Raw genomic sequence first — 57,037 nt, 5'->3', positions numbered from 1 at the left:
AGGCACCGGCCCGGACGCCCCCGCCGACGACGCCGACAACGACGCCGACGCCGACGCCGGGGACACCATGACGCCGGGCGCCCCGGGCGCCCCCGCGACCGCCGAAGGCCAGGTGACCGAGCTGATCCGCTCCGTCAACGGCCCCGTGCGCGACCTCGCCTTCTCCCCCGACGGGACCTGGCTCACCTGGTCGCACCCCGGCATCGGACGCACCCTGCGGCAGATCAAGATGGCCCGGATCGACGGCCCCGAGGGCACCCTCGTCGTCGACGTCACCAACGGCCGCTTCGAGGACGAGAACCCGGTGTTCACCCGGGACGGCCGCTATCTGGCCTTCCTGTCCTGGCGCGGCTTCGACCCGGTGTACGACGTGCACACCGGCGACCTGTCCTTCCCGCTGGGCTGCCGCCCCTACCTGGTGCCGCTGTCCTCCGCGACCCCCTCCCCCTTCGCCCTCAACCCCGAGGGCCGCCCCGCCGCAGGGGGCCTGGACCCGTTGGAGGACGAGACCGGCGAGGGCGGCGCGGTCACCGTCGAGGTCGAGGGGCTGGAGAACCGGGTGACGCCGTTCCCGGTCGCCGCCTCCAAGTACTCGACGCTGGAGCCGGTGGCGGGCGGCGGCCTGGTCTGGCTGCGCTGGCCGATCTCGGGCGCGCTCGGGGAGACCTTCGCCAACCCGGCCGACCCGAGCGAGCGGCCCACGCTGGAGCACTTCAACCTGGCCAAGGCCAGGAAGTCCGAACTGGTCGACCACCTGGACTGGTTCCGGGTCAGCGGCGACGGCAGCCGCCTGGTCGTGCTCGACGAGGACGACCTGCGGGCCGTACCGGCGACCGAGGCCGGCGACGGCGACTCGACCACCTGGATCGACCTGCGCCGCATCCTGCACGAGGTCGACCCGGCCGCCGAGTGGCGCCAGGCGTACGACGAGGCGGGCCGCCTGATCCGCGCCTACTTCTGGGACCCGGGGATGTGCGGCATCGACTGGGACGGGGTCCTGGACCAGTACCGCCCGCTGCTCGAACGGGTCGCCTCCCCCGACGAGTTCGCCGACCTGCTGCGCGAGGTGCTCGGTGAGCTGGGCACCTCGCACGCCTACGTCGTCGCCGGCCGGCGCAACGAGGGCCCCGCCCACTACCAGCGGCGGCAGGGGCTGCTCGGCGCGAACCTCGTCTGCCGGGACGGGCGGTGGGTGGTCGGGCGGATCCTGCCGGGCGACTCCTCGGACTCCAAGGCCCGCTCGCCGCTGGCCGGCACGGGCATCCGCGACGGTGCCGTACTGACCCACGTCGACGGCCGCCCGGTCGACCCGGTCCTCGGCCCGTCCCCGCTGCTGGCGGGCGCCGGCGGCACCACGGTGGAGCTGACCTTCGCACCCGGCGAGGGCGTCCCCGGCCCCTCCCGCCGGGTCGCGGTCGTGCCGCTCGTCGACGAACGCCCGCTGCGCTACCAGGACTGGGTGGCCAAACGCCGTGCGGTGGTGCGGGAGTTGAGCGGCGGACAGTGCGGGTACCTGCACATCCCGGACATGGGCGGTTCCGGCTGGGCGCAGTTCAACCGCGACCTGCGCATGGAGGTGTCCCGGCCCGCGCTCATCGTGGACGTGCGCGGCAACGCGGGCGGGCACATCAGCGAGCTGGTCATCGAGAAGCTGACCAGGACCATCCTGGGCTGGGACCTCACCCGCGACGCCCAGCCGGTGTCGTACACCTCCAACGCCCCGCGCGGGCCGGTCGTCGCGGTCGCCGACGAGGCGACCTCCTCCGACGGCGACATGATCACCGCCGCGTTCAAGCTGCTGCGGCTCGGCCCGGTGGTCGGGCAGCGCACCTGGGGCGGTGTGGTCGGCATGACCGGCCGGCACCGCCTCGGCGACGGCTCGGTGATCACGGTGCCGATGAACGCCGCCTGGTTCGACGCCTACGGCTGGACCGTGGAGAACTACGGCGTCGCCCCCGACGTCGAGGCGCTGCGCACCCCCCTGGACTGGGCCGAGGGCCGCTACCCGGTCCTCGACGAGGCGGTCCGGCTGGCACTGGAGCTGCTGGAGACCAACCCGCCCGCCACACCGCCCGGTTACGACGCGGTACCCGACCGCTCGCGTCCGCCGCTGCCGCCGCGGGGGCGGGAAGGGGAGTAGGAACCTCCGCAGGGCCCGGCGGCATGGGAAAGGGCGCCCACCCGTACGACGGGGGGCGCCCTCTCACCTCACAGCGGCGGTGCGTCAGGCGTCGAAGCTGTCCGCGAGCCGCTCGTCCTCGTCGCGACGGCGCGCGGACGGGTCCTGGCGCTCCGACTCCCGGCGGCGCGAGGAGGACGGGTCCATCTCGTCCTCGTCACGACGGCGGTCGCGGTTCTGGAACTGGTCCTTCGCCTGCTCGGCGCGCTGCTTGCCCTGCTGCTGCATGCGCTCGGCCTTGTCCTGGAACTGGTCCTTCATACCCATGTGGGTTCACTCCTGTGGTGATCGGGCCCGACCGGATCGGCCGGGCGCTCGATCAGATTCACATGAGCCGTGACCGTGCGCATGTCGATCACTTACGGACCGTAGTCGCGCTGGTCGGACGCTGTTCGTCGGCCGCTCCGCCGGCCCCGACGAGGCCGGTCCGCAGGCCGTCGAGCCGGTCCCCGAAGCGCCGCATCTCGCGCTGTCCGACGGTGCCGATGACGGCGGGCAGGTAACCGCGCACGCCCTGCATGCCCCGCAGCCACCACTGCCCGTAGACGTGCGCGGAGCGGCGCTCGACGCCCTCCACGAGCCGGTCGACGGCCGGGCCCAGCGGGTAGGTCTTGTTGGACGGCCAGGGCAGCCGCTGCCGCAGCTCGCGCATCACGTCGTCCTGGTCGGCGCCGCGCACCATGTCGGTGTCGGTCCAGGACAGGTAGCCGACGCCGACCTTCACGCCCCGGTGCCCGACCTCGCCGCGCAGGCTGTGCGCGTACGCCTCGACGCCGGACTTGGAGGCGCAGTAGGCGCTCATCATCGGGGCGGGGGTGAGGGCGGCCAACGAGGCGATCTGGAGCAGGTAGCCGCGGCTCTCCAGCAGCGCGGGCAGGAAGGCGCGGGCGGTCACCGCCGAGCCGATCAGGTTGACCTCGATGACCCGCCGCCAGGACTCGGGGTCGGAGTCGACGAAGGGGCCGCCGGTGGCGACGCCCGCGTTGGCGACGACGATGTCGACCTTCCCGAAGCGTTCCCGGACCTCCGCCGCCACCCGGGCCATCGCCTCGTGGTCGGTGACGTCGGCGTGCCAGTGGTCGCTGTCGCTGTGCAACCGGGCGGAGACCTGCTTGAGTTCGTCCGGTTCCAGGCCGACCAGCGCGACCTTCACCCCGCGCGCGGACAGCTTGCGGGCCATCAACTCCCCGACGCCCCGCGCCGCTCCGGTGACGACGGCGACCCGTCCTTCCAGGCTCACCCTGCTCATGCGCCCTCCACGGCGTGTACGGCACGCTCGTCGCGTGCGCTGGGTATGTAGGTGGCCGCGAGGGCCCGTATCTTGCCGGTGACCAGTTCCGGCGCCTCCACCGGCGTCATGTGGCCGAGGCCCGGCAGTTCGGTCACGCCCACGCAGTCGGGCAGCGCGGCGGCCAGCGCGCGGGCGTGCACGGGCGGCGTCAGCCGGTCCGCCGTACCCACCACGATCTCCACCGGCATCCGCAACTCCCGTACGCCGAGGTCGAGGTCGAGCAGGTCGAGCACCTGCGACCAGCCGTGCCGCACCCGGCTCGGGCAGGCGTGCACGATCCGGGCGCAGGCGTCGACCGCCTGCGGCCGCGAACCGGGCCCCATCGTCCCGTACTTGAGGATCCGGCGGGCGAGCGGTGTGACCGGCCCGAGCGGTGCCCGGGAGCCCAGGATGCGCCGGGTCAGCCAGGTGCGCGCTCGACCCGCCCGCATCGGCAGCACCGTGGCGGACGCCACCAGACGTGCGCTGCCCGTGCTGCACAGCAGGACGGCCGCCGCGTGCTCGCGCACCGCGGGGCGGGCCGCCGCGGCCATCAGCGTCATCCCGCCCATGGAGTGCCCGGCGATCACGGCCCGCTCACCCGGCGCGAGGGTGGCCGTGAGGACGGCTTCGAGGTCGTCGGCGAGCGGCTCGGTGCCGTACGCCGGGTTGGCCGGGCTGCGCCCGTGGCCGCGCTGGTCGTAGGCGATGACGCGGTGGTCGGCGGCCAGTTCGCGGATCTGCGCCGCCCAGAAGGCGATGGAGCAGCACCAGCCGTGCGCGAGGACGACCGCGGGGGCGTCCTCGGGGCCGTGCACCTCCACGTGTATCCGGGCGCCGTCGGCGGCGGTGACGGTCAGCTCGCGGTCGGGTACGGGCGGGGCGTACGGCCCGTCGGCGACGTGCGGCAGGCGGTTCACGCGCTCACCTCGGCGTCCGCGTCGGCGGCCTTCGCCGCGGGCTCCGCGGCGGCCGTCGCGGGGGCCGGGCGCAGCACCTGGTACTCCGCGAGGTCCACGCGCCGTGTCTCCCGCCGGAACTCGGCGGTCGTGCCGGGCCAGACGGTGGTGTTGCGGCCGCTCGCGTCCAGGTACCAGCTGGTGCAGCCGCCGGTGTTCCACACCGTGCGCTTCATCCGCTCCTGCACCCGGTGGTTCCAGTTGCGCACGGCGGCGGGGCGCGGGTCGAGGGCGGTGCGGCCGCCGAGGACGTTCAGCTGACGCAGGTAGTCCGCCAGGTAGTTCAGCTGGGACTCGATCATCAGGATCATGGACGAGTTCCCGAGGCCGGTGTTGGGCCCGATGACCGTCATGAAGTTGGGGAAGCCGGCCGCCGTGCCGCCGCGCAGCGCCTCCATGCCGCCCTTCCAGGTCTCGGCCAGCGTCCGCCCGTCCGCGCCCACGACCCGCTCGGCGATGGGCATGTCGGTGACGTGGAACCCGGTGCCGAAGATGATCGCGTCCGCCTCGGCCTCGGTGCCGTCGGCGGCGACCAGCGTCGACCCCCGCACCTCGCTGAGCCCGCTCGCGACCACGTCGACGTTGGGCTCGGCGAGCGCCGGGTAGTACGTGCTCGACAGCAGGATCCGCTTGCAGCCGATGCGGTAGTCGGGGGTGAGCTTGGCGCGCAGGGCCGGGTCCTTGATGGCGGCGGCCATGTTGCGCTTGGCGATCCGCTCGACGAAGCCCAGCTCGTCGGGGTGCTTGGTGAACGCCTGCACCTGGAGTTCCCGGATGCCCCACAGCAGCCCGCGGCGCAGCCTGGTGGTGGCGGGCACCGCCCGGTGCAGGGCCCGCTCGGCGCCGCTGATGGCCCGGTCCATGCGGGGCATCACCCAGGCCGGGGTGCGCTGGAAGAGGGTGAGCCGGCCCACCGCCGGCTGGATGGACGGCACGATCTGGATGGCGGAGGCGCCGGTGCCGATCATGGCGACGCGCTTGCCGGTGAGGTCGTAGCCGTGGTCCCAGCGGGCGGAGTGGAAGACCTTGCCGGGGAAGGAGTCGAGTCCCGGGACGTCCGGCATCTTGGGGTCGGACAGCGGGCCGGTCGCGGACACGACGACGTCGGCGGTGAGGGTGCCGCGCACGGTCTCGATCTCCCACCGCAGCTGCTCGCCGTCCCACGCCATCCGCTTCACCTCCGAGTCGAAGCGGAGGTGGGGGCGCAGCCCGAAGGTGTCGGTGACGTGCTCCAGGTAGGCGCGGATGTGCTCCTGCCCGGAGAAAGTGCGCGGCCACTCGGGGTTGGGCGCGAAGGAGAAGGAGTACAGGTGGGACGGGACGTCGCAGGCACAGCCGGGGTAGCTGTTGTCCCGCCAGGTGCCGCCGACGCTGCCGGACCGCTCCAGTACGACGAAGTCGGTGATCCCTTCGCGCCGCAGCCGCACGGCGGCCCCGAGGCCGCCGAAGCCGGAACCGATCACCGCCACCCGTACGTGTTCGTGAACCTGCCCTTGCTCGGCCATCTGGGAGCCTCCACGCTTGCCTGGACCGTCTGGAACCTGGAACCGCCTCGAACCATGCCAGTGAACACTGGCGCAATGGGAGCGTAGAACAGGTCCGTACTCATGGGTAGGGGTCGGGCGGAGGAAAGTTACCGGCGGTACGCCCTAAGGTCGTGGACGTGACCGAGAAGCGCGAATACCGCATAGAGGAACTGGCCCGGCTGGCCGGCATCACGGTGCGCACCCTGCGCTTCTACCGCGAACGCAAACTGATCCCGCCGCCCCGCCGCGAGGGCCGCATCGCCTGGTACGACGACCACCACCTGGCCCGGCTGCGCACCATCGCCGCGCTGCTGGACCGCGGCCACACCCTGAACGGCATCGCGGAACTGGCCGACGCCTTCGACCACGGCCGCGACGTCGGCGACCTGCTCGGCCTCGGCCAGCCCACCGAGGAGACCCCGGTCCGCCTCACCCCCGAGGAACTCGCCGCCCGCTTCGAGGGCGAGGTCACCCCGGAGAACCTGGCCGCCGCGATGGAGCTGGGCTACCTCGGCACCGACGGCGACGAACTGGTCCACATCAGCCACCGCCTGCTGGAGGTCTCCTCCGCCCTGGTCCGCGAGGGCATACCGCTCGGCGAGGTCCTCCAGGCCGGCGCCCGCGTCCGCGAACACGCCGACGCCCTCGCCGAACTCTTCGCCGACCTGATACTGCGCCACGCCCCCGAACGGGACCTCCACCGCCTGCGCCCGCTGGCCCGCAGCGTGGTGGAGGCGGAACTGTCCCTGGCGCTGGACCGGCGGATGCGCCGGCAGACGGACCGGACGGGGGGCGAGTGACCCCTCAGCGGTCGTAGACCACCGTGACCGGCGCGTGGTCGGACCAGCGCTCGGCGTGCGTGGCGGCCCGCTCGACGTACCCCTTGAGCGCCTTGGCGGCCAGGCCCGGGGTGGCGGCGTGGAGGTCGATCCGCCACCCGCTGTCGTTGTCGAAGGCCCGGCCCCGGTACGACCACCACGAGTACGGCCCCTCGACGTCCGGGTGCAGGGCGCGCACGACGTCCACGTAACCGCCGTCGGCCGGGTCCAGGACGCGGGTCAGCCACTCCCGCTCCTCCGGCAGGAACCCGGAGTTCTTCTTGTTGGCGCGCCAGTTCCTCAGGTCGGCCTCACGGTGGGCGATGTTCCAGTCGCCGCAGACCACGACCTCCCGCCCCTCGGCGGCGGCGCGCTCGCGCAGCTCCTTCAGGTAGGCCAGGAACTCGCCCATGAAGCGGATCTTCTCGTCCTGGCGCTCGGTGCCGACCTCGCCGGAGGGGAGGTAGAGGGAGGCGACCGTCACACCGGGCAGGTCGGCCTCGACGTAGCGGCCGCCGGTGTCGAACTCGGACGAACCGAAGCCGACCCGGACGGCGTCGGGCTCGCGGCGGGTGTAGAGGGAGACGCCGGCGCGGCCCTTGGCGGCCGCGGGGGCGTGCGTCACGTGCCAGCCCTCGGGGGTGCGGACGTGTTCGGGCAGCTGGCCGGCTTCGGCCCGCACCTCCTGGAGGCACAGCACGTCGGCGGAGGTGCCGGCGAGCCACTCCACGAAGCCCTTCTTCGCGGCGGCGCGCAGGCCATTGACGTTGACGGAGGTCACGGTGAGCACCCCGGCACGATACCGGCACACTGGACGGTGCCCCGATCCCGGACTTAGCATCGATATACGGTAGGTAGCATGAACATACGCCGGGTCCCCTTCGACCACCCCGACGCCGTGAAGCTCAACGACGAGGTCCAGGCCGAGTACGACGTCCGCTACGGCGACGGCGGCGACGCCACGCACCTGGACCCCTCGGACTTCGCGCCGCCGAACGGCCACTACCTGATCGCGTACGACGAGAACGGGGTCCCCGTCGCCTCGGGCGGCTGGCGCAGCCAGGACGCCAACGACGAGGGGAACCTCGACGGGGACGCGGAGCTCAAGCGGATGTTCGTGATCGAGCAGATGCGCGGACGCGGTCTGGCCCGCCGCATCCTGGCCGCCCTGGAGGAGGACGCCCGTGCGGCGGGCCGGACCCGGATGGTGCTGGAGACGGGCACCAAGCAGCCGGAGGCGGTGGCCCTGTACACGTCCAGCGGTTACGAGCCGTGCGGGAAGTTCGGCTACTACCGCTTCCACGAGGAGAGCCTCTGCTACGCGAAGGCCCTCCAGGTCCCGTAGCGCGCCGCACCGGCACGGGCGCCCTGGAGGTCGTTCCCCGTGTGTGCGGTGAGCGTTCCCCGGCTCCTCAGGGGTGGCGGTGATACGCCTTGTTGGCGATGCGCCAGCCGTGGTCGGCGTGGACCAGCAGGAAGATGTCGGTGAAGGTGTCCGGGCCGTGCGAGAGCGTCATGGTCGCGGTCGCGACGGTGCCGTGGACGTCGAGGGTGTCGATGCGGCGTGAGCGGGTCGCCTCGTCCGGGGCCGGCCGGCCCTGGAAGAGGGCGCAGTACTCGTCCAGGGGCCAGGAGACGAAGGCGCCGCCGCGGAGTCCCTCGATGTGGGCGGTGGGCAGGAACGCGTCGCGGAAGTGGGCGGGGTCGCCGGTGGCGTGTCCGCGGATGTAGGCGCGGAGTGGTTCGAGTACGGCGTCTGCCGCGGCGGGCGCCGTGGCGGCGACGGCGATGTCGGCTTCGGAGTCGGCTGGGGTGTGGGCCGGGCCGGCCGCGCCGCGCAGGGGGGTGTGGGACGCGGCGGCCAGCAGAGCCATGTCCTTGGCCAGTGCGCCGATGGTGAACTCGGCCGTGCCGGCGCCGGGCCGGTCGGTGAGGAAGGGGCGTTTGCGGGCCACGAGCCCGCCCAGTTGGCCGAGTTCGAGGACGTCCAGTACCTGGGTCCGGGGCAGGCCGAGGGCGTCGGCCTGCCGTAGCGCGTCGCGCAGCGCGAGGACGGCGCCGGCGAGGCTGTGGTTGGCGATCAGCTTCAGGGCGGCGGCGGTGGAGGCGTCGTCGACGGGCCGCACGGTGCCGAGCGCTGCCAGGACCGGCCTGACTCGGTCAAGCGTCTCCTGGTTGGCGGCGGCAAGGATCTGCAGGGCTCCGGCGGCGGCGGCCGGTACGGAGCCGAGCACGGGCGCGTGGATGTAGGCCGGGCCGATGTGCCGGGCCAGGGCCGAGGCTTCGGCGGGGGCGACGGTGCTGGTGTTCAGGACCGTCGCCCCCGCACGCAGGGAGTCACGGACGTCGTCGAGGACTTGCCGGCAGGCGGGGCCGTCGAACAGTGCCAGGAGCACGAGGTCGGCCTTCGCCACGGCGTCGTTCGGATCACCGGTCGTCTCGACGGTGCCCGACGTGTGCCCGGAGCGTGTCCAGCCGACGACGTCCCAGCCCTGGCCGGCCAGTCGCGTCGCGATCGCCTCGCCCATGCGTCCCAGGCCGAGGACGGCGATCGTGTGTGGTGGGGTCATGCGCGCCAGGCTGGTGCAGCACACGGGCTGCGACAAGCGCAGGTCGTGCAGGGCGGCTCTGCGGAGCCCGCATAGCGGCTGGTCATACTGGCGCCATGGAACTGACGGTGTGGCGGACCTTCGTGACCGTGTGCCGACTCGGGTCGCTGTCGGCGGCGGCCGCCGAACTCCATCACACGCAGTCGGCCGTCTCCCGGCAGATCGCCGGTCTGGAGCGGCAGCTCGGCGTGCCCCTGATGGAGCGGCACGCGCGCGGTGTGCGCCCGACCCCGGCCGGCGAGGTGTTCCGCCACCACGCTCTGGCCACGCTCAACGAGGCGGACCGTGCCGTAAGCGCGGCACGGGAGGCGGGCGACGGGGCGTTCGACCGGCCACTGACCATAGGTGCGACACCCTCTCTCGCCGCGGGGATCGTTCCCGAGGCCGTCCGGGCGCTGCTGCGGCAGGCCGGTCCGGTCCGGTGGAGCCTGCTTCCCGGTCTGAGCGCACAGCTGCACCACCGTGTGACCACCGGCGATCTCGACATCGCCGTGGTCACCGACGCACCGCCGGGCCTGCCCCATGACCCGCGGGTCGAACGCCGGTTCCTCGGGCTGGACGACATGGTCGTCGCACTGCCCGTCGACCACCCGTCGGCCGGGCGCGGCCCGGTGCACATGCGCACACTGGCCGACCAGATCTGGGCCGAGGACAACGACGGTTCGGCGGCACTCCTGCACCAGCACGCCGCCCGCGCCGGTGTCGGCGCCCGCATCGACCTCGCCGCGGCGGATCTGCCCGGCAAACTGGCCCTGGTCGCGACCGGCCACGCCATCGCGCTGATCCCCGGGGTGCTGGCGCGCGCACTGCGGACCGACGTCACCACCGTGGAGCTCGTCGATCCCCCGACCCGCGGCATCTACACGATCACGCCACGGCGCGACCCCCACCCCCGCGCGGCGTCCCTGCTCGACCAGCTCACCGTGGCCTTCGCCTCGGCCCGCCCTCCCCATGCCGCTCTCCGGCCGAGTGGTACGGATGCCCACGTCGCCGGACCGGCACTTCACGACGGCATCACACCGTCGTGAGCCGGCTCTCCGGCGTCGGGACACCGCCGGCTTTCACAACTGCCGGACGCGGCTCGGCGTTTGTGTTCAGGGGTGCGTGCGGCCGTCGATCTCCACGCCCGCAAGGCAGTGCGTCTCCAGGAAACGCCGCCGTGAGCCCACCCGCAGGCGGACGAACTGCCCGCCGTACGCGGCACGTCCGGCAAACACCCCGGAAACGACGGAGATCCCGCGCGATCATCATGATCGCCGGGATCTCGTCAACCGAACTTGAGCTGACTCAAGGACGGCCGTGCGTGGACCTGAGGGGATTCGAACCCCTGGCCCCCTCGATGCGAACGAGGTGCGCTACCGGACTGCGCCACAGGCCCTTGCAACGAGTGAAACTTTAGCACCCCTACCGGCCTGCTCAAAAATCGCTTCTACTCGTTGGCCGCGCGGGGCCGGTCGCCGTCTTCGTACTGGTCGAAGAGCGGGGTGCGGCCCCGTTCCCTGGCCCGGCGGGCCGACGCGGCACGGCGGGCGTCGCTGCGGCCGGGGGTCTCCGGGCGCTCCTCGGCCTCGGTCGCCGGACGCTCCCCGGCAGGGGCCGCCGGGCGGTCCCGGTCCGGCGTCGAGGCCCGGGCGGCGTCCTCCTGGTCGGGCGCGACGGCGCTGGAGCGGGCCGAGCTCCACGCGTCCGGCGCCGCCAGGTCCACGTCGGGCGTGGCACGGGGGGCGACCGGCGCGGTCACGTAGGTCGGCAGGGGCACCGGCACGGGGTCCCAGCTGTCGCCCTGCGGACGCCCCCGGCGCTCCCGCTGCTGGTCGACCCACTCGGCGTGGTCGGTCTGCTCGACCAGCGCACGCCGGTCCGCGGCGAGCGCCGACATGCCGGCACCGGGCTCCGCGTCGGGGCCGTCGTCCGGTTCCTCCGTGTCGAGGTCGCCGGCGGGTCCGGCGGGCCCGCCGGGCCCGCCGGGGGCGGCAGGTGTGCGCCGGCGCGGGCGGGGGTCGCGGTCGCGCAGCCGCTGAGCGGCGACCTCGGCCTGGCGGCGGTCCATCTGGAAGGCGAAGCGGCGGCGTTCCTGCGCGCGCAGGTGGGCGATGTAGGCGCTGAGCAGCACCGCGGGCACCCCCGGCGCCCACAGGAACGCGAGCCCGCCGACCGCCGCGACGACCGCGCCGAGCGTGAAGGCCAGGAAGAGCATCACGGTGGTACGCCGGCGGCGGGCGAGAACCTTGGTGCGCCGGGCCCGTGCCGCGGCCGCCGCAGGTGACTCGGGCGCGCGCCGGGCGTGCGGCACCTGTCCCCGCGCCGGTGCCGTACCGCTCTCCACCGGATGGCCGGGTGCCGGGGACTGCCCGGATCTGGGGTGGTGCCCGGGGCCGCCCGGCTGCGGGCGTGCCGTCTCGGGCCGCTCCGCCGTCTGCTGCGGCGGGGCCGGCCGGGTGTGCCGTCGGGTCCTGGACACGGCGAAGGCCCGGACGTCCACCGAGTCGGTGACGGCGTCCGGGGCGTCGGTGCCGGGCTCCGCCTCGTCGGCGGGGCGCGACCGCAGGTCCTTGGCGTACCGGCGCTCCATGCCCGCCCGTCCGGACAGCAGCCGGATGGCGGTACTGAAGCGTTCCGTCGGACGGGCCTCGTTCAGCTCGTCCTGCCTACGGAGCCACATCGGCACCAAGTAGGCGGCCCAGGCCCCGACGATGACTGCGTAGATCAGGCCGCTGCTGCTCACGCCTCACACGGTAGAGGGGTTTGTGTGAGGCCATCCGCCAATTGAGCCGGTGTGTCGCACGATCTGGCTGATATTTCGAACTTTTCTTGTGACCGATCCGATCAGCCGACTGTCAGGGCGGGAAATTACCCGTCCCCGGACGATCGCCACGCGATCAAATTCGAACGTGTATTCAATTTCCGATGTTCCCGGCGTTCCCGCTGCTCCCGCCGCTTCCTCTGTTGCCCGCGTTCGGCGCGCCGCGGTCCCGCGACCGGCGCCAGCGCCGCAGCAGACCCTCGGGAACCTCTTCCGCGGTGAGCGCGAAGACGAGATGGTCCCGCCAGGCTCCGTCGATGTGCAGATAACGCGGCCTGAGACCCTCCTCGCGGAATCCGAGTTTCTCCACGACCCGGCGACTGGGCGCGTTCTCGGGGCGAATACAGACCTCGACGCGGTGCAGTCCGACGGTGCGGAAACAGTGGTCCACGGCCATCGCCACGGCCGTCGGCATCACACCGCGGCCGGCCACCGCCTCGTCCACCCAGTAGCCGACGTGTCCGGAGCACATCGAGCCCCAGGTGATGCCGGCCACCGTCAACTGACCGACCAGCCGCCCCTGGTACTCGATGACGAACGGCAGCATCCGGCCCGCGTGCGCCTCGGACCTCAGGTGCCGCACCATCTGCCGGTAGGTCGGCCGGTGCGCGATCGGACCGGCGGGCCCGGGCGGCGGAATGGTGGCCTCCCACGGGCGCAGCCAGTCCCGGTTGCGCCGGTTGACCTCGCGCCAGGTCCGCTGGTCGCGCAGCCTTATCGGCCTCAGGACGATGTCGCCGTCCCTCAGCTCCGCGGGCCAGGAGGGGCTGTTCAGCTCGCACCCCCGTCACTGGCGGGTCTCGGGTGGTCGCCGCCGCGGAGCTGGTCCACGGCGTGCCTCAACAGCGGCTCCAGTACGGCCAGGCCGTCCTTCACACCGCCGGAGGAGCCCGGCAGGTTGACGATCAGCGTCCCGCCCGCCACTCCGGCCAGGCCTCTGGAGAGGGCCGCGGTCGGCACCTTGTCCCGGCCGTACGCCCGGATCGCCTCCGCGATGCCCGGGACCTCGTGGTCGATCACGGCGCGGGTCGCCTCGGGGGTGCGGTCGGTGGGCGAGATGCCGGTGCCGCCGGTGGTGACGATCACGTCGTACCCCGCGTCGGCGCCCGCCCGCAGCGCCGCCTCGACGGGGTCGCCGTCGGGCACCACCCGAGGGCCGTCGACGCTGAAGCCGAAGCCGCGCAGGCCCTCGGCGACCAGCGGGCCGCCCTTGTCCTCGTAGACACCGGCGGCGGCGCGGTTGGACGCCGTGACCACCAGGGCGGTGTACGGTCCGGGCGGCGCGCCGCCCACGGAACCGTGGGGGGTCATGACCGGTTCCAGTCGCCGGACTTGCCGCCCGTCTTCTGTTCCACCCGCACGTCCGTGATGACCGCTCCCTTGTCGACCGCCTTGACCATGTCGACCACGGTGAGCGCGGCGACGGAGACCGCGGTGAGCGCCTCCATCTCGACGCCCGTGCGATCCGTCGTCTTCACCGTGGCGGTGATCTCCACGGCGTCGTCCGCGACCGACAGGTCCAGTTTCACACCGGACACCGACAACGGGTGGCACAGGGGAATCAGGTCGGGGGTGCGTTTGGCGCCCATGATGCCCGCGATGCGGGCGGTGGCCAGGGCGTCGCCCTTCGGTACGCCCTCGCCGCGCAGCAGCTCGATCACGCGGGGCGCGACCAGGACGCGTCCACTGGCGCGGGCGGTGCGCGCGGTCACGTCCTTGCCGGACACGTCGACCATGCGGGCGGCGCCCGCCTCGTCGATGTGGGTCAGCCGGTCCTGCGGGTCCTGTCCGCCGCTCGGCGCTCGGTCCTGCGTACTCATGCTCGTGTGGCGCTCCCGGTCGTGGCCCGGCGCGGTGCGGCGCGTGGGCCTGCTGTGCGCGACACGGTACCGCCATCGGGGGCCGGTCAGCCGAGCAGGACCACCTCGACCCGGGCGCCGGGCTCGACGGACTCGGTGTCCTCGGGGACGACGATCAGCGCGTTCGCCTGCGCGAGGGCGGCCACCAGGTGGGAGCCGGAGCCGCCGACGGGGGTGACCCGTCCGTCGGCGTGGCTGCCGCGCAGGAACTGCCGGCGGCCCTTCGGCGAGGTCAGCGCCTTGTCCGCGGCCAGGGACGCGGTGACCGTCGGGCGGTGCACGTCGGGCAGTCCCATCAGGGTGCGGATCGCGGGCCGCACGAACAGCTCGAAGGAGACGTACGACGACACCGGGTTGCCGGGCAGCGCGAGCAGCGGGGTGTGGTCGGGGCCGATCGAGCCGAAGCCCTGGGGCTTGCCCGGCTGCATGGCGAGCTTGCGGAAGTCCACCCCGCCGCCCGGCTCGTCCTCGTCACCGACGTGCGCCAGCGCCTCCTTGACCACGTCGTACGCCCCGACGCTGACGCCGCCGGTGGTGACCATCAGGTCGGCGCGCACCAGTTGGTCCTCGATGGTGGACCGCAGGGTGTCGGCGTCGTCGGTGACGGCGCCCACCCGGTAGGCGATGGCGCCCGCGTCGCGGGCGGCCGCGGTGAGCGCGAAGCTGTTGGAGTCGTAGATCTGACCGGACGCCAGCTGCTCGTCGGGCTGGACGAGTTCACTGCCCGTGGAGAGCACCACCACGCGCGGGCGGGGGCGCACGCGGACCGTGCCCCGGCCGATCGCGGCGAGCAGGCCGATCTGCGGCGGGCCGAGCACCGTGCCGGCCGCCAGGGCGCGGTCGCCGGAGCGGACGTCGCTGCCCTTGGCGCGGACGTGCGCCCGCTCCTCGGCCGGGCGGTACACGTGGACGTGGCCCTCGGCGCCCTCGGGGGCGAGACTGCGGGCGCGCATGCCCGCCACGGGGCCCTCACCGAGCCCGCCGTCGGTCCACTCCACGGGGACGACGGCCTCGGCGCCGGGCGGCAGCGGGGCGCCGGTCATGATGCGGGCCGCCTGGCCGGGGCCCACGGTGACCGGGTCGGCCTGGCCGGCGGCGACGTCTCCGACGACCTCCAGGACGGCGGGGAACTCCTCGCTGGCGCCCGCGACGTCGGTGACCCGCACCGCGTACCCGTCCATGGAGCTGTTGTCGAACGGCGGCAGGGACAGCGGCACCGTGATGTCGTCGACCAGCACGCAGCCCTGGGCGTCGAGCAGGTTCAACTCGATGGGGTCCAGGGGGCGGACGGTGGCCAGGACGTCGTCGAGGTGGTCCTGGACCGACCACAGCCGGTCCGGTCCCGGGTCCGCGAGGGCGTGGTCGTGGCCGGTGTCACGGTGCGCGCTGCTGCTCAACGTCCTTGCATCTCCTCGGCTACGTAACTGCGGAGCCAGGTCCGGAAGTCCGGGCCCAGGTCCTCACGTTCGCATGCGAGTCTGACAATGGCACGCAGGTAGTCGCCGCGGTCGCCGGTGTCATAGCGGCGGCCCTTGAAGACGACGCCGTGCACGGGACCGCCGGCCTTCTCGTCCGCCGCGAGCTGCTGGAGGGCGTCGGTGAGCTGGATCTCGCCGCCGCGGCCGGGCTCGGTCTTGCGGAGTATGTCGAAGATGCGCGGGTCGAGAACGTAGCGGCCGATGATGGCGTAGTTGGAGGGGGCCTCGGCCGCCTCGGGCTTCTCGACCAGCCCGGTGACCTTGACGACGTCGCCGTCGCCGGTCGGGGCGACGGAGGCGCAGCCGTAGAGGTGGATCTGCTCCGGCTCGACCTCCATGAGGGCGACCACGCTGCCGCCGTACTGCTCCTGGACGTCGATCATGCGCTGGAGCAGGGGGTCGCGCGGGTCGATCAGGTCGTCGCCGAGCAGCACCGCGAAGGGCTCGTGGCCGACGTGCGGAGCGGCGCACAGGACGGCGTGGCCGAGGCCCTTGGGGTCGCCCTGGCGGACATAGTGGATCATTGCCAGGTCGCTGGACTCCTGGACCTTGGCCAGGCGGCCCGCGTCGCCCTTCTTCTGGAGGGCGGACTCCAGTTCGTAGTTGCGGTCGAAGTGGTCTTCCAGGGGGCGCTTGTTGCGGCCCGTGACCATGAGGACGTCGCCGAGGCCCGCGGCCACGGCCTCTTCGACCACGTACTGGATCGCCGGCTTGTCGACGACCGGCAGCATCTCCTTGGGAGTGGCCTTGGTGGCCGGCAGGAACCGGGTACCGAGACCGGCTGCTGGGATGACAGCCTTGCTGATCCTGGGGTGGGACTGAGTCATGCGCGCCACCATATCCGGTGCCTATGGGGAGAATCTGTGACTCGGGATCATAGGCGCTCATATGAGCGCATTAGCGCGGTACGGGAGTCATCCATGTCTCATCTCGGCCCTGTGGACGAACCTGACAAGCGGACGTTGCGGCGGGACATCCTCGCGGCGAGGAACAGGTTGACACCGGATGACGTGCGGGAAGCCGCGCGGGCGCTGGCCGGGCGGGCGCTCGGGCTGCCGGAGCTTGCGGGGGCGCGCGCCGTGGCGGCGTACGTCTCCGTGGGCGCCGAGCCCGGCACTCTCGCGCTCCTGGACGCGCTGCGCGCGCGGGGTGCCCGGGTCCTGCTGCCCGCGCTGCTGCCGGACAACGACCTGGACTGGGGCGAGTACACCGGGGAGGACTCCCTCGCGCGCGTGCGGCACGGCGGGCGGATGGAGCTGTGCGAGCCCGCCGGCGAGCGCTTGGGGCCGGACGCGGTGACGCTGGCCGACGTCGTGCTGCTGCCCGGGGTGGCGGTGGACGGGCGCGGCCTGCGGCTCGGACGCGGCGGCGGGTCGTACGACCGGGTGCTCGCGCGCCTGGAGGCGGCGGGCGCGCGTCCCGCGCTGCTGGTGCTGCTGTACGACCGGGAGGTCGTCGCGCGCGTCCCCGCCGAGCCGCACGACCGGCCGGTGGACGCGGTGGTGACGCCTTCGGGGGTGCGCAGGTTCCGCTGACAAGCAGGTTCCGCTGACGCGCGGGGTCCGCCGACGCGCGGGGTCCGCCGACGCGCGGGGTCCACCGGCGCCGGGACGCACGGAAACGGCCTCCACGCGTGCGTGGAGGCCGTTTCCGTCAGTCGGCGCGTGGCGGCTACGGCTTGAGCACCAGCGTGTCGCTCGTGCTCTCGTCCACCGCCTTCTTGGAGAAGGACCACGGCAGCAGCTCGCCCTCGGCCCACTTGTCGGTCTGGTCGGTGTAGTGGGCGCTGTAGGCGTGTCCGGAGGCGCCGGTGAGGTTGATCCAGCGGGACTTGTCGAGGTCGCCGAGGTTGACCACCATCCGCATGGACGGCACCCAGATCACCCCGTAGCCGCCGGCCGCGTTCCAGCCGGAGGCGTTGACCGCCGCCTCGCCGCCGCTCAGCTTCCAGGGGCCGCGGTTGAGCGCGTACTTCAGGAATCCGGGGCCCTCGGTGCCCAGGGTCTGGTTCTTCAGGAACAGGCGGTGCAGCCGGCCCCAGTTCCAGGAGTCGATGTCCTTGCCGAGCTTGGCCGTCAGCTCCCAGCGGGCGTCGGTCATGGCGCGCTTGAACAGGTCGTCGCGGTTGTGGTCGGCGCCCTTGCGGGTGCCGCTGGCCGGCGTCGTCCACCAGTCGCTCTTCGGCTTGTCCAGCATCGTGCGGACCACCTCGAACCAGCGGTCGCCGCCGTCCGGCTGGGCCTGGCCGGCCTCGCGCTGGCCGCACTCGCGGACCTTGTTGGTCTCGTCCGCGGGACCGGTGGTGTTGACCGGGTCGACCCACAGGCACTGGCCCTCGGTCCGCAGTTCCTTCGGCAGCTTGTTGCCGAAGGCGAGCTTGAGGATGTTGCGCCAGACGGCGTTGAAGTAGGCGGCGGCGGCCGAGTCGGCGTCCTGGGTGTAGTCCCAGCCCTCCAGCAGCTTCTGCGCCTCGCGGACGTCCTTGTCGGCGACGTCGATCTTCAGCAGCTGGGGCACGAGCAGCTTGGCCATCTCGCTGCTGTTGTCCAGCTGCATCTGGCGCATGTCGTCGGTGGAGATCTTGCCGCCGTCCTTGATCTTCTGCTCGATCAGGGAGGTGATGCGCTGGCTGCGGGCGCCGTAGCCCCAGTCCGTGGTGAGCGTGTACGGGTAGTCGTCCTCGTCGACGACGGCCTGGTTGGCGGTGACGATGTAGCCGCGGTCCGGGTCGTACTCGTAGGGCAGCTCGTCCTGGTCGATGTACTCACCGGTCCAGCGGTACTTGGGGCTCCACCCCGGCGCCGGGACGGACCCGTCGTGGCCCTCGGCGCGCACCGGGATGCGGCCGGGCAGCGTGTAGCCGATGTGCTCGCTGTCGGCGTAGACCAGGTTCTGCGAGGGCACGTCGAACAGGGTGGCGGCCTCGCGGAAGTCGTCCCAGTTCCGCGCCCTGTCGATCGCGAAGACGGCGTCCATGGAGGTGCCCGGCTCCAGCGCGGTCCAGCGCAGGGCGACGCCGTAGCCGTCGCCGCGGTCGGGGGCGGAGCTGTCGACGGTGGCCTTCTTGCCGGTCTTCACCAGTTCGTCGTCGCGGTCGGAGAGCAGGGGGCCGTTGTTGGTCTCGCGGACGACGATCTTCTTGGAGTCGCCGCCGGCGACCTTGATGGTCTCCTCGCGCGTCTTGAAGGGGACCACCTTGCCGTCGTACTGGTAGCCCGCGCCGGTGATCTTCTCCAGGTACAGGTCGGTGACGTCGGCGCCGGAGTTGGTCAGGCCCCAGGCGATCTCCTGGTTGTGGCCGATGACGACGCCGGGCATGCCCGCGAAGGTGTAGCCGGCCGCGTCGTACTGGCACTTGGCGGAGACGGTGCGGCAGTGCAGGCCCATCTGGTACCAGACCGACGGCAGGGACGGCGACAGGTGCGGGTCGTTGGCCAGCAGCGGCTTGCCGGTGATGGTGTGCTTGCCGGAGACGACCCAGGAGTTGGAGCCGATGCCGTTGCCGTTCACGCCGACGGCGGTGGGGACGTCGTCCAGGACGTCCTGGAGTCCGGCCAGTTGCCCCTGGAGAGCGCTGCCGCTGTCGCTGCCGGTGCCCGATCCGGTCCCGGAGCCGGTGCCCGATCCGGTCCCGGAGCCGGTGCCCGATCCGGTTCCCGTGCCGGTGCCGGTTCCCGTGCCCGTGCCGTCGCTGCCGGACGAACCGCCGTCGCCGCCGTCGAACGTCCGGGTGAGCTCGTCGTACTGGCCCTCCTGGACGATCGCCTTGTTGCGGTCGTACGGGTACGCCGGGTAGAGGTCGGCGATCTGCTTGGGGCCCAGGCGGCTGGTCATCAGGGCGCGGTCGATCTCGTCCTGCATGTTGCCGCGCAGGTCCCAGGCCATCGCCTTGAGCCAGGCCACCGAGTCGACCGGGGTCCACTCCTGGGGCTTGTAGTCGTTGGTGAAGCCGAGCGCGGCGTACTCCAGGGAGATGTCCGCGCCCTCCTTGCCCTTCAGGTAGGCGTTGACGCCCTTGGAGTACGCCTGGAGGTACTTCTTCGTGGAGGCCGACAGCTTCTCGTCGTACTCCTTCTGCGCCACCCGGTGCCAGCCCAGGGTGCGCAGGAACTCGTCGTTGTCGATCTGGCCCTTGCCGAACATCTCCGACAGGCGGCCCGCGGTCATGTGCCGGCGGACGTCCATCTCGTAGAACCGGTCCTGCGCCTGGACGTAGCCCTGCGCCATGAACAGGTCCTCGTCGGTGGAGGCGTAGACCTGGGGGATGCCGTATCCGTCGCGCTTCACGTCGACCGGCCCCGACAGGCCGTCCAGCGTGATCGAGCCCTTGGTCTGCGGGAAGGACGCGCGGACGGTGCTGATCGTCCAGTACGCCCCGAAGGCAAGGCCCCCGATGACGGCCAGGACCAGCACCAGGACGAGCAGCCGGCCCTTGCGCCCCTTCTTCCTGCCGGACGTCCGGGACGTGCCGGACTGCTGACCCGTGAAGGCGGTGGTGGTGGGGGGCATCGCTGTCCTTGCTGTCCTAACACGAGCGGCAGGGGCGGGCTGTGCTTCGTACGGAGGCTGAGCGCTGAGCGCCGAGCGCTGGAGCAACTGTAGGCGCAGACCCAGTGCCGCCTTGACGCGGAGTCGGGTACCGGGACGTACGAGCGTTCGATCTTGCCAAGCCGAGCGTCAAGAAAACGTCAAGAGTTAGGTAAGGTAACGAAGTAGTTGCCCGCAGAGCATGACGGATTCGTGTGCCATGGGGGTGCGCCGGTGCACGCCCAGCGCGTCGAGCGGGCGTGCTCGCCGCCACCGTGATCCGTGCTGTGCGCCAGGGAAGGGAACGGCCGCTGACTGTCCACCACCTCAACCAGCTCCTGCTCGTCTGCTCGCTCGTCCTGCTCATCGCCGTGGCGGCGGTCCGGATCTCCTCGCGCAGCGGGCTCCCCAGCCTGCTCGTCTACCTGGCCATCGGCGTCGCCATGGGCCAGGACGGCATCGGCGACATCAGGTTCGACGACGCCGAACTCGTCCAGGTCATCGGTTACGGGGCCCTGGTCGTGATCCTGGCCGAGGGCGGACTCGGCACGAAGTGGAAGGAGGCGAAACCGGCCCTGCCGGCCGCCTCCGCACTGGCCCTGGCCGGAGTCGCGGTGAGCGTCGGCGTGACCGCGACGGGCGCGCACTACCTGACGGGGCTGGAGTGGCGGCAGGCGCTCATCATCGGGGCCGTGGTCTCCTCCACGGACGCCGCGGCCGTCTTCTCCGTGCTGCGCAGGATCCCGCTGCCGAAGCGGATAACGGGCACGCTGGAGGCCGAGTCCGGCTTCAACGACGCCCCGGTGGTCATCCTCGTGGTCGCCTTCTCCACGGCCGGCCCCATCGAGCACTGGTACGTGCTGATCGGGGAGATCGCCCTGGAACTGGCCATCGGCGCGGCCATCGGCCTCGCGGTGGGCTGGCTGGGGTCCTGGGGTCTCAAGCGCGTGGCGCTGCCCGCCTCCGGCCTCTATCCCATCGCCGTCCTGTCGATCGCCATCGCCGCCTACGCGGCCGGCGCGATCGCCCACGGCAGCGGCTTCCTCGCCGTCTACCTCGCCTCGATGGTCATGGGCAACGCGCGGCTGCCGCACTGGCCCGCCACCCGGGGGTTCGCGGACGGGCTCGGCTGGCTCGCCCAGATCGGCATGTTCGTGCTGCTCGGCCTGCTGGTCACCCCGCACGAACTGGGCGACGACATCCTGCCCGCCCTGGTCATCGGCCTGGTGCTCACCATGGTTGCGCGTCCGCTGAGCGTCGTGCTGTGCCTGGCGCCCTTCCGGGTGCCGTGGCAGGAGCAGGCCCTGATGTCGTGGGCCGGGCTGCGCGGCGCGGTGCCCATCATCCTGGCGACGATCCCCATGGTGGAGGGCGTCGCCGGCAGCCACCGCATCTTCAACATCGTCTTCGTGCTGGTCGTCGTCTACACCCTGGTCCAGGGTCCGACGCTGCCGTGGCTGGCCCGCAAGCTGCGGCTGGGCACCGGGGACGAGGCTGCCGACCTGGGCATCGAGTCGGCCCCCCTGGAGCGGCTGCGCGGGCACCTGCTGTCGGTGACGATCCCCGAGGGTTCCAGGATGCACGGCGTCGAGGTCAACGAGCTGCGGCTGCCCACCGGGGCCGCCGTCACCCTCGTCGTCCGGGACGGGACGTCCTTCGTGCCGCTGCCGACCACGGGGCTGCGGCGCGGGGACGAGCTGCTGGTGGTCGCCACCGACCCCGTCCGGGACGCCGCCGAGGAGCGGCTGCGGGCGGTCGGCCACGGCGGCAAGCTGGCCGGCTGGCTGGGCACCGGAGGCACCGAGGGCGCCCGGGGCAATCGCAGGTGAGCGGATGAGGGGTGCTCCCTTTCACAGGTCGCACCCCTCCCACCCCCTGTACGATGAAGGCCGCACCTGATCGAACCACCTCTGTCTGAAGCAGAGCTGGCGCGACCGTATGGCGGTCGGATCGCCCCCTCGTCCACGCGGGCTCCGGCATCTACCGCAGTCCGCGCAAGTGGACAGCTCTCGGCGCTCCCGCACGACGACCACGAAGCGGGACGGCGCTACCAGGCGGCAGAAAGGCACGGGCCGTGGCATCCACGGTCACCCGTCCGGGATACGGGCAGCTGCTGCGCACCCGCGGCGTCTGGACGTTCCTGCTCCCCGGCTTCGCGGCACGCCAGCCGTTCGCCATGCTCACGCTCTCCATCGTGCTGCTGGTGCAGCACACCACCGGCTCCTACGGGGTCGCCGGCGCCGCCGCGGCCGTCACCGGCGTCTCCATGGCCCTGTTCGCCCCCTACAGCGGCCGGCTCGCCGACCGCCACGGGCAGCGCACCGTCCTGCTGCCCGGCGTCCTCGTGCACGCGGCGTCCGGGCTGACCCTGACCGTCCTCGCGCTCGCGGACGCTCCCCTGTGGGCGCTGTTCCTCGCGGCGGTGCCCACCGGTGCCTCGGTGCCGCAGGTCGGTCCCATGGTCCGGGCCCGCTGGGGCGTGCGGCTCAAGGACTCCCCGCTGCTGAGCACCGCGGCTGCCTTCGAGTCCGTCACCGACGAGCTGACCTTCGTCCTCGGCCCCCTGCTGGCGACCGCTCTGTGCACGGCCGTCGACCCCGCCGCCGGTCTGGTCACGGAAGCGGCGCTCACCCTGGTGGGCGGACTGCTGTTCGCCGCGCAGAAGAGCACCCAGCCGAAGGTCGGCGGCGCCGGCGAGGAGCACACGCGCGTGGAGCACGTGTCCGCGCTGCGGGTCCCCGGCGTCCGGGTCCTGATCGTCGCCTTCCTGGGCATCGGCTCCGTCTTCGGCGGCATGCAGGTGTCGCTGGCGGCGTTCACCGAGTCGATCGGCGAGCCCGGTCTCAACGGCGTCCTGTACGGCGTCTTCGCGGCGGGCAACATGATCTCCGGCCTGGCCTGCGGCGCCATCGCCTGGAAGGTGGCCCCGCAGCGGCGCCTCCTGGTCGGTTACACCGCCCTCGCGCTGACCGCGTCCGGGCTGTGGGCCGCGCACTCGGTGCTCGTGCTGGCCGGCCTCGGCCTGCTCGTCGGCATGTGCGTCGCGCCCGCCATCGTCACCGGCTACACCCTGGTCGAGGGCCTGGTCCCGGCGGGCGCCCGCACCGAGGCCTTCACCTGGCTGACCGGCGCGGTGGCGCTGGGCCAGGCGGCGGCCGTGACGGTCGCCGGACAGCTGGAGGACCGCTTCCGGGAGGGCGCCGGGTTCCTGGTGCCGATGGGCGGCACGGTCCTCGCCCTGGCGGTCCTGGTGACGCTGCGCTCGCGGCTGGCGACCCGGCCCCAGGGCCGGACGGTCGCACGTGGTGTCGGTCACCGCGCGCCCGCCACAGTGGACTGATCCCGAGGAATAGGTCACTATAGACCGTCGTTAGCACTCATCGAGTGAGAGTGCCAGGAGGAAGACAGTGCCGACGTACCAGTACCAGTGCACCGAGTGCGGCGAGGGCCTCGAGGCGGTGCAGAAGTTCACCGACGACGCCCTCACCGAGTGCCCGAACTGCCAGGGTCGCCTGAAGAAGGTGTTCTCGGCGGTCGGCATCGTCTTCAAGGGCTCCGGCTTCTATCGCAACGACAGCCGCGGCAGCTCGTCGAGCAGCTCGCCCGCGTCGTCGTCCGCCAAGAGCACGGCGTCCTCGGCCTCTTCGTCGTCGGACTCGGGTTCGTCCTCGTCCTCTTCGGGCTCCGGCTCGTCGTCGGGTTCGAGCAGCTCCTCCGCCGGCACCACCGCCGCGTAGGTCCACCCCGGCCCACCGCCGCGAGGACCAGTTCTTACGGGACCCTGTCGTCGTCCGACGACGGGGTCCTCGGCGTTGCCGGGGGCGGTTAGGGTGCGGGCATGGCGAACAAGGTGAAGACCGGGAACGGGCCTGACCAGGACGCGGGGGCGGCGTACGCGCGCGCGGAGTGCGCGGAGAGCGCGGCCGGGGACGCGCGGGCCGAGATCGGCGTGATCGGCGGCTCCGGGTTCTACTCGTTCCTCGACGACGTCACCGAGGTCCGGGTGGACACCCCCTACGGGCCGCCCAGCGACTCCCTCTTCCTCGGTGAGGTCGCCGGCCGGCGCGTCGCCTTCCTCCCCCGGCACGGTCGCGGCCACCATCTGCCGCCGCACCGGATCAACTACCGCGCCAACCTGTGGGCGCTGCGTTCGGTGGGCGCCCGCCAGGTCTTCGGCCCGTGCGCGGTCGGCGGCCTGCGCCCCGAGTACGGGCCGGGCACGCTGCTGGTGCCGGACCAGTTCGTCGACCGTACGAAGTCCCGCCCGTCGACCTACTTCGACGGGTTGCCGACCCCCGACGGCACGATGCCCAACGTGGTGCACGTGTCGCTGGCCGACCCGTACTGCCCGACGGGGCGGGCCGCCGCGCTGAAGGCGGCCCGGGGGCGGGACTGGGAACCGGTGGACGGCGGCACCCTGGTCGTGGTCGAGGGGCCCCGCTTCGGGACCCGCGCGGAGTCGCGGTGGCACCGGGCGCAGGGCTGGTCGGTGGTGGGCATGACCGGCCACCCGGAGGCGGCGCTCGCCCGTGAACTGGAGCTCTGCTACACCTCGCTGACCCTCGTGACCGACCTCGACGCCGGTGCGGAGAGCGGCGAGGGCGTCTCGCACGAGGAGGTGCTACGGGTGTTCGCGGCGAACGTGGACCGGCTGCGGGGCGTGCTGTTCGACGCGGTGGCCGCACTGCCCGGCACCGGGGAGCGGGACTGTCCGTGCGGGGCGGCGCTGGGCGGGATGGATCCGGGGATCGCGCTGCCGTAGCGGCGCGCGCCTGGGGCCGTCGGCGAGGGTGGTGGTGGAGGCGGTGGCGGCGGCGGCGGCGCGGAACGCCTCGTTCCGGTGAGGGAGTTGTCCACAACCGGCCGGGGGTCCACGGGCCTCGGCGGGACCCGGCGGAAAGCCTCATCGTGGGAGCGCAAGCCGGTCCCTCGTCACAGGTGGTGGTCACCGTGTTCCCTCCCGCCCTGCCCTCTCCGTCCGCCCGGCCCTCCCCCGTCACGTCCGGCGCCGTGACGCCCGGCGCCGAGCCGTTCCCCGGTCCGCTTCCACCCGGCACCGACGCGCCGGCCACCTGCGAGGTGCCGCACTTCGCCCCGGTGCGGGTGCGCGGCGGGCGCCATGGGCTGTACCGGCTCGTGCGTCACCGGCGGCGTGCCCTCGCCGTAGGGCTGGCCGTCACGGCCGCGGCGCTGGTGGCGGCGGGCCCGCGTCCGGGGGCCGACGGGCAGCAGACCCAGCGGGCGCACGGGCATCCGGTGGCCGAGCCGGTGGGCGAGCGGCGCGCCACCCGGCTGGTGGCGGCGCCGGTGCGCATCGCCGACGCGGCCACGGTGCGGCTGCTCAGGCCGGGCGACCGCGTCGACGTGGTCGCCACCGGGGACGGCGGTGCGGGCGGCGCCTCGGTGCTCGCGCGCGGGGTGCGGGTGACGAGGGTGCCGGAGTCCGTGGAGGACTCGGCGGCGGGCGGCGCGCTGGTCGTCGTGTCGGTGCCGCGTGCCACCGCTCACCGGCTGGTCGGCGCCGCTACCACGGCGCGGTTGGCGGTGACCTTGTGCTGAGCCCGTCGCGTCGCTCGTTCGAGGGCTCGGATTGGACAGGACGGCGCAACGCTGTCGTAGGTTGCGGAGCGTTTGGTACCTACACCTGTTCAAGCGAGGAGAGCTCCACCCGTGAGCGAGAAGAACGAGCCGAGCGTCTGGCAGGGCTTCAAGGCCTTCCTGATGCGCGGGAACGTCATCGACCTGGCGGTAGCGGTCGTCATCGGCGCCGCCTTCACCAAGATCGTCAACTCGGTGGTGGAGGGGGTCATCAACCCACTGGTCGGAGCGTTCGGCACGCAGAGCCTCGACGCCTACAGCTCCTGCCTGAAGGCCCCGTGCACCGGGACGGGCGACAGCGCGACGGGCGTGCGCATCCAGTGGGGCCACGTGCTGGGTGCGACGCTCACGTTCCTGATCACCGCGGCCGTCGTCTACTTCCTGATGGTGCTGCCCATGTCGAAGTACCTGGCCCGGCAGGAGGCCCGGCGCAAGGCGAAGGAGAGCACCCAGGAGGTCATCGAGGTCTCCGAGCTGGAGGTGCTCAAGGAGATCCGCGACGCGCTGGTCGCCCAGCGAGGTTCGGGGCACGACCGCTCGTAGGGCTCGCGGCGGCCGCTCAGAGGTGGTGGGGCGGCTTCTCGTCGAGGAAGCGCTTGAGGTCGGCCGCGCTGTCGCCCTCGGGCCGCTCGCCCCAGCCGCGGTCGGTGTCGTCCGAGGTCTGCTGGTCCAGCGGGTCGTCGAAGACCAGCGCCGGCCGGGGCGCGCGGGGCTCGGGTTCGGGGGCGGTACTCATGACTCCAGGGTACGGCTCGCACCCTGGACGAGGCCCGGTCCACGGACCGGGGGCCCCGCCCGCCCGACCGGCCTGGGAAATCCGCCCTTTCCAACCTGTTCGTCCGGTGGGTGAGGGCAGCCCGCAAGCACATTCGCGTCGTCTCTGCTGTGCTGGGAGCCATGACGTCCCATCCTCCCTCCACGAGCGCACCCTCAGGACCTCCGTCGGACGGCCACCCTCCGGTGCGCCGGCTGAAGGCCCGGCACCGGCACGAGCCGCACCGCGTCGCCACACCGCTGGAGCTCTTCTTCGACCTGTGTTTCGTCGTCGCCATCGCCCAGGCCGGTGTGCAACTGGTGCACGCCGTCGCCGAGGGGCATACCGGCGAAGGCGTCCTGAACTACGCGATGGTCTTCTTCGCCATCTGGTGGGCGTGGATGAACTTCACCTGGTTCGCCTCGGCGTACGACAACGACGACGTCCTCTACCGGGTCGTCACGCTGGTCCAGATCGCCGGGGTGCTGGTCCTGGCGGCCGGGGTCTCCCGGGCCTTCGAGGACCACGACTGGACGGCCGTCGTCATCGGCTACGTGATCATGCGGATCGCCATGGCGGCTCAGTGGCTCAGGGCGGCCCGGTCCGCGGCGCCGCCGGAGAGCACCATGGCCCGGAAGTACTCCGCCGGGGTGCTGATCTGCCAGCTGGGCTGGCTGGGGCTGCTGATCGTGCCGGAGGGCGGCCGGGGGTGGTTGTTCCTGGTGATGGTGGTGCTGGAGCTGTGCGTGCCGGCGTTCGCCGAGGGCGGGCACCCGTCGTCCTGGCATCCGCACCACATCGCCGAGCGGTACGGGCTGCTCACGATCATCGTGCTCGGCGAGAGCATCGCCGCGGCCACGGTCGCGGTGAAGTCCGGCATCGAGGAGAACGACGCGCTGGGCGAGGTGCTGCCGATCGCCGCGGGCGGACTGCTGATCGTCTTCGCGGCCTGGTGGATCTACTTCGTCGTCCCCGTCCACAGCTATCTGCGCTCCAGCAGGCAGGCCTTCCTGTGGGGTTACGGCCACTACCTGGTGTTCGCCTCGGCGGCGGCGATCGGGGCGGGTCTGGAGGTGGCGGTGGAGCAGGCCGTGGGCAAGGCGCACCTCTCGACGCTCGCGGCGTCCGCGGCGGTGACCGTGCCGACGGCGGTGTTCCTGCTCACCGTGTGGGCGCTGCACGCCCGGCACTTCAAGGTCGGCGTCGCCGAGCAGCTCGTGCTGCCGACGGCCGCGCTCCTGGTGATCGGCTGCACCTTCCTCGGCGACGAGGCTGTGCTCCTGGCGGGGATCGTGTCCGCGCTGGCCGTGGTGGCCGGAGTGGCCCTGACGGCACGGCGGAAGGAACGGGAGCGCAGGACGGCGGCGTCGGCCGCCTGAAGCACCCTCGGGGCCCGCCGGGTCCCTCCCGTGTCGCCGTCGGCGGCTGCACCACACTGGCCGCATGACAGTTGACGCATTGACGGACGTCGCCGGCCTGTCGGTGGGGCACGAGACGCGCACCGGGGGCGGCTGGCTGACCGGGACGACGGTGGTGCTCGCGCCGGAGGGCGGGGCGGTCGCCGCCGTGGATGTGCGCGGCGGCGGCCCCGGCACCAAGGAGACCGACGCCCTCGACCCGCGCAACCTCGTGCAGAAGGTCCAGGCGGTGGTGCTGACCGGCGGCAGCGCCTACGGGCTCGACGCGGCCTCGGGGGTGATGGCCTGGCTGGAGGAGCGGGGACGCGGGGTGCGGGTCGGTCCGGACCCGGCGCACGTGGTGCCGGTGGTGCCCGCGGCCTGCGTCTTCGACCTGGGGCGCGGGGGCGACTTCCGGGCCAGGCCGGACGCGGCCACCGGATACGCGGCGGCCGCGGCGGCGCACGCGAGCGCGCCCGGCGCCGAGGTGGCCGAGGGGTGTGTCGGGGCGGGCACCGGCGCCGTGGTCGGCACCCTGAAGGGCGGGGTCGGAACGGCGAGCACCGTGCTGGAGTCGGGGATCACGGTGGCGGCGCTGGTGGTGGCCAACGCGGCGGGATCGGTGACGGATCCGGAGACGGGGGTGCTGTACGGGGAGCTGTTCCGGGGCGGACGCGTGGCGTACCCGGCGCCGGACGTCCACGAGGCCGCGGGGCGCCGGCTGGCCGAGGTCGCGGCGAGGAACGCACCGCCTCCGCTGAACACCACGCTCGCCGTCGTCGCCACCGACGCCGACCTGTCCAGGGCGCAGGCGCAGAAGCTGGCCGGCACCGCCCACGACGGCATCGCACGTGCCGTGCGGCCGGTGCATCTGCTCAGCGACGGGGACACGGTGTTCGCCCTCGCCACCGGGGAGCGTCCGCTCGACGCCGGGCAGCCGCTCGCGCTGAACGAGGTGCTGGCGGCGGGTGCGGACGCGGTGACGCGCGCGATCGTGCGGGCGGTGCGGGCAGCCGAGCCGGTGGACGGTCCGGGCGGAGCCTGGCCGTCGTACGGGGAGTTGTACGGACGGACCCCGGGGACGGCGTGAGGTGGTGCGCGGACAGGTGCGAGGGGAGATGTACGGGCGGCTGTCCGGGGCCGGTTGAGGCGTCCGCGTTGCGATTGTCCGGGTTTTGTCACGCGTCGGCGCCCAAGGCGACCGGCGGGAACCTCACCGGCCGCCGCCCCCCTCTACCCGGCTGAAGCGAACACCGTCACAACACCCGAACGTGGAGCAGCCCGTGACAAGGCCGGACATAGCCACGCGGCGCGTACTGGGGGCCTGTGCCGCCCTGGTGGTCGGCGCCCTCACTCTCACCGCCTGCGGTGGAAGCGCCAGTGCCGACGACAAGCAGGACGGCAAGGGCGCTGCCGGGTCCGCCGACACCTCGGTCGCGAAGCTCGTGATCTCCGCCAAGGACGGGTCGACCGGCGCCTCGATCAACTCGACGGGTGTGAAGGTCAGCGACGGCAAGCTGACCGACGTGCGGATGACCGTGGCGGAGACGGGTGCCGCCGTGCCGGGCGCGGTGTCCGGCGACGGAGGAAGCTGGCAGCCGAAGGAGCGGTTGGAGCGGGGCACCAAGTACCGGATCACGGCGCGGGCCGAGGACGCCGACGGCCGCACGGCCGCCGCCGACTCGGTCTTCACGACCGTCTCGACCGCCGACAGTTTCGTCGGCACGTACACCCCGGACGGCGGCAGCACGGTCGGGGTGGGGATGCCGGTGTCGTTCACGTTCGACAAGGCGATCACCGACCGGAAGAGCGTGCAGTCGCACATCACGGTCACCTCCAGCAGCGGGCAGGAGGTGGTCGGGCACTGGTTCGGCGGGCAGCGGCTCGACTTCCGGCCCGAGGAGTACTGGAAGGCCGGTTCCAAGGTCACCATGAAGATCGACCTGGACGGGGTGGAGGGTGCGAACGGCGTCTACGGCGTGCAGAAGAAGACCGTCACCTTCACCGTGGGCCGCGCACAGGTCTCCACGGTCGACGTGAACACGCAGACCATGACGGTGGTGCGCGAGGGCGAGACGCTCAAGTCGGTCCCCATCTCGGCGGGCAGCGCCTCGAACCCGACGTACAACGGGCAGATGGTGATCTCGGAGAAGTCCGAGCAGACGCGCATGAACGGGTCGACGGTCGGCTTCGGCGGCGAGTACGACATCCCGGACGTGCCGCACGCGATGCGGCTGAGCCAGTCGGGCACCTTCATCCACGGCAACTACTGGTACAGCCGCGGCAACCCGCCCTTCGGCGCCCAGGGCACCAGCCACGGCTGCGTCGGTCTGGCGGACGCCCAGGGGGCGCAGGGCGACACCCCGGGCAAGTGGTTCTACGACAACTCGCTCGTCGGCGACGTGGTGATCGTCAAGAACTCGCCGGACGACACGATCGCGCCGGACAACGGCCTCAACGGCTGGAACATGCCCTGGAGCGAGTGGACCGCGGGCGACGCGGGCACAACGACCTGACCGGTCGGGACGGCTTCTGACCAGCGGATTTTGACGGTTCGTCGGGCCGCGCGGGAACATTTCGCGCGGCCTCCGCGTTTTTCGTGCGTACGTTTTCTCGGTTCCCGGACATGATGTCCGACCGAGGGGCTACGGTATGCACCCACAAGGTGACATGCAGCAACGCCGGGAGAAACCTTGAGCGTTCCGTACGAGACGGCAGCGTACGAACCACCCGAGTCGCCGGAGTCTCCGGAGGAGCACCTGATGCGGCTGCTCGGACGTGCCCTGAACTCCTTCGAGCTGCCGGACGAGATCCTGCGGCGGCTGGACTGCGCGCTGGCGCACGACGGTTCACTGCACTCCGCGCACCACAGCGCGGGACTGCACCGCGAGACCTACCGCCACACCTGGCTGCTCGCCGACGGATCCGCCCTCACGCTGTGGGAGCTGGTCCACAACACCGCCCCGGGCAGCGAGCCGCGGCACGAGGTCTTCGTGGACGAGGAGGAGCTGCGCGCCGCCGGTTCCCGGCTCGGGCTGCCGCCCGAGACCCCCGGCTTCGAGCTGCCGGTGCAGGTGCAGGTGCAGCTGTCGCCGGTCCCCAGTCCGCGCCACGCCTACGTTCCCGAGGCCTCCGCGGACCACGCCCGCCGGCTGCTGCGCCGCGCGGAGAACACGGACCGGCCGGGGCCCGACCTCGCCGACCGGTTGTCGACGGCGTGCGGGCACCGGATCACCCAGGCCTTCGGCGGTCCCGGCCGCGCGGGCCGCGCCCGGATCGGCTTCTCGCTCTACGAGCACGCGTTCCTGCTGCGCGACGGCGCCGAGGTCTCCCTGTGGGAGGTCGAGCACACGGCCACGCCGGACGGACGGCACATGTGCGAGGTGTACGACAGCGAGGACACGGCCCGCCGGGCGATGGAGCGGCGCGCGGCGCGGGTGACCCCGTAAGCGCGGGTGTGATCCCGTAGCGCGCCCCGCTCCCGTCACGTCCCTTGCGCGGCCACGGCCGGCTTCGGTTCCGGCGCCGGGCCCGGACGGTCCGCTCCCGCGTCCGTCCCCGGGGCCGTCGCTCCGGGCGCCGGCCTGCGCAGCCCCTTGAGGACGATCACCAGAGCCGTGGTGACACACACGCCGGCGGCGATGGCGACCAGGTAGAGCAGCGGGTTGCCGATCAGCGGGACCACGAAGATGCCGCCGTGCGGGGCGCGCAGCGTCGCGCCGAAGGACATCGACAGGGCGCCGGTGACCGCGCCGCCCGCCATCGAGGACGGGATGACGCGCAGCGGGTCGGCCGCGGCGAACGGGATGGCTCCCTCGGAGATGAAGGAGGCGCCCAGGACCCAGGCCGCCTTGCCGTTCTCGCGCTCGGTGGCGTCGAAGAGCCGGCCGCGCACGGTGGTGGCCAGGGCCATCGCCAGCGGCGGGACCATGCCGGCCGCCATGACCGCCGCCATGATCTTCATCGCGGAGTCGCCGGGGTCGGCGACGGCGATGCCGGCGGTGGCGAAGGCGTAGGCGACCTTGTTGACCGGGCCGCCCAGGTCGAAGCACATCATCAGGCCGAGCAGCGCGCCGAGCAGGATCGCGTTGGTGCCGGACAGCCCGCTCAGCCAGTCGGTCATCCCCGACTGCGCCGACGCGATGGGTTTGCCGATCACCACGAACATCAGGAATCCGACGACCGCCGCCGAGATCAGCGGGATCACCACCACCGGCATGATGCCGCGCAGCGCCTTCGGTATCCGCACGCGCTGGATCGCCAGCACCACCGCGCCGGAGATCAGACCGGCCGCCAGGCCGCCGAGGAAACCGGCGTTGACGGTCAGCGCGATCGAGCCGCCGACGAAGCCGGGGACCAGGCCCGGCCGGTCGGCCATGCCGTAGGCGATGTAGCCGGCCAGCACCGGGACGAGGAAGGCGAAGGCCACGCCGCCGATCTGGAACAGCAGCGCGCCCCAGCTGTCCGCCTGGGACCACACGAAGTGCTCCGTCACGGAGGGCGCCTTGTCGATCTCGTAGCCGCCGATCGCGAAGCCGAGGGCGATCAGCAGACCGCCCGCGGCGACGAAGGGGACCATGTAACTGACGCCGGACATGAGCCACTTGCGCAGCTTGGTGCCGTAGCCCTCACCGGACTCCCCGCCGCGCTCGACGGGTGTCGTCCCGTCTGCGCCGCCCCGGCCGCCGACGGCCGCCGTGACCTCACCGCGGGCCGCCTTCTCGCGGACCTCGCCGATCAGCGCGCCGGGCCGGTTGATGGCCGCCTTGACGCCGGTGTCGACGGTGGGCTTCCCGGCGAAGCGGTCCTTGTCGCGTACGGCCACGTCGTGGGCGAGGATCACGCCGTCCGCGGCCGCGATCACCGCCGGGTCGAGCCGGGTGAATCCGGCCGAGCCCTGGGTCTCGACGACGATCTCGACACCCTCCTCGCGGCCGGCGTTCTCCAGTGACTCGGCCGCCATGTAGGTGTGCGCGATGCCGGTGGGGCAGGAGGTGACGGCGACGATCCGGAACGGCCGTACGGGTCCGGCGGGTTCGGACACACCGGCCGACCCGGGTGCCCCGGCCGGTCCCGGCGTCCCGGGCGTCGCGGCGCTGCCGACCGTGGCGGCCCCGACGGAGGCCGCCGCCGGGGTCGCCACGGAGTCCTGGCCGCCTTCCGCACCGGCGTCTGCCGTACCGGCGCCCTCCGAGCCGGCGTCTGCCGAACCGGCTTTCCGTGAACCGGTGTCGCCGGCCGCGGAGTCGCCGGCACCGGCTATGCCGGCACCGGTGTCGTCGGCACCGCCCGGCTCCTCCCCGCGGATCAGCGCCGCGGCGGTCTCCGTGCTGCCCGCCGAGCGCAGCGCCGCGGTGAACTCGGCGTTCATCAGCTGCCGGGCCAGCGAGGAGAGGATCGTCAGGTGGGCGTCGTCGGCGCCCGCCGGAGCGGCGATCAGGAAGATCAGGTCGGCCGGTCCGTCCGCCGCCCCGAAGTCGACGCCGGCCGCACTGCGCCCGAAGGCGAGGGTCGGCTCGGTGACGTGCTCGCTGCGGCAGTGCGGGATGCCGATGCCGCCGTCGAGGCCGGTCGGCATCTGCGCCTCACGGGCGGCCACGTCGGCGAGGAAGCCCGCCAGGTCGGTCACCCGGCCCAGGGCCGCCATCCGCTGCGCGAGGGCACGCGCCGCCTCTTCCTTGGTGTCGGCGGACAGGTCGAGGTCGACCAGGTCCGCGGTGATCATGTCGCTCATCGCGGGCTCCTTAGCTCGCGTATCGCCCGGAACGTGGGGTGAGGGGCGGGGGCGGGGAGGGGGACGGGGGCACAGCGGTGGGAAACGGGGGTGCAGCGGCGGGGACCGGGGATGCAGTGGGGACCGGTGGTGCAGTGGGGACCGGGGATGCGGTGGGGACCGGTGGTGCAATGGGGACCGGAGGCACGGTGGCGGGGACCGGAGGCACGGTGGCGGGGACCGGAGGCACGGTGGCGGGGGCCGGGGAAGGCAGCGGGGAGGTGGGTGCGAGCGGGGCGGGCCGTCATGGCGCCGGCTCCGTCAGGACGCGGTCCACCGGCACCTCGGCCGTGACCGTCACGGCGGCCGGTTCCAGGTCGGACGGCGTCGGCATGACGCTGCCGGGCAGCTGGACGGCGGCGGCGCCGTGCGCGACGGCGGAGGCGAGAGCCGCGGGCCCGGTCCCGCCGGCGACGAGGAACCCGGCGAGGGAGGAGTCCCCGGCGCCGACGTTGCTGCGTACGGCGTCCACGCGGGCGGTGCCGAACCAGGTGCCCGCGTCGTCCACGAGGAGCTGTCCGTCGGCGCCCAGGCTGGCGAGCACGGAACGGGCGCCCAGCTCCCGCAGTTCCTCGGCGGCCTTCACGGCGTCACCGACCGTGGCCAGGGGACGGCCGACGGCCTCGGACAGCTCCTCGGCGTTCGGCTTGACCACGTCGGGCCGCTCGCGCAGCGCCCGCAGCAGGGCGGGCCCGGAGGTGTCCAGGGCGATGCGGACACCGGCGGCGTGCGCCCGGGCGACCAGGTCGGCGTACCAGGACGGGGCGAGTCCCCGGGGCAGGCTGCCGCAGCAGGCGATCCAGTCCGCGCCGGTCGACTGGCGCCGTACGGTCTCCAGGAGCAGCTCCCGTTCGGCCGGGGAGAGTTCGGGGCCGGGCGCGTTGATCTTCGTCAGGACGCCGTCGGCCTCGGCGAGCGCGATGTTGGAACGGGTGGACCCGGCGATCGGCACCGGCGCGACCTCGATGCCCTGCGCGTCGAGCAGGGCGGCGACGAGTGCGCCCGGCGCCCCGCCCAGCGGCAGCACCGCGACGGTGCGCCGCCCGGCGGCCGTCACCGCACGCGAGACGTTCACGCCCTTGCCGCCGGGGTCGACCCGCTCGCCGGTGGCGCGGACGACCTCGCCGCGGTCGAGGGAGGGCACTTCGTAGGTGCGGTCCAGCGACGGGTTGGGGGTGACGGTCAGGATCATGCGCGTACCACTTCCGTGCCGGCGCGTTCGATGTCGCCCGCGTCCTCGGGGGTCAGGCCGTCGTCGGTGATGAGCAGGTCCACGTCGCTCAGGGCGCCGAAGCGGGCGAAGTGCTCCTGGGCGTACTTGGAGGAGTCGGCGAGCAGCACCACGCGCCGGGCGGCGGTCAGGGCGGCCCGCTTGACGGCGGCCTCGGCGAGGTCGGGGGTGGTCAGGCCGTGCTCCACGGAGAACCCGTTGGCCGCGATCACCGCCACGTCGGCGCGGATCTCGCCGTACGCGCGCAGCGCCCAGGCGTCCACGGCGGCGCGGGTGCGGTTGCGCACGCGCCCTCCGACCAGGTGGAGCTGGATGCCGGGGTGGTCGGCGAGGCGGGCGGCGATGGGCAGGCTGTGGGTGACGACGGTCAGCGAGGCATCCGGCGGGATCGCCGCGGCCATGCGGGCCACCGTGGAGCCGGCGTCGAGGATCATCGTGCCCTCGATCGGCAGCTCCGCGAGGGCGGCCTTGGCGATGCGGTCCTTCTCGTCCGCGGCCGTGGACTCGCGCTCGGCGAGGTCCGGCTCGAAGTCGAGCCGCCCGGCGGGGATCGCCCCGCCGTGCACCCGGCGGAGCAGACCGGCGCGGTCGAGGGCCTTGAGGTCGCGGCGGATGGTCTCCGCCGTCACCTGGAACTCCTCGGCCAGCGACACCACGTCCACGCGGCCACCGTCCCGGGCGAGCCGGAGGATCTCCTGCTGCCGCTCCGGTGCGTACATGACCGTTCACCTCCGACCCGTGCCCGAACCTGTGGTTTCCCGGGGAGGCTACGCCCGGTTGTCCGGAATGTAAACAGGAATCGGAAGCACTCAGACCCATTCAGACATGAACGGGCATGGGCGGGCGGGTGCCACGAGGGGGCGGGGGTGGGCGGGTGACGAGGGGCGGGGGTGTGCCCGGCAGCTACGTGCCGGGCCCACCCCCGCCCCCTTCGATCTCAATTCGATCCCAAAAGGCCCCGCCCGCATCGGTCCCGGACGGCCCCGCCGCTGCGTCTCAGACCAGTGCCGGTTCCCTGGCCTGAGCCGGGTCGTCCGCCCCGCCCCCTTCCAGGTGCAGGGCCGGCCGCCTGGGCAGCGCGAACATCAGCAGGAAGATGACGGCCAGCACCGCGGCCACCCATCCCAGCGCGTTCTGGAAGGCGTCCACGTAGGCCGGGCCGAGGCGGGCGGGGGTGAGGTGATCGCTCATGGCGCCGTAGAAGACCACCGACACGAGCCCGAGGCCGAGCGCGTTGCCCATCTGCTGCACGGTGTTGATGAGCCCGGACGCCGCCCCCGCGTGCTCGCGCGGCACCTGGGAGAGCACCGCGTCGGTCAGCGGGGCGACGATCAGACCCATGCCGAGGCCCATCACCACCAGCGGCAGCGCCATCTGCCAGGACGTGATGGCGAGCCCGTAGTGACCGGCCTCCCAGAGGTAGAGGAGCACTCCGGCCGCCATCACCAGCGCGCCCGCCTGGAGCACCTTGCGCCCGAAGCGCGGGACGAGCTTCTGCACCGAGATCCCGGCGGCCGTGGAGACGGCGATCGAGAACGGTACGCCGGTCAGGCCGGCCCGCAGCGGCGTCCAGCCGAGCCCCACCTGCAGGTACAGCGTCCACACCAGGAAGAAGACGCCGAGCGCGACCCCGAAGACCGTCTGCACGGCGATCCCGGCGGCGAAGCTCTTCACCTGGAACAGCGACAGCTCCACCAGCGGCGACCCGTCCCGCGCGCTCTTGCGCCGCTCGTAGGCGACCAGGACCGCGAGGACCACGAGCGAGCCGGCCATCGTCAGGTGGCCCCACAGCGGCCAGCCCAGCTCCTCGCCCCGGGTGAGCGGGTAGACCAGCATCAGCAGCCCGAGCGTGACCAGCGCGACCCCGACCAGGTCGAGGCGGAGCGCGCGCGGCGCCCTGGACTCCGTGATGAAGCGGCTGCCGAGGACGAGTCCCGCGACACCGACCGGCAGGTTGATGAGGAAGATGGGCCGCCATTCGAGCCCGAAGAGGTTCCACTCGGTGAGCAGGGCGCCCAGCAGCGGGCCGGAGACGGCGCCGAGTCCGACGATCGCGCCGAACAGCCCGAAGACCTTCCCGCGTTCGTGCGCCGGGAAGGTGGCGTGCACGATCGACAGCACCTGCGGCACCATCAGCGCCGCCATGCCGCCCTGCAGGATGCGGGAGGCCACCAGCATCTCCGGGTTCGCCGCGACGCCGCACAGCGCCGAGGCCAGGGTGAAGCCGCCGATGCCGACGAGGAAGACCCGCTTGCGCCCGTGGATGTCGCCGAGCCGCCCGCCGGTGATCAGGCCGGCCGCGAAGGCGAGGGCGTAACCGGCGGTGATCCACTGGATCTGGCTGAAGGAGGCGCCCTCGTTCTGCCGGATCGAGGGGATGGCGATGTTGACGATGGTGACGTCCACCAGGTCCATGAACGCCGCGGTCATCACGATCGCGAGGGCGAACCAGCGACGCCGGTCACCCGCGGCGGGCGTCGCGGGCGTCGCGAGCCCGGAGGGCGGGACGGGTACGGCGGGTGGAACCGGCGCCGGGCCGGAGGTGTGCGTGGAGGTCATGGAAGGAAGGTAGGAGGCCAGTAGGTCGGATCGTGTCCTAGATCTGCGGCATGCTCGACCGCATGACGACGGACACCCCGGCCCGGCTGCTGACGCTCCTCTCGCTCCTCCAGACGCCCCGCGAATGGCCCGGCGGCGAACTGGCCGACCGGCTCGGGGTCTCCCGGCGCACGGTCCGGCGGGACATCGACCGCCTGCGCGAGCTGGGCTACCCGGTCCAGGCCACGATGGGTTCCGACGGCGGCTACCGGCTGGTGGCGGGCAAGGCGATGCCGCCGCTCGTCCTCGACGACGAGGAGGCGGTGGCCATCGCGGTCGGGCTGCGGGCGGGCGCCGGGCACGCGGTCGCCGGTCTGGACGAGGCGTCGGTGCGGGCACTGGCCAAGCTGGAACAGGTGCTGCCGTCCCGGCTGCGGCACCGGGTCGCCACGCTCCAGTCCGCGACCACGCCGCTGACCAGCGGGGACGGTCCCAGCATCGCACCGGAGACGCTGACCGTGATGGCGTCGACGGTGGCCGGGCACGAGCGGCTGCGGTTCGCCTACCGCGCGGCGGACGGCACCGAGACGCGGCGCGTGACGGAGCCGTACCGGCTGGTGTCGACGGGGCGGCGCTGGTACCTCGTCGCCTATGACGTCGACCGGGACGACTGGCGTACCTTCCGGGTCGACCGGGTGAGCCGGCCCTTCGCCACGGGGGCGCGTTTCGCGCCGCGGGAGCTGCCGACCGGGGACGCGGCCGAATATCTACGGCGTTCGATGCAGCGCCGGAACGACAGCTACGAGATCACGGTGGTCTTCCACGCGCCGGCCGAGGCGGTCGCGCCGCTGCTGCCGCCCTGGATGGGCGCGCCGGAGCCGGTGGACGGCTCCCCGTCGTGCGTGGTGCGGGCGACCGTGAGCGGTTCGGTGGAGTGGATCGCGGTGCGGCTGGCGACGACCGGGATGGAGTTCCGGGTCCGCGAACCGGCGGAGCTGGTGGAGTGCGTACGGGAACTGGGCGCGCGGCTGGGACGGGCGGCGGAGCCCGGCTGACCGGCCGCCGTACCGCCCGCATCCGGTCGTCACCCCTCGTGCCCGGTGCCGTCCTCCCCAGTGCTGTCCTCCCCGGTGCCGTCCTTCCCGGTGCCGTCCTCCCGGGTGCCGTCCTCCCAGGCGAAGCCCCGCAGTACCTCCAGGTTCACCAGCGCCTGGTCCAGCGGGCTGCGCGTCTCCTGCGGGGACGACGACGCCCAGTACTCCGCCGCCGCCCGCACGGCCGCACTCGCCACGGCGGCCGCGAACTGCAGCCGGGACGTGGCGGCCAGCCGTGCGGCAACGTTGTCGTCACCCCCGGACATCCGCGCGGCCAGCGCCCCCACCAGCCCCCGTTCCGTGGCGAGGCAGACCTCCGCCCACACCTTGCGCAGCGCCGGACTGCTCGCGGCCAGGCGGATGAGGGTGCGGGCCCACTCCCAGGAGGGCGCCGAGACACCGGCGCCCGGGGTCAGCGTGTGCCGCACGGCGTGTTCCAGGGCCTCGGGCGGGGACAGAGCGGCGGGGGCCTCGCGCACCGCGCGCACCCAGCGCTCGGCGCCCAGGGCGTAGAGCGGGGCGATCGCCTCCTCCTTTGCCGCGAAGTAGCGGTAGAAGGTGCGCGGGGCGACACCGGCGGCCCGCGCGATGTCCTCGGCCCGGGTGGCCCGCAGGCCCTGGCCGACGAAGAGGCGGGCCGCCGCCCGGGCGATCTCCATCCGGGTCTCGGCCTTGCGCCGCTCGGTCAGGGAGACCGGCCCCGGGCCGGGGTCGGGAAATGGTGGGACGGTGGTGCTCACTTCGGCAGGCTATGCCGCTGTGGCAGAATCTGCCATTCGGCGGGCCACCCCGGGGTTCAGGTTCGGGGTGCCCCGCCTCCCCAGCCGCTTCCGCCCCGGCCCGTGTCCGCCGACGCTGCGCAGCGGAAGGAGCCGGGCTGCGGCGCCCGGGGGGAGGGGCACCGAGCCCGGCTCGGGAAGTCCCGGCGCCGGGGGGAGTGCGTCGGGACCTGGTCTGCGGGTGTGGTGGGGCGGCATCACGTGCGGACGGCCCTGCGGCCCGTGACGGACGGGCCCGGGGTTCTTGTTCCCGGCCGCGACGGGTTGAAGCGGCGTTGTACGGCCATGTTCGCGCCGCGTTCAGCACCCGGCGCACGCCCCACCCGCCACGTCACGCCCCCGGCGTCACGCGACTGGCCGGTCCGCCCGGCCGGTCCGCCCGGTCGGCGCAGGCGGCGAGGCGAGCGGCTACGCCACCGCCCTCCGCACGACGGCCGACCCGACCGGAAGCGGGGCCCACCGGTCAGGGGCCCACGCCCCCGACAGACACCGCGGCGGGCCGGTCCCTGGGACCGGCCCGCCGTCGCGCTCGCGATGACCGGTGGCGTTACGCCGCCGCCTCGAAGCCGGTGTCGCGGGCCAGCTTCTTCAGCTCGAGCAGCGCGTGCTTCTCGATCTGGCGGATCCGCTCGCGCGTGAGGCCGTGCTCCTTGCCGACCTCGGTGAGCGTGCGCTCGCGGCCGTCGTCGATGCCGTACCGCATCTTGATGATGGAGGCCGTGCGCGGGTCGAGGCGGCCGATGAGGTCGTCCAGCTCCTCACTGCGCAGCAGCGTCAGCACCGACTGCTCGGGCGACACGGCGGAGGTGTCCTCCAGCAGGTCGCCGAACTGGGTCTCGCCCTCGTCGTCCACCGACATGTTCAGCGAGACCGGGTCGCGGGCCCAGTCGAGCACGTCGGTGACGCGCTCCGGCGTCGAGCCCAGCTCGGCCGCGATCTCGGCGGGCTCCGGCTCGCGGCCGTGCTCCCGGTTGAACTCGCGCTGCACGCGCCGGATCCGGCCCAGCTCCTCCACCAGGTGGACGGGCAGCCGGATGGTGCGCGACTGGTCGGCGATGGAACGGGTGATGGCCTGACGGATCCACCAGGTCGCGTACGTGGAGAACTTGAAGCCCTTGCGGTAGTCGAACTTCTCGACCGCGCGGACCAGGCCGGCGTTGCCCTCCTGGATCAGGTCGAGGAGCGGCAGACCGCTGCGCGGGTAGCGGCGGGCGACCGCGACGACCAGACGGAGGTTCGAGCGGATGAAGACGTCCTTGGCCCGGTCGCTCTCGTCGATCAGGGCCTGGAGCTCCTCCCGGGTGGCGTCCGCCCCGGTCTCCTCGTAGCCTTCGAGGACCTGTCGCGCGAACACACCGGCCTCGATGGCCTGGGACAGCTCGACCTCCTTGGCGGCGTCGAGCAGCGGGGTCCGGGCGATCTCGTCGAGGTACATGCCGACCAGATCGCGGTCGGCGAGCTCTCCGCCGTTGGCGCGGACGCTGGTTGCCGCGCCGGAGGTCTCGCCGGTGGCGGACTTACGACGGGCGACGGCACGGGTTGCCATGCGTGCTCCCTTGCGATGGTGGTTCAGCGGGTGGGTCCTGTGGACGTTCGGGCGCCGTGTGGTGTTGTCTCCGTCCCTGCCGGGGACTCTCCTCGGGTGCCCTGCATCCGATGGAAACAACGACTGGAATCCGGACAGAATTCCCAACCCGCCCCTCGATTTTTCTGATCATGCAGTACCCTGTGCCGCCACACGAGGAGGGGCGATGCTGTCGGACAGCGCGGAGATCCAGGTCAGGCCGGGGGTCGAGGACGATCTGAAGGCCCTCACCGACCTCTACAACCACTACGTACGTGAGACGCCCATCACGTTCGACACCGAACCGTTCACACCGGAAGAGCGGCGCCCCTGGCTGCTCTCCCACCCTGAAGACGGCCCGTACCGCCTCAGGGTTGCGACGGACGCGGACTCACAGGAGATCCTGGGGTACGCCACCTCCAGCCCCTACCGCGCGAAGCCCGCCTACCGGACCTCGGTGGAGACCACCGTCTACGTCGCACCGGACGCCGGCGGCCGCGGGATCGGCTCGCTGCTCTACACGTCCCTCTTCGACGCCCTGGCCACCGAGGACGTGCACCGGGCCTACGCGGGCATCGCGCAGCCCAACCCGGCGTCGGAGCGCCTGCACGCCCGCTTCGGCTTCCGGCACGTGGGAACGTACGGGGAGGTGGGCCGCAAGTTCGGGCGGTACTGGGACGTGGCCTGGTACGAGAAGCCCCTGTAGCCCGGCGGCCGGGCCACGGAGGCCGCGGCCCGGCGTCCAGCGCCTTGTACCCCGTGCCCGGCGTCCAGCACCCTGTACCCCGTGCCCGGCGCCGCAGGGCTCCCGTCCGGCGACGGTCAGCCGAACTGCACCGAGCGCTTGGCCAGGCCCATCCAGAACCCGTCGATCACCGACCGCCGCAGGTCCAGCTCACCCGCCGCGTCCGCCGCGCCCATGGTCACGAACAGGGGGGCGAAGTGCTCGGTGCGCGGGTGGGCGAGCCGTCCCGCCGGGGACTTGCGGGCGAAGTCGAGCAGCCCGTCCACGTCCCCGCCCTCCAGCGCACGCCGGCCCCAGTCGTCGAACTCCGCCGACCAGGAGGGGACGCCGCCCTGGCGGAGTGCGGCCAGGTTGTGGGTGAAGAAGCCGGAGCCGATGATCAGCACGCCCTCGTCGCGCAGCGGCGCGAGCCTGCGGCCGATCTCCATGAGCCGCGCCGGGTTTAGGGTCGGCATGGAGACCTGGAGGACGGGGACGTCGGCGCCGGGGTACATCTCGACCAGCGGCACATAGGCACCGTGGTCGAGGCCGCGGTCGGGGACGTCCTGCACGGGCGTACCGGGGGCGCGCAGCAGCTTCCGTACGGACTCGGCGAGCGCGGGGGCGCCGGGGGCCTCGTAGCGCACCTGGTAGTAGTGCTCCGGGAACCCCCAGAAGTCGTACTCCAGGGGGACGGTCCTGGTGGCGCCCAGGGCGAGCGGGGCCTCCTCCCAGTGGGCGGAGACGACGAGGATCGCCCGGGGGCGCGGCAGGGCGGCGGACCAGGCGGCCAGTTCGCCGGGCCAGACGGGGTCGTCGGCGAGCGGCGGGGCGCCGTGGCTGAGATAGAGGGCGGGCATGCGCTCCTGCGGGGCGGCGGTGGCCATGACTACCACTCCTCCAATACTTGAACTACCGAACTACTTGAACTCTCAATCTTTCTCCCCCTCAACCTACGCTCCTTTTGTTTAATGTTCAAGAAGTCGTTTCGTACAGTGGGGGCATGAACGACGATCCCCGTTGGCTCACCGCCGAGGAGCAGCTCGTCTGGCGCTCCTACATCGAGGCCGCCACCCTCCTCGAGGACCACCTCGACCGGCAGCTCCAGCGCGACGCGGGCATGCCGCACGTCTACTACGGCCTGCTGGTCAAGCTGGCCGAGTCGCCGCGCCGGCGGCTGCGGATGACGGAGCTGGCCAAGTACGCGAAGATCACCCGCTCGCGGCTCTCGCACGCGGTCGCCCGCCTGGAGAAGAACGGCTGGGTCCGCCGCGAGGACTGCCCCTCCGACAAGCGCGGCCAGTTCGCCATCCTCACGGACGAGGGGTACGACGTGCTGCGCCGGACCGCGCCGGGCCACGTGAACGCCGTGCGCCAGGCCGTCTTCGACCGGCTCACCCCGGAACAGCAGAAGTCCCTCGGCGAGATCATGACGATCGTCGCCGAGGGACTTCAGCCGAGCGAAGCGGGTGCGGACCTGCCCTGGCTGCGCTGAGCGCGCGGCCGGGGCAGGTCCGGGGGAACCGTGCGGTCGGGGCGTCCCCTCCCCGTCCGCACGGGTGGAACAGGGGCCCGAGGTCCGAGCGGGTACCGGGTCCGGCGTCGTCAGTGGGCGACGACCGGCACCGGCAGCTCGTCCTCGACCGCGTCGCCCGCACCGGACCCGGCGACGGTGCTGCCGCCCGGCCGCCCGGCGTTGACGAAGGTCAGGGCGATCGCGGCCGCCACGACCAGGATGCCGACGGCGAACCAGATCGCGCTGGTGTAGCCCTGCACCTGGCCCTGCACCTGGACCAGCTGCTGCTGCGAGCGCGAGGTCGCACTCCCGATGTGGTCGGTGATGTACGACGTGGTGGCGGAGGCGGCGATCGTGTTCAGCAGCGCCGTACCGATCGCGCCGCCCACCTGCTGCGAGGTGTTGACCATCGCGGAGGCGACACCGGCGTCCCGCGGCTCCACGCCCATGGTGGCCATGGACATCGCCGGCATGAACGCCGTACCCATGCCGAGGCCGAGCAGCAGCATGCCGGGCAGCAGCACACCGGCGTAGGAGGTGTCGACCTCCAGCTGGGTCAGCAGCAGCATGCCGACGGCGGCGACCAGGAAGCCGGGGCCCATCAGCAGCCGGGGCGGGACCCGGGTCATCAGACGGGTGCCGATCTGGGTGGAACCCGTGATCATGCCGACGACCATCGGCAGGAAGGCGAAGCCGGTCTTCACCGGCGTGTAGCCCTTCACGACCTGGAGGTAGTAGGTCAGGAAGAGGAACAGGCCGAACATCGCGATGATCGCCAGGCCCAGCGAGAGGTAGATACCGCCCCGGTTGCGCTCGGTGATCACGCGCAGCGGCAGCAGCGGGGTCTTCACCTTCGACTCGACCAGCACGAAGGCCAGCAGGAGCACGGCGGAACCGACGAACATGCCGACCGTCACCGCGTCGCTCCAGCCCTCGGACTCGGCGCGGGTGAAGCCGTAGACGAGCGCGACCAGACCGAGGGTGGACAGGATCACGCCGGGGATGTCGAGCGGCGCGCGGTTGCGTCCGCCCTTCGGCTCGCGGACGACGAGGTAGGCACCGGCCGCGGCGACGGCCGCGAACGGGACGTTGACGAAGAAGGTCCAGCGCCAGTTCAGGTACTCGGTGAGGAAACCGCCGAGGATCAGACCCACGGCGGCGCCGCCGCCCGCGATGGCACCGTAGATACCGAAGGCCTTGGCCCGCTCCTTGGCGTCCGTGAACATCACGGCGAGCAGGGAGAGCGCGGCGGGCGCGAGCAGGGCACCGAAGACGCCCTGGAGGGCGCGGGAGCCGAACATCATCGCCTCGTTGGTGGCCGCGCCGCCGAGCGCGGAGGCCGCGGCGAAGCCGGCCAGGCCGGTGACGAAGGTGCGCTTGCGGCCCCACTTGTCGGCTATCCGGCCGCCGAACAGGAGCAGACCGCCGAAGGCGAGTGCGTAGGCCGTGACGACCCACTGCCGGTTGCCGTCGGAGATCCCGAGGTCCTGCTGGGCGGAGGGCAGGGCGATGTTCACGATGGTGGAGTCGAGGACGACCATCAGCTGGGCGAGCGCGATGAAGACGAGCGCTTTCCAGCGTCCGGCGTCCGGGGCGTCGGTGACGCCGGAGGCCTTGACGGCTGATTGAGACATGGGGATACCCACTTCGGACTTCGTGACGGAAAAAGATGAGAAAAGGGACGTCTGAGGCCGCGCCGACTGCCTGCTACCGGCAGCGACGGTGGAGCCGGGAGCCTGGCATCGGCGGCGGATCCGGTGGTGGAGCCGACGGATCCGGTGGAAGGCGCGGATCCGGTGGACGTGACGGAGCTACTGGTCGCAGGGCCGGCGCAGATCCTCCAGAGTGACGGCCGCACCCGGGAGGACGGAGCGGGCCGGAGCCCGCAGCCCGTCCAGGAACAGCTGCAGATGACGGTGGACGAACCGGTCGGCGTTGACGCATCCCGTTCCGGCCGGGGGCCGGCTGAGCTGGGCCGCGGCGATCATCAGATCGCCCACGTCCACGTCGTCGCGGAGCTGACCGGCCGCCTTGGCCCGGTCCATGACCTCGGCGACCAGCCGCTCGACCCGTTCGCGTGACGCCTCCAGGTCGGGGTGGTGCTGGTCGAAGGTGCTGGACACCATGGGGCACAGGGCGCTGATCCGCTCGTCGGCGGAGACGTGCACGAAGCGCTCCAGCGCCCCGAACGCGTCGCCGGTCTCCGCGAGCGCCAGCTCGGCCGCCCGTGCCGTACGGTCCATGACCGAGCAGACGACCTCGCGGACGAGGGCGTCGCGGTCGGGGAAGTTGCGGTACACCGTGGCGTTGCCGACGCCGGCCCGGCGGGCGACGTCGTCGAGCGGCACGTCCGGGCCGTGCTCGACGAACATCTCACGGGCGGCGGTGACGATCCGCTCCCGATTGCGCAGGGCATCGGCACGGGGCCGGGCCACCTTGCGCTGATCAGGCATCGCGGTCTGCACGGCGACTCCTCGGTGTCTGTGACGGATGTCTGTGACGGATGTGACGGCTGATGGCCTCTGGTGGCCACCGGGGTCGCGATCCGGGGAAGGACTCCCCGTTTCGCTCGGACACAGGTCTAAACGGGGAATCGATCCCCGGTTATTTCCCGCTCCCGGAAAACATTCCAGTGACGTGGGTCACACATGCGTCGGGCCCGTCCCCCGCTCGGCGGCTACCGGTGAGAAACCCACGATCGGCCGCTCCAGCGCGCGCCCACCCACCCCGCGGCACAGGGTGAGCCCAAGGGCGCAGCCGGTGTCGGGCGGCTGCCGTGGCACGGGGAGGTCCGCATGCAGCCGCACGGGCAGGTGCAGCCGCCGAACCGCCGCATACGCCCGCGCCGGCTGGCCGCAGCCGGCACCGTCACCGTACTGACCCTCGCGCTCAGCACCTCGGCCGGCACCGGCCGGCTCGCGCCCGGCACCTCGATGGCGGGCCCCGGCCCCGCCGCCCTCTCCCGCTCCTCCGCACACGGCCCCTGCATGATCAGCGGCGGCGCGGAGATCCAGATGTCCGAGGGCGTGCCGACCGCCACCGGCTACGCCCGCTCCACCGGCACCGTCCGCGCCCTCAACCTGATGGTCGACTTCTCCGACGCCCCCGGCGAGGGCAAGGCGCTCGACCGGTACGCGGAGTTCTTCCCGAAGACCCGGCAGTGGTTCAGCACCAGCAGCTACGGCCGCCTCGACTACCGCCCCGAGGCCCCGATCCGGGACTGGCTGCGGATGCCCAAGTCGTTCGCGGAGTACGGCATAGAGCGCGGCGCCCCCTTCGAACCCGGCTACCGAGAACTGGTCCAGGACCTGGTCGCCGTGGCCGACCCGAAGGTGGACTTCCGCTCGTACGACCTGCTGAACGTCCTGGTCACCCCGAACGCGGGCCCCTCCGCCCTGGACACGGTACTGTCCGTGACCTTCGCCGGGAACCAGGAGGCCCCGGTCGCCGACGGCGTCCCGGTGGCCAACGCCTCCTTCGTCTACTCCCGCCAGGACGACGGCTCCGGCTCCTACGACACGACCGGCTACCGGGTCCTCCCGCACGAGAACGGCCACGTCTTCGGCCTGCCGGACCTCTACACCCAGGAGGGCGGCGGAGCCGTGGGCCACTGGGACATCATGAGCGAGGACTGGGGCGCCAACAACGACCTCCTCGGCTGGCACAAGTGGAAACTGGGCTGGCTCGACCGCAACCAGGTGCACTGCGCGTCCGCGCCGGGGACGACCGAGTACACACTGACCCCGCTGGCCCGCAAGGGCGGCGACAAGCTGGTCGTCCTCCCGCTGAGCGGCACGTCCGGCTACGCGGTCGAACTGCGCACCCGCGCGGGCAACGACGAGACGGTGTGCCGGCCCGGCGTACTGATCTACAAGGTCGACGCGGACGTCGACACCGGAATGGGCCCGGTCCGCATCTACGACTCCCAGCGCGACAGCGGCGGCTGCACCCGCAGCCCCAACGTCCACGCCGAACTCTCGGACGCCACCTTCACCGAGGGCGAGACCTTCCAGGACCCGCGCAAGGGCGTCACGATCAAGGTGTCGGAGAAGGACGCGGGGGGAGACATGCGGATACGGGTGACACGGAAGTAGACCGCCCGGGTCCCGGGCCGCGGGCGGCGGAACCCGTCGCACCGGGCGGCGGGACGCGTCGGACCGGGCGGCGGGACATGTCGGACCGGCGTCCCGAAGCGCCCCGGGTCCCGGACGGTGGGCATCGGGACGCGTCGCACCGACGTCCCGAAGCGAGGCCGGGCGGGGCTACCGTAGGCGCCGGCGCCCTGCCGTGATCGCCGTACCGGAGAGTCGATGCCCGCCCACACCCCTCACGCCGCCGCCCCCGGCGGGGCCCACGACCGGGCTGCCGCCGCACCGGACACGGACACCGCGCCGGGCGCGGGCACGGGCAGCGCACTTTCGGCCACGGGCACCGCACCGGAGGCGGTGGCACCGGCCGAGGCGGTCACCCCGCTCCTCCGCGGCATCGCCGTACTCCACCGGCTGACCGACGCGGACGGCGGCACCCTCAGCCTCAGCGCCCTGGAGAAGAGCACCGGCCTGGCCCGCTCCACGGTGGACCGCCTCACCTCGACCCTCGCCCGCATGGGATACGTCCGCCTGGACGGCCGCGACGTGACCCTGACCCCCCGCCTGATGGAACTGGGCAACGCCTACCTGGCCGCCCTGCGCCTGCCCGCCCTCCTCTCCGCCCGTGCCGACGCCCTGGCCGACGAACTGGACGAGTCGGTGTCGCTGGCGGTCGGCGACCGGGACGGCATCCGCTTCATCCACCAGGCCACCCGGCGCCGCGCCATGTCCCTCAGCTTCCGCATCGGCGACCTGCTCCCCGCCGAACGCACCGCCCCGGGACCCCTCTTCGCCACGCGCTGGACGGACGCCGACTGGACCCACTGGCGGGAGCGCCGGACCGCGGACCCGGCCGACCGCACCTTCCCCGCCGTACCGCCCCGCGAACACCCCACCCCCGACGAGGACTTCGTCCACCGTACGGAGCGGGCGGCGGCCGACGGCCATGCCCTGGACGACCAGTTGATCGAACCGGGCCTGGTGGCGCTCTCGGTCCCCGTACGGGACCCCGGCAGCGGCCTCCTGGCCTGCGTGGCGAGCGTGGTGAGCCACACCAGCCGCCACCCGGCGGCGGACCTGCGGGCGGCCCTGCTCCCCCGTCTGCGCACGGCGGTCGCCGCGATGGAGGACGACCTGCGCACCGCCCCTCCCTCGCACCCGGAACCGCCCCGCGCGGGCCTGGCCACCTGGACGGGCGCGTCGAAACAGGAACTGGGCCGGGAGTTCGTGGAGTCCCTCGCCCGCGGCCTGACCGTACTGACCGCCTTCGGCGCGGGCCGCTCCGCGCTGACCCTGACCCAGGTCGCCGGGGCGACGGGCCTGGCCCGGGCCACCGCACGCAGGGCCCTGATCACCCTCAGGCACGCGGGCCTGGTCTCCCCCGCTCCCGACGGCACCTTCACCCTCACCCCCCGGGTCCTCTCCCTGGGCTTCCCGCCCCTGTCCCGCACCTCCCTCCCCGAGATCGCCCAGCCCCACCTGAACGCCCTCGCCGACCGCGTCCACGAGTCGACGTCCCTCGCCGTCCTGTCCGACTCGGGCGAGGAGATCCAGTACACGGCCCGGGCGTCCGCGCCCCGCGTCCTGAGCGCCCGCGTCACCGTCGGCACCCGCCTCCCGGCCCACGCGACGGCCCTGGGACGCGTCCTGCTGTCCCTCCCCGAGGTCCGGGCACGGGGCTACGCCCTGGTCGACGAGGAGTTGGAAGCCGGCCTGCGCGCCATCGCGGTCCCGGTGCGCGACCGCACGGGCCGGGTGGTGGCGGCGCTCAACGTGGCCCTGCACGCCGCCCGCCGCACGACCGGGGCCTGCGAGACGGAGATCCTCCCCGAACTGACCCGAACGGCGACCGCCATCGAGGCCGACCTCCGCGTGGCGGGCCACTTCGTCCACGTCCCCCCGACGTGACCCCCACCCCGGCCCCTCGATCAGCTAACCTGTTGGCACCACCGCCCACAGCGGCAGCCCCGCCTTCGTAGCTCAGGGGATAGAGCACCGCTCTCCTAAAGCGGGTGTCGCAGGTTCGAATCCTGCCGGGGGCACAGAGAAACACCTGGTCAGAGGCCCTTCCGTCCACCGGACGGGAGGGCCTTCGTACTCGCGGCACACATATGGCACACACGCGGCTGCGGGCAGAGGTGGGGAGCTGTGCGAGATGCCCTCAGAGGACGAGCTGGCCCGACGCCGGTACGAGAAGCTGGTCGACCGGCTGGAGACGTTGATGCGCGCCGGCCTGAACCCCATGTACGAGGGCTACTACGGCCAGCTGGTTCTCGGCCGCGAGGACCTTACCGAGATGGGTGAACTCAAAGACCTTCGACGAGCCGCTCGGGAGGCCGGAGGACGTCTCGGCTGGAAGGTGGCCACTCGACTCGTCGACGGCAGGCTCTTCGTGCTTGACCAACGGGAGGTACCCGAGGAGATCGAGCGGCTGGCCGGCGATGCGACCGCAGAGGCCGTCGACCGCGCACGGGAAAGGGCTTCCCGGCCGCGGCTGACCTGACTCGAAGACCGTTCGGAGTGCGCCGCGCCACCGCGCGGAGCGACGAACGACGCCCTTGACCGCGGTTTCCCAGCACGGATCAGACACACGTCACGCGGAGCCCTCCTCCAGAACGGCCACCGCTGCTGCGGCCTCTCGGGCCTTCCGCTCCGCCTTCTCCAGCTTGGCCTTCGCCTTGGCCAACTGCTTGGAGCGCCGCTTGTGCATCTTCTTCGACACCTCGTCCAGGCGGTCCGGGAAGAGGTGTCCGTACGTGTCCAGGGTCAGAGTCGCCGACTTGTGACCCAGCATCGTCTGAACGACGTTGACGTCCGCGCCACTGGCGATGGCCAGTGAGGCTGCCGTGTGTCGCAGCTTGTGCGGGGTGACCCTGAGATGCCCCAGCCCCGCCCGAATGACCGCCGGCGCGAAGAACCGCTGACGGAAGTTGCGTGCTCGTAGGGGGCCGCCCTGGGGGGCCGTGAAGAGCAACTCCTCATCGTCCCGTTTCTCGACGTGGGGCTTCAGCTCCTCGGCAAGGAAGCGCGGGATCGGCACGGACCGGCGCTCGTGGTTCTTGGGGGTGTCGAGGTAGAGCTTGCCGTTGTCCTCGACGTACGCCTCGACGATGTGGGCTCTGCAGGCAGCCAGGTCCACACGGCCCACCTTCAACGCCGACGCTTCGCCCCACCGCAGACCGGTGTAGGCCAAGAGCTGGACGAACACCCGGTAGGCACCTGCCGCGTTCGCCAGTGCCTCGACCTGCATGTCGTCGAGGTACACGTGGTCGGTCGGAGCCGGCTTCGGCAGGGGCACCCCGAGGGCGGGATTCACGGCCAGGCGTCGGGCCTTGACCGCGTAACCGAGGACACGGCTCAGCACCACATACGCCTTGCGGACCGATCGCGGGCTGAGCTTCCGACCTCCCGTCGCCTGGCCGGAAAGCAGGTCCGCCAGCCACTCGGCGATGTCCTCGAAATGGATACGGTCGAGGGAGGTGGTGCCCCACCTGGGGACCACGTGGACGTCCAGCACGCCCCGGTACCGGTTGCGCGTGGAACGCTTCAGGTGAATCTGGGCGGCAAGCCATGAGTCCGCGACCTCAGCGAACTTGGCGCGCGCGGCTGCCGGGTCGCGGTAGGAGCCGTCGTTGAGACGCGACTCCACCTTCAATCGCTCGGCGTCGGCATCGACCTTGCGGGCCAAGGTCTTCATCTTCGGCTTGCCGTCCGGGCCGTACCAGCGAACCCGGTAGCGCCCAGGTGGCGTGCGCCCCACTCGCTTGGCTTCGGTCGCCGCACGCGCGTAAGCCGCGTGACCGATGCGGTCCTCGATCCAGACGCGGGCCAACTAGCGTCCCTCCCGATCGGTACCGGGTGAAGAGGCGAACGGAAGAAGCAGGGCCGTCGGAGGAACCCCGAGCACGGCAGCGATCACCACGAGGTCGTCGACGTCACAACGGCGTCGGGCGCGCTCCGTACGGCTGAGAGCGGTGTTGGTCATCGGGCGCCCCAGAGCCGCACAGCCAGCCGCGAGTTGCTGCTGAGTGAGGCCGCGGTTGAGACGCACGCGCTCTATCGCCTGGGCGGTATGGAGACCGGCAGGGCCGATTTCTATGGGTCGAGTTGCCATAACACAAAGCTGTAACGTGCGGCCGACCCTTTTGGCAATAGTTGGTTCTTAAACCCTACAGAAGTCGCGCCCCGCCGAATCAACGACCGCCCCGACTAATGCCTCACACGCGACACCCAGAGGGCTCCGCTGCAGATTACGCTCGCCGGAAAGCGAGCGCAGTGTAGCTGACTGCATCCATCGACGATGGACCATCACCTGGGCTTACGAACAGCCTGTCACCCTGGCGCCGACTTTTTGGTCAACCGCCAATTCGCCCTTACGGTATTGCCTCCCGCGCTCACCAACGGAAACTGCTGGAGTCTTCTAGAACCAACTCTGGACTTCTCCGCCCAGGGTGTGGCTGTGTTGTCCACGCAGTTGTCCGAAACCGAAAAGGGAGCCCTATGCCGAGCCTTTCCCCCCGCCCTGCCCACACCGCCGCCGACACCAACCGACGCGGCCCCCTGGCCACCCCGGCGGAAGTCGCCGAGTACCTCGGGGTGCCGGTCAAGACGCTCTACCAGTGGAAGTACCGGGGCATCGGCCCGAACGTGCACAAGGTCGGCCGCCACCTGCGCTACCGCTGGGCCGAGGTGGACACCTGGCTCAATGCCCAGGCCGCGTACGACCTCGCCGTCTGAGACCGCCCCACAGGGAAAGCGAAGCGGCTCCCGGCGAGCCACCGCCGGGAGCCGCGCGGTCCCTGCCTTCATCGCCCCTTGCCAGAAAACGATCTGTCTCGGTGAATCCGGACCTTGCCCGTCCGAACTCACCAGGGAGGAACGCCTGTGGACGAATCTACGACCTCTTCAACCCCCACCGCACCCGCCGTCACCCCGTCTTGGCCACCCGTGGCCATCCCCGGCCAGGGCCCGGCGTCCGATCCCTCATCCAGCGAGCGCGATCGAGCGGATAGCTCCGACGAAGGCGCCGGCCTGCTGGACGAGCTGCGCGCAGCGATCGCCCGGTACGTAATCCTGCCCAACGGTGACGCGCTGACCGCCGTCACACTGTGGGTGGCGGCCACGCACATCCAGCCGGCACTGCAGCACGCTCCGCGCCTGGCGGTGGTGGGACCGGCGAAGCGGTGCGGCAAGTCCCGCCTGCTGGACGTGATCACGGAGACGGCGCACGACCCGCTGATCACGGTGAACACCAGCCCGGCTGTCGTCTTCCGTGCCATCGGTGAGGACCCGCCCACTCTGCTGGTGGACGAGGCCGACACCATCTTCGGCAGCATCAAGGCCGCCGAGAAGAACGAGGAACTGCGCGGCCTGCTCAACGCCGGCCACCAGCGCAACCGGCCCGCCCTGCGGATCTCCGGCCCCGAGCACAAGACGCGGAAGTTCCCCACCTTCGCCATGGCCGCGCTTGCCGGCATCGGCGCCCTGCCGGACACGGTCATGGACCGGGCGGTGGTGATCCGCATGCAGCGCCGCAAGGACGGCGAGCGCGTCGAACAGTTCCGCTCCCGCCGCGACATCCCCGCCCTGCACGCTCTGCGGGACCGCCTGGCGGCCTGGATCCGTCCGCTCCTGGACACCGCCGAGGGCCTGGTACCGCGGATGCCGGTGCAGGACCGCGCGGCGGACACCTGGGAACCGCTCGTGATCGTCGCGGAGCTGGCCGGCGGCACCTGGCCCGAGGACGCGCGCGCTGCATGCGCGGCCATGTGCGCCGCCGAGGCGGACAAGGACGACGAGTCCAACCTCAAGACCCGCCTGCTGCAGGACATCCGGCGCGCCTTCGCCCGCTGCGGCGACCCGGACATCATGCGCACCCGGGACCTGCTGGAGGAGCTCCTCAAGGACCAGGAGGCTCCGTGGGCCGAGTACGGCACCACCGGCCTCAGCCCACGCCACCTCGGGCTCCTCCTGAAGGACTTCGACATCAAGGCCGCCACCCTCCGCTTCGAGGGCGGCAGACAGGCCAAGGGCTTCGCGCGCCTCCGCTTCACCGACGCCTGGGCGCGGTACTGCCCGGAGGAATCCGCTTCCGAGAGCAGTGACGAGAGCACCCCGATGAACCCGGGCCCGCACCCGTAAGGACTCGTCGCACCCGTCGCATCGCAGGTCAACCCCGTGACGGGTGTCGTCGCTGCGACGAGTCGTCTCGTACCACGACGGTCACCCGTACCTGCTCTGACCAGCCGTGCGACGGGTGCGACGGGTCCGCCACCGCGCTGCCCACCAGCCCTCCCCGATTGGAGAACCCGCTTGCCCGTACGCACCACCGCGACCCCAGTACCGACCATGACCGCCGCGATCCGCCTGGGAGTCGCTCTGGTCGGCACGATCGGCTTCGCCCTCTCGTACGACGCCCTGCGGCAGATGGCAGTGGCCATCCACATCCGCGGAATGCTGACGTACGCCTTCCCCCTCGTGATCGACGGGTTCATCGCCATCGGCGTCGCGGCCCTGCTCATCCTGCGCGCCGCCCCCTGGCGATCTCGCCTCTACGTCTGGGCCCTCGTCGGCATTGCCACCATCACGAGCATCTGGGCGAACGCCCTGCACGCCGTCCGTCTCAACCAGGAGGGCGACGCAGCCGGGCTCCACCTGGACGACGTCACCGTCGGTGCCCTGTCGGCCATCGCCCCGCTCGCGCTCGCCGGAGCCGTCCACCTGGATCTCGTCATACGCCGCCACCCCACTGGTCGGCACTCGACTGAACCGGTCAGTGATCAGCGCCACACTCACGTCGAGAACGTGCGGCGGCCCGCTCTGAACACCGACACGGCCGATGCCTCGAAGAACGCGGCACAAGCACGGCCCGAAGTTGTGGCGGAGGACATCGCGGACGTGGCGGACCCCCCGGCCGAAGTGGCGGATGCGCGTCAGCCCCACAGCCCGATCAAGGGTCGGCAGCCCAGCGCTTCCACGGAAACGCTCCTGGCTCTCGGCCGCGCCGCACCTCTGGGCCGCCAAGGACGTATCTCCCGCCGCCACGTCGAAGCGGCGATCCGAGCCCAGGGCCACCCCGTCGGCAAAGACCGCCTCACCGAGATCACACGCCGCCTGCAGGTCGAACTCGACCGTACGCCCGAGCACGTCTCTTAGCGCGCTGACCGGTCGGTACCTCCCGTCATCGCGCTGCTCAGCGAGTGGACAAAGGGCGGAGCCGACCACCCCAGGCACATCCCGTCCGCCGACTCCTAGTAAGGACTGCCCCGATGCACGAAGCCCGACGTGAGCTGCCCGCCGGACAGCGGGAGATGACCACAAGCGTCACCCAGCCAGCAAGGTATGCCGTTGGACCGTCCAAGGTTCGGTCCAACGGGAGTTCCGCCCCGGGGGCGGCGGAGACACTCGGGCGCCAGGGGGCACCCGAGCCGGAACACCGCGCCAACACCGCCGCTGTCGCGCTGCCGCGCGCCGCCGAAGCCGCCGCCCTGCACCGCATCGCCCGTCGCCGCAAGCGCAAAGACACCCAGCGCAAGGAACGCGTCGACGTGCGCTACAGCGTCGAAGAGAAGAGCGCCATCCTCGCCAAGGCCCGGTCGCTCAACATCGCCGGCGCCCACTACGTCGGCGCCGTCGTCATGGCCCACATCCACGGCGACCTCGCCCTGCCCGGCCAGCGCACCCCGCTGGACGACTACATCGACGAGCTGATCGCCCTGCGCGAGCAGATCGCCAAGATCGGCAACAACGCCAACCAGATTGCCCGGAGACTCAACTCCGGCGGCCATCCACACCCTGGGGATACCGCCACCCTCGCCCAGACCGAACGCACCCTGCTCGCGGTCCGTACTGCCATCAGCGAGATCGCGGCAGCGGCGAACCAGGCCGTCACCAACAAGGCGGCTCGGTGATCGCCAAGATCAGCAGCGGCAAAGACACGGCCGGTCTGATCCGCTACCTGTTCGACACCAAGAAGGCCAAAGACCACATCGACCCCCACCTCGTCGCCTCCTGGGACGGCTTCGCTCCCGACCCCGGCCGCACCGACGACTTCACCGCCACAAAGAAGCTCCTGGTGGCCGACCTCGACCTGCGCGTCAAGCAAGCCCGCCGACTCGGCCGGGCTCCCGAGCGACACGTCTGGCACTGCTCGATCCGTGCCGCCACAACCGACCGCCACCTCAGCGACGAGGAGTGGGCCGACATAGCCCACCGCGTCGTGGCCGCCACCGGCCTCGCGCCACAAGACGACCCGGACGGCTGCCGCTGGGTCGCCGTCCGCCACGCCCCCGACCACATCCACATCGCTGCCACCAAGGTTCGTGGCGACCTGAGCACCGCACGCCACTGGAACGACTACCTCACCGCCGACCGCGAACTCGCCGCCATCGAAAAGGAATACGGCCTCTTCCAAGTCACCCGCGGAGACCGCACCGCCGCCAAGCGCCCCACCCGCGCCGAACAGGAAAAGGCACACCGCCAGGGCCAGGAGAAGCCGGCTCGCGAACGCCTGCGCACCATCGTCCGCACCGCCGTGGCCGCCACCACCAGCACCGACGAGTTCATCGGCCTGCTCAGCCACACCGAGGGCGTGCTGGTCGAAGTCGTGTACTTCCCTTCTGGCGAAGTGCGTGGCTACAAGGTCGCCAGCGAAGACACCACCACGGCAGGCAGGCAACCGATCTGGTTCTCCGGCTCCGAACTCGCGCCGGACCTGTCCTTCCCCAAGATCCGAGCACGCCTGGAGGCCACCGACCCGCAGCCCGCCGACGGGCCGGGGAGGCGCAGGCCCAACCCTTGGCACCGGGCAACCGCAGCCGCCGAACGTATCCCCCACCACCTCAGCGGATACGACGACCGAGCCTCCCAGGCCCACCTCGCCGCCCTCGGTGAAGCTCTCGACGCCCTGCCCCTCCTCGCTCCCGCACCCCTCCGCGCCCAGCTCCGCGAGGCAGCTTCCGCTTTCGAGCGCGCCACCCGATCCCGCGTCCAGGCCGAACACCATCACGCCCGCGCCCTGCGAAGCGCCGCACGGGCGATGCTCCGCGAGCCCGCCCCCGGGGACGGCACGGCTCTGGCGATGCTCCTCGACGCCGCGATCCTCGTCACCGTCGCGGCCACTCGCTGGCACCAGCTCCGCCACCACGACCAGCAGGTCACCGCCGCGCAGCAGGCCCTGCTCCACCTCCAAGCCGCCTACGACGAGGCAGCAGGCGCGCCCCTGACCGCTCTTGTCCAGCATCGACCGCCCCAACAGGCGGTGAACCGGTACATGCGCCACATCCGCCGGGCCCTGCCCGAGCACGCGGAACAGGTCCTGTCAGATCCCGCTGTCGACGCCCTCACCGCCGCGCTCGCCGAAGCGGAAGCACTCGGCCACGACCCGGAGCGACTCCTCAAGCAGGCGGTCGACCAACGAGCCCTGAACGACGCCCGCTCCCCCGCCAGGACCTTGACCTGGAGAACGCAGCGCCTTATCGCACGACCCGCGCCAAGCGACCGTGCAGCACAGGACCGCAGCACAGTGCAGGCCGAAAGGTCACCACGACCCGACCCGTCGGCCCACGAAGCATCTGCGGTCGCACCCCCGCGACCGCCGCAGGCACGAAGGCGCTGATCACGACCGCGTGGACAGCCTGGGAGCGAGCAGTTCCAGCACTTCCTCCCAGCGGTAGCGGTCGGCCCCGCCGCCGGCCTTCGGCCGGTGAGGCTCGTAGGAGCCGATCAGGACACCCATCTCGCGCAACACGTCCAGGCTCCGGCGGTATGCCGGATGGGCAGCCTGGGCGGAGTTCAGGTACGGCAGCACGGTGACGGGAACACCCATGGCGGGTGCCTCGCACAGGATCGCCAGCGCGAGGTTGTCGGAGATCCCGGCGGCCCACTTGTTGACCGTGTTGAACGTGGCCGGGGCGACCGCGATGGCATCCGCAGTACGGCTCGGGCGCGGCTCC

General features: G+C 72.3%; 52 protein-coding genes and 2 tRNA genes (2 of these 54 only partly in view). 27 read left to right on the top strand and 27 right to left on the bottom strand.

Translation table 11 applies throughout. From position 1 onward, the window contains the following. Positions 1–2,140 carry the 3' portion of a S41 family peptidase gene (locus EV562_RS25055; RefSeq protein ID WP_133889096.1) on the top strand. Its footprint begins 1,379 nt before the window's first position, so the window shows 2,140 of its 3,519 coding nt (coding positions 1,380–3,519); its start codon lies off the left edge, out of view; its stop codon occupies positions 2,138–2,140. 84 nt (positions 2,141–2,224) lie between these two features. Here EV562_RS25055 and EV562_RS25050 read toward each other — a convergent pair whose 3' ends face one another. The 4 genes from EV562_RS25050 to EV562_RS25035 form a co-directional block, all read right to left on the bottom strand. Beyond that, the gene (locus EV562_RS25050) at positions 2,225–2,446 is read right to left on the bottom strand and encodes a hypothetical protein (RefSeq protein WP_133889095.1); all 222 of its coding nucleotides are present in this window, start codon (positions 2,444–2,446) and stop codon (positions 2,225–2,227) included. Between the two features lie 88 nt (positions 2,447–2,534). Continuing rightward, positions 2,535–3,428, bottom strand: coding sequence for an SDR family oxidoreductase (locus EV562_RS25045; RefSeq protein WP_133889094.1), 894 nt, complete (start codon positions 3,426–3,428; stop codon positions 2,535–2,537). Beyond that, on the bottom strand, positions 3,425–4,369 hold the full coding sequence (locus EV562_RS25040; RefSeq protein ID WP_133889093.1) for an alpha/beta hydrolase: 945 nt from the start codon (positions 4,367–4,369) through the stop codon (positions 3,425–3,427). The genes EV562_RS25045 and EV562_RS25040 overlap by 4 nt, the downstream gene beginning before the upstream one ends. Further along, positions 4,366–5,913 carry an NAD(P)/FAD-dependent oxidoreductase gene (locus tag EV562_RS25035; protein ID WP_133889092.1) on the bottom strand — a complete coding sequence of 516 codons (1,548 nt, stop codon included), beginning with the start codon at positions 5,911–5,913 and terminating at the stop codon, positions 4,366–4,368. The genes EV562_RS25040 and EV562_RS25035 overlap by 4 nt, the downstream gene beginning before the upstream one ends. Before the next feature lie 158 nt (positions 5,914–6,071). On the opposite strand from EV562_RS25035, the gene EV562_RS25030 reads away from it, so the two are divergent. Beyond that, entirely contained in the window at positions 6,072–6,734 is a 663-nt protein-coding gene (locus EV562_RS25030) for a MerR family transcriptional regulator (protein WP_133889091.1), read from the top strand. A 4-nt stretch (positions 6,735–6,738) separates the two neighbouring features. Here the strand turns inward: EV562_RS25030 and EV562_RS25025 are convergent, their stop codons facing one another. Next, the gene (locus tag EV562_RS25025) at positions 6,739–7,542 is read right to left on the bottom strand and encodes an exodeoxyribonuclease III (protein ID WP_166661978.1); all 804 of its coding nucleotides are present in this window, start codon (positions 7,540–7,542) and stop codon (positions 6,739–6,741) included. Positions 7,543–7,611: 69 nt separating this feature from the next. Between EV562_RS25025 and EV562_RS25020 the strand changes: the two genes are divergently transcribed. Then, positions 7,612–8,097, top strand: a complete 486-nt coding sequence (locus tag EV562_RS25020; RefSeq protein WP_133889089.1) for a GNAT family N-acetyltransferase — start codon at positions 7,612–7,614, stop codon at positions 8,095–8,097. 67 nt (positions 8,098–8,164) lie between these two features. Here the strand turns inward: EV562_RS25020 and EV562_RS25015 are convergent, their stop codons facing one another. After that, a complete protein-coding gene (locus EV562_RS25015) occupies positions 8,165–9,322 on the bottom strand; it encodes a nuclear transport factor 2 family protein (protein WP_133889088.1) in 1,158 nt (385 codons plus the stop codon). 95 nt (positions 9,323–9,417) lie between these two features. On the opposite strand from EV562_RS25015, the gene EV562_RS25010 reads away from it, so the two are divergent. After that, positions 9,418–10,389 carry a LysR family transcriptional regulator gene (locus EV562_RS25010; RefSeq protein WP_133889087.1) on the top strand — a complete coding sequence of 324 codons (972 nt, stop codon included), beginning with the start codon at positions 9,418–9,420 and terminating at the stop codon, positions 10,387–10,389. Positions 10,390–10,665: 276 nt separating this feature from the next. On the opposite strand, the gene EV562_RS25005 is transcribed toward EV562_RS25010, so the two are convergent. The 7 genes from EV562_RS25005 to galU all read right to left on the bottom strand — a co-directional run bounded on the left by EV562_RS25005 (position 10,666) and on the right by galU (position 16,328). After that, a tRNA-Ala gene (locus EV562_RS25005) sits at positions 10,666–10,739 on the bottom strand. Between the two features lie 51 nt (positions 10,740–10,790). Continuing rightward, complete coding sequence (gene glpR / locus EV562_RS25000; protein WP_133889086.1) at positions 10,791–12,086, bottom strand: gephyrin-like molybdotransferase receptor GlpR; 1,296 nt, start codon at positions 12,084–12,086, stop codon at positions 10,791–10,793. Between the two features lie 172 nt (positions 12,087–12,258). After that, complete coding sequence (locus EV562_RS24995) at positions 12,259–12,939, bottom strand: GNAT family protein (protein ID WP_208298418.1); 681 nt, start codon at positions 12,937–12,939, stop codon at positions 12,259–12,261. Next, the gene (locus EV562_RS24990) at positions 12,936–13,475 is read right to left on the bottom strand and encodes a MogA/MoaB family molybdenum cofactor biosynthesis protein (protein ID WP_133889084.1); all 540 of its coding nucleotides are present in this window, start codon (positions 13,473–13,475) and stop codon (positions 12,936–12,938) included. Before EV562_RS24990 ends, EV562_RS24995 begins: the two co-directional genes overlap by 4 nt. After that, positions 13,472–13,984, bottom strand: coding sequence for a cyclic pyranopterin monophosphate synthase MoaC (gene moaC, locus EV562_RS24985; protein ID WP_133889083.1), 513 nt, complete (start codon positions 13,982–13,984; stop codon positions 13,472–13,474). Before moaC ends, EV562_RS24990 begins: the two co-directional genes overlap by 4 nt. Before the next feature lie 86 nt (positions 13,985–14,070). After that, positions 14,071–15,354 (bottom strand): gephyrin-like molybdotransferase Glp, encoded by a 1,284-nt coding sequence (gene glp, locus EV562_RS24980; protein WP_133889143.1) that lies wholly within the window; start codon positions 15,352–15,354, stop codon positions 14,071–14,073. Between the two features lie 62 nt (positions 15,355–15,416). Further along, positions 15,417–16,328, bottom strand: a complete 912-nt coding sequence (gene galU, locus EV562_RS24975) for a UTP--glucose-1-phosphate uridylyltransferase GalU (RefSeq protein ID WP_133889082.1) — start codon at positions 16,326–16,328, stop codon at positions 15,417–15,419. 93 nt (positions 16,329–16,421) lie between these two features. On the opposite strand from galU, the gene EV562_RS24970 reads away from it, so the two are divergent. After that, positions 16,422–17,036 carry a 5-formyltetrahydrofolate cyclo-ligase gene (locus EV562_RS24970; RefSeq protein WP_133889081.1) on the top strand — a complete coding sequence of 205 codons (615 nt, stop codon included), beginning with the start codon at positions 16,422–16,424 and terminating at the stop codon, positions 17,034–17,036. 136 nt (positions 17,037–17,172) lie between these two features. Here EV562_RS24970 and EV562_RS24965 read toward each other — a convergent pair whose 3' ends face one another. Next, positions 17,173–20,010, bottom strand: coding sequence for a penicillin acylase family protein (locus EV562_RS24965; RefSeq protein WP_133889080.1), 2,838 nt, complete (start codon positions 20,008–20,010; stop codon positions 17,173–17,175). Positions 20,011–20,306: 296 nt separating this feature from the next. On the opposite strand from EV562_RS24965, the gene EV562_RS24960 reads away from it, so the two are divergent. The 6 genes from EV562_RS24960 (at position 20,307) to mscL (ending at position 26,169) form a co-directional block, all read left to right on the top strand. Beyond that, the gene (locus tag EV562_RS24960; protein ID WP_133889142.1) at positions 20,307–21,857 is read left to right on the top strand and encodes a potassium/proton antiporter; all 1,551 of its coding nucleotides are present in this window, start codon (positions 20,307–20,309) and stop codon (positions 21,855–21,857) included. Between the two features lie 245 nt (positions 21,858–22,102). Continuing rightward, positions 22,103–23,368, top strand: coding sequence for an MFS transporter (locus tag EV562_RS24955; RefSeq protein WP_133889079.1), 1,266 nt, complete (start codon positions 22,103–22,105; stop codon positions 23,366–23,368). A gap of 67 nt (positions 23,369–23,435) precedes the next feature. Next, complete coding sequence (locus tag EV562_RS24950; protein ID WP_133889078.1) at positions 23,436–23,765, top strand: FmdB family zinc ribbon protein; 330 nt, start codon at positions 23,436–23,438, stop codon at positions 23,763–23,765. A gap of 101 nt (positions 23,766–23,866) precedes the next feature. Further along, entirely contained in the window at positions 23,867–24,790 is a 924-nt protein-coding gene (locus EV562_RS24945) for an S-methyl-5'-thioadenosine phosphorylase (protein ID WP_243860148.1), read from the top strand. A 248-nt stretch (positions 24,791–25,038) separates the two neighbouring features. Next, entirely contained in the window at positions 25,039–25,587 is a 549-nt protein-coding gene (locus EV562_RS24940; protein WP_243860152.1) for a hypothetical protein, read from the top strand. Between the two features lie 111 nt (positions 25,588–25,698). Next, on the top strand, positions 25,699–26,169 hold the full coding sequence (gene mscL, locus EV562_RS24935; RefSeq protein WP_133889077.1) for a large conductance mechanosensitive channel protein MscL: 471 nt from the start codon (positions 25,699–25,701) through the stop codon (positions 26,167–26,169). Between the two features lie 16 nt (positions 26,170–26,185). On the opposite strand, the gene EV562_RS24930 is transcribed toward mscL, so the two are convergent. Beyond that, positions 26,186–26,362, bottom strand: coding sequence for a hypothetical protein (locus EV562_RS24930; protein WP_122617522.1), 177 nt, complete (start codon positions 26,360–26,362; stop codon positions 26,186–26,188). A gap of 161 nt (positions 26,363–26,523) precedes the next feature. Here EV562_RS24930 and EV562_RS24925 point away from each other — a divergent pair, with 161 nt between their 5' ends. The 4 genes from EV562_RS24925 (at position 26,524) to EV562_RS24910 (ending at position 31,226) form a co-directional block, all read left to right on the top strand. Continuing rightward, the gene (locus tag EV562_RS24925; protein ID WP_166661977.1) at positions 26,524–27,759 is read left to right on the top strand and encodes a low temperature requirement protein A; all 1,236 of its coding nucleotides are present in this window, start codon (positions 26,524–26,526) and stop codon (positions 27,757–27,759) included. A 64-nt stretch (positions 27,760–27,823) separates the two neighbouring features. Then, a complete protein-coding gene (locus tag EV562_RS24920) occupies positions 27,824–28,867 on the top strand; it encodes a P1 family peptidase (protein ID WP_133889075.1) in 1,044 nt (347 codons plus the stop codon). A 193-nt stretch (positions 28,868–29,060) separates the two neighbouring features. Then, complete coding sequence (locus EV562_RS24915) at positions 29,061–30,293, top strand: Ig-like domain-containing protein (RefSeq protein ID WP_133889074.1); 1,233 nt, start codon at positions 29,061–29,063, stop codon at positions 30,291–30,293. Positions 30,294–30,470: 177 nt separating this feature from the next. After that, complete coding sequence (locus tag EV562_RS24910; protein ID WP_166661976.1) at positions 30,471–31,226, top strand: DUF6227 family protein; 756 nt, start codon at positions 30,471–30,473, stop codon at positions 31,224–31,226. Between the two features lie 35 nt (positions 31,227–31,261). Here EV562_RS24910 and EV562_RS24905 read toward each other — a convergent pair whose 3' ends face one another. The 4 genes from EV562_RS24905 to EV562_RS24890 all read right to left on the bottom strand — a co-directional run bounded on the left by EV562_RS24905 (position 31,262) and on the right by EV562_RS24890 (position 37,340). Next, positions 31,262–33,511, bottom strand: coding sequence for a fructose-specific PTS transporter subunit EIIC (locus EV562_RS24905; RefSeq protein ID WP_133889073.1), 2,250 nt, complete (start codon positions 33,509–33,511; stop codon positions 31,262–31,264). 283 nt (positions 33,512–33,794) lie between these two features. Further along, positions 33,795–34,742: a 1-phosphofructokinase gene (gene pfkB / locus EV562_RS24900; RefSeq protein WP_133889072.1), complete on the bottom strand. Its 948-nt coding sequence runs from the start codon at positions 34,740–34,742 to the stop codon at positions 33,795–33,797. Next, entirely contained in the window at positions 34,739–35,500 is a 762-nt protein-coding gene (locus tag EV562_RS24895; protein ID WP_133889071.1) for a DeoR/GlpR family DNA-binding transcription regulator, read from the bottom strand. Before EV562_RS24895 ends, pfkB begins: the two co-directional genes overlap by 4 nt. Positions 35,501–35,777: 277 nt before the next feature. Then, positions 35,778–37,340 carry an MFS transporter gene (locus EV562_RS24890; RefSeq protein WP_133889070.1) on the bottom strand — a complete coding sequence of 521 codons (1,563 nt, stop codon included), beginning with the start codon at positions 37,338–37,340 and terminating at the stop codon, positions 35,778–35,780. 62 nt (positions 37,341–37,402) lie between these two features. Here EV562_RS24890 and EV562_RS24885 point away from each other — a divergent pair, with 62 nt between their 5' ends. Then, the gene (locus EV562_RS24885; RefSeq protein WP_133889069.1) at positions 37,403–38,374 is read left to right on the top strand and encodes a YafY family protein; all 972 of its coding nucleotides are present in this window, start codon (positions 37,403–37,405) and stop codon (positions 38,372–38,374) included. Between the two features lie 29 nt (positions 38,375–38,403). Here the strand turns inward: EV562_RS24885 and EV562_RS24880 are convergent, their stop codons facing one another. Continuing rightward, positions 38,404–39,153, bottom strand: coding sequence for a TetR family transcriptional regulator (locus EV562_RS24880; RefSeq protein WP_133889068.1), 750 nt, complete (start codon positions 39,151–39,153; stop codon positions 38,404–38,406). A 586-nt stretch (positions 39,154–39,739) separates the two neighbouring features. Then, positions 39,740–40,738: a sigma-70 family RNA polymerase sigma factor gene (locus EV562_RS24875; RefSeq protein ID WP_133889067.1), complete on the bottom strand. Its 999-nt coding sequence runs from the start codon at positions 40,736–40,738 to the stop codon at positions 39,740–39,742. Between the two features lie 208 nt (positions 40,739–40,946). On the opposite strand from EV562_RS24875, the gene EV562_RS24870 reads away from it, so the two are divergent. Beyond that, positions 40,947–41,462, top strand: a complete 516-nt coding sequence (locus tag EV562_RS24870; protein WP_133889138.1) for a GNAT family N-acetyltransferase — start codon at positions 40,947–40,949, stop codon at positions 41,460–41,462. A 116-nt stretch (positions 41,463–41,578) separates the two neighbouring features. Here EV562_RS24870 and EV562_RS24865 read toward each other — a convergent pair whose 3' ends face one another. Beyond that, a complete protein-coding gene (locus tag EV562_RS24865) occupies positions 41,579–42,340 on the bottom strand; it encodes a class III extradiol ring-cleavage dioxygenase (protein WP_133889137.1) in 762 nt (253 codons plus the stop codon). Positions 42,341–42,483: 143 nt separating this feature from the next. Here EV562_RS24865 and EV562_RS24860 point away from each other — a divergent pair, with 143 nt between their 5' ends. Then, entirely contained in the window at positions 42,484–42,975 is a 492-nt protein-coding gene (locus EV562_RS24860; protein WP_133889066.1) for a MarR family transcriptional regulator, read from the top strand. 110 nt (positions 42,976–43,085) lie between these two features. Here EV562_RS24860 and EV562_RS24855 read toward each other — a convergent pair whose 3' ends face one another. Continuing rightward, a complete protein-coding gene (locus tag EV562_RS24855; RefSeq protein ID WP_133889065.1) occupies positions 43,086–44,630 on the bottom strand; it encodes an MFS transporter in 1,545 nt (514 codons plus the stop codon). A 177-nt stretch (positions 44,631–44,807) separates the two neighbouring features. Continuing rightward, the gene (locus EV562_RS24850; protein ID WP_208298414.1) at positions 44,808–45,461 is read right to left on the bottom strand and encodes a TetR/AcrR family transcriptional regulator; all 654 of its coding nucleotides are present in this window, start codon (positions 45,459–45,461) and stop codon (positions 44,808–44,810) included. Positions 45,462–45,791: 330 nt separating this feature from the next. On the opposite strand from EV562_RS24850, the gene EV562_RS24845 reads away from it, so the two are divergent. The 4 genes from EV562_RS24845 (at position 45,792) to EV562_RS24830 (ending at position 49,587) form a co-directional block, all read left to right on the top strand. Further along, positions 45,792–47,090, top strand: coding sequence for a M6 family metalloprotease domain-containing protein (locus tag EV562_RS24845; protein ID WP_133889064.1), 1,299 nt, complete (start codon positions 45,792–45,794; stop codon positions 47,088–47,090). A gap of 216 nt (positions 47,091–47,306) precedes the next feature. Then, positions 47,307–48,992: an IclR family transcriptional regulator C-terminal domain-containing protein gene (locus tag EV562_RS24840; protein ID WP_133889063.1), complete on the top strand. Its 1,686-nt coding sequence runs from the start codon at positions 47,307–47,309 to the stop codon at positions 48,990–48,992. Between the two features lie 61 nt (positions 48,993–49,053). Then, positions 49,054–49,126: transfer RNA gene (locus tag EV562_RS24835), tRNA-Arg, on the top strand. 113 nt (positions 49,127–49,239) lie between these two features. Next, a complete protein-coding gene (locus EV562_RS24830; RefSeq protein ID WP_133889062.1) occupies positions 49,240–49,587 on the top strand; it encodes a hypothetical protein in 348 nt (115 codons plus the stop codon). 90 nt (positions 49,588–49,677) lie between these two features. Here EV562_RS24830 and EV562_RS24825 read toward each other — a convergent pair whose 3' ends face one another. Both EV562_RS24825 and EV562_RS24820 read right to left on the bottom strand, forming a co-directional pair. Continuing rightward, on the bottom strand, positions 49,678–50,916 hold the full coding sequence (locus tag EV562_RS24825; protein WP_133889061.1) for a site-specific integrase: 1,239 nt from the start codon (positions 50,914–50,916) through the stop codon (positions 49,678–49,680). Further along, a complete protein-coding gene (locus EV562_RS24820; protein ID WP_133889060.1) occupies positions 50,917–51,198 on the bottom strand; it encodes a helix-turn-helix transcriptional regulator in 282 nt (93 codons plus the stop codon). It abuts the gene before it with no gap. A gap of 386 nt (positions 51,199–51,584) precedes the next feature. Between EV562_RS24820 and EV562_RS24815 the strand changes: the two genes are divergently transcribed. The 5 genes from EV562_RS24815 (at position 51,585) to EV562_RS24795 (ending at position 56,700) form a co-directional block, all read left to right on the top strand. Continuing rightward, entirely contained in the window at positions 51,585–51,821 is a 237-nt protein-coding gene (locus EV562_RS24815; protein WP_133889059.1) for a helix-turn-helix domain-containing protein, read from the top strand. Between the two features lie 147 nt (positions 51,822–51,968). Next, positions 51,969–53,225, top strand: a complete 1,257-nt coding sequence (locus EV562_RS24810) for a DUF3631 domain-containing protein (protein WP_133889058.1) — start codon at positions 51,969–51,971, stop codon at positions 53,223–53,225. Between the two features lie 207 nt (positions 53,226–53,432). Beyond that, positions 53,433–54,239 carry a DUF2637 domain-containing protein gene (locus EV562_RS24805; RefSeq protein WP_133889057.1) on the top strand — a complete coding sequence of 269 codons (807 nt, stop codon included), beginning with the start codon at positions 53,433–53,435 and terminating at the stop codon, positions 54,237–54,239. 113 nt (positions 54,240–54,352) lie between these two features. Next, positions 54,353–54,994, top strand: a complete 642-nt coding sequence (mobC, locus tag EV562_RS24800; RefSeq protein ID WP_166661974.1) for a plasmid mobilization relaxosome protein MobC — start codon at positions 54,353–54,355, stop codon at positions 54,992–54,994. Next, the gene (locus EV562_RS24795) at positions 54,991–56,700 is read left to right on the top strand and encodes a mobilization protein (protein WP_133889055.1); all 1,710 of its coding nucleotides are present in this window, start codon (positions 54,991–54,993) and stop codon (positions 56,698–56,700) included. The genes mobC and EV562_RS24795 overlap by 4 nt, the downstream gene beginning before the upstream one ends. Here the strand turns inward: EV562_RS24795 and EV562_RS24790 are convergent, their stop codons facing one another. After that, on the bottom strand, positions 56,701–57,037 hold the 3' portion of the coding sequence (locus tag EV562_RS24790) for a flavoprotein (RefSeq protein ID WP_133889054.1). The gene runs 209 nt beyond the window's last position; only the last 337 of its 546 coding nucleotides appear in the window; its start codon lies beyond the right edge, outside the window; its stop codon occupies positions 56,701–56,703. It abuts the gene before it with no gap.

It is taken from the genome of Streptomyces sp. BK208 (assembly GCF_004364245.1).
Classification (GTDB): Bacteria; Actinomycetota; Actinomycetes; order Streptomycetales; family Streptomycetaceae; genus Streptomyces.
This window is presented reverse-complemented; position numbering and strand designations above follow the sequence as displayed.

Excerpts from the sequence above, each read along its gene's own strand:
- EV562_RS25050 (WP_133889095.1), bottom strand. The coding sequence starts at position 2,446 with ATGGGTATGAAGGACCAGTTCCAGGACAAGGCCGAGCGCATGCAGCAG.
- EV562_RS25045 (WP_133889094.1), bottom strand. The coding sequence starts at position 3,428 with ATGAGCAGGGTGAGCCTGGAAGGACGGGTCGCCGTCGTCACCGGAGCG.
- EV562_RS25035 (WP_133889092.1), bottom strand. The coding sequence starts at position 5,913 with ATGGCCGAGCAAGGGCAGGTTCACGAACACGTACGGGTGGCGGTGATC.
- EV562_RS25020 (WP_133889089.1), top strand. The coding sequence starts at position 7,612 with ATGAACATACGCCGGGTCCCCTTCGACCACCCCGACGCCGTGAAGCTC.
- EV562_RS25015 (WP_133889088.1), bottom strand. The coding sequence starts at position 9,322 with ATGACCCCACCACACACGATCGCCGTCCTCGGCCTGGGACGCATGGGC.
- EV562_RS25010 (WP_133889087.1), top strand. The coding sequence starts at position 9,418 with ATGGAACTGACGGTGTGGCGGACCTTCGTGACCGTGTGCCGACTCGGG.
- EV562_RS24990 (WP_133889084.1), bottom strand. The coding sequence starts at position 13,475 with ATGACCCCCCACGGTTCCGTGGGCGGCGCGCCGCCCGGACCGTACACC.
- moaC (WP_133889083.1), bottom strand. The coding sequence starts at position 13,984 with ATGAGTACGCAGGACCGAGCGCCGAGCGGCGGACAGGACCCGCAGGAC.
- galU (WP_133889082.1), bottom strand. The coding sequence starts at position 16,328 with ATGACTCAGTCCCACCCCAGGATCAGCAAGGCTGTCATCCCAGCAGCC.
- EV562_RS24970 (WP_133889081.1), top strand. The coding sequence starts at position 16,422 with ATGTCTCATCTCGGCCCTGTGGACGAACCTGACAAGCGGACGTTGCGG.
- EV562_RS24965 (WP_133889080.1), bottom strand. The coding sequence starts at position 20,010 with ATGCCCCCCACCACCACCGCCTTCACGGGTCAGCAGTCCGGCACGTCC.
- EV562_RS24945 (WP_243860148.1), top strand. The coding sequence starts at position 23,867 with ATGGCGAACAAGGTGAAGACCGGGAACGGGCCTGACCAGGACGCGGGG.
- EV562_RS24930 (WP_122617522.1), bottom strand. The coding sequence starts at position 26,362 with ATGAGTACCGCCCCCGAACCCGAGCCCCGCGCGCCCCGGCCGGCGCTG.
- EV562_RS24925 (WP_166661977.1), top strand. The coding sequence starts at position 26,524 with ATGACGTCCCATCCTCCCTCCACGAGCGCACCCTCAGGACCTCCGTCG.
- EV562_RS24920 (WP_133889075.1), top strand. The coding sequence starts at position 27,824 with ATGACAGTTGACGCATTGACGGACGTCGCCGGCCTGTCGGTGGGGCAC.
- EV562_RS24905 (WP_133889073.1), bottom strand. The coding sequence starts at position 33,511 with ATGAGCGACATGATCACCGCGGACCTGGTCGACCTCGACCTGTCCGCC.
- pfkB (WP_133889072.1), bottom strand. The coding sequence starts at position 34,742 with ATGATCCTGACCGTCACCCCCAACCCGTCGCTGGACCGCACCTACGAA.
- EV562_RS24895 (WP_133889071.1), bottom strand. The coding sequence starts at position 35,500 with ATGTACGCACCGGAGCGGCAGCAGGAGATCCTCCGGCTCGCCCGGGAC.
- EV562_RS24890 (WP_133889070.1), bottom strand. The coding sequence starts at position 37,340 with ATGACCTCCACGCACACCTCCGGCCCGGCGCCGGTTCCACCCGCCGTA.
- EV562_RS24885 (WP_133889069.1), top strand. The coding sequence starts at position 37,403 with ATGACGACGGACACCCCGGCCCGGCTGCTGACGCTCCTCTCGCTCCTC.
- EV562_RS24875 (WP_133889067.1), bottom strand. The coding sequence starts at position 40,738 with ATGGCAACCCGTGCCGTCGCCCGTCGTAAGTCCGCCACCGGCGAGACC.
- EV562_RS24865 (WP_133889137.1), bottom strand. The coding sequence starts at position 42,340 with ATGCCCGCCCTCTATCTCAGCCACGGCGCCCCGCCGCTCGCCGACGAC.
- EV562_RS24860 (WP_133889066.1), top strand. The coding sequence starts at position 42,484 with ATGAACGACGATCCCCGTTGGCTCACCGCCGAGGAGCAGCTCGTCTGG.
- EV562_RS24855 (WP_133889065.1), bottom strand. The coding sequence starts at position 44,630 with ATGTCTCAATCAGCCGTCAAGGCCTCCGGCGTCACCGACGCCCCGGAC.
- EV562_RS24845 (WP_133889064.1), top strand. The coding sequence starts at position 45,792 with ATGCAGCCGCACGGGCAGGTGCAGCCGCCGAACCGCCGCATACGCCCG.
- EV562_RS24840 (WP_133889063.1), top strand. The coding sequence starts at position 47,307 with ATGCCCGCCCACACCCCTCACGCCGCCGCCCCCGGCGGGGCCCACGAC.
- EV562_RS24830 (WP_133889062.1), top strand. The coding sequence starts at position 49,240 with ATGCCCTCAGAGGACGAGCTGGCCCGACGCCGGTACGAGAAGCTGGTC.
- EV562_RS24820 (WP_133889060.1), bottom strand. The coding sequence starts at position 51,198 with ATGGCAACTCGACCCATAGAAATCGGCCCTGCCGGTCTCCATACCGCC.
- EV562_RS24815 (WP_133889059.1), top strand. The coding sequence starts at position 51,585 with ATGCCGAGCCTTTCCCCCCGCCCTGCCCACACCGCCGCCGACACCAAC.
- EV562_RS24805 (WP_133889057.1), top strand. The coding sequence starts at position 53,433 with ATGACCGCCGCGATCCGCCTGGGAGTCGCTCTGGTCGGCACGATCGGC.
- mobC (WP_166661974.1), top strand. The coding sequence starts at position 54,353 with ATGCACGAAGCCCGACGTGAGCTGCCCGCCGGACAGCGGGAGATGACC.